47 protein-coding genes, 2 tRNA genes and 4 pseudogenes (2 of these 53 cut by a window edge) are annotated in these 56,916 nt (G+C 63.9%); 32 read left to right on the top strand and 21 right to left on the bottom strand.

Going from position 1 to position 56,916, the window contains the following annotated elements:
• Nucleotides 1-2,608, bottom strand: the 5' portion of a protein-coding gene (locus OKW41_RS34820; RefSeq protein ID WP_429575418.1) for a valine--tRNA ligase. Its footprint begins 272 nt before the window's first position; 2,608 of the gene's 2,880 nt are visible here — the first part of the coding sequence; its start codon is at nt 2,606-2,608; its stop codon lies off the left edge, out of view.
• A gap of 803 nt (nt 2,609-3,411) precedes the next feature.
• Between OKW41_RS34820 and OKW41_RS34815 the strand changes: the two genes are divergently transcribed.
• Nucleotides 3,412-5,775, top strand: a complete 2,364-nt coding sequence (locus OKW41_RS34815) for a UvrD-helicase domain-containing protein (protein WP_429575417.1) — start codon at nt 3,412-3,414, stop codon at nt 5,773-5,775.
• Nucleotides 5,772-6,566, top strand: coding sequence for a 5'-methylthioadenosine/adenosylhomocysteine nucleosidase (locus OKW41_RS34810; RefSeq protein ID WP_429450882.1), 795 nt, complete (start codon nt 5,772-5,774; stop codon nt 6,564-6,566). The genes OKW41_RS34815 and OKW41_RS34810 overlap by 4 nt, the downstream gene beginning before the upstream one ends.
• An 8-nt stretch (nt 6,567-6,574) precedes the next feature.
• Here OKW41_RS34810 and OKW41_RS34805 read toward each other — a convergent pair whose 3' ends face one another.
• A complete protein-coding gene (locus OKW41_RS34805) occupies nt 6,575-8,479 on the bottom strand; it encodes a propionate--CoA ligase (protein ID WP_429575416.1) in 1,905 nt (634 codons plus the stop codon).
• 161 nt (nt 8,480-8,640) lie between these two features.
• Here OKW41_RS34805 and OKW41_RS34800 point away from each other — a divergent pair, with 161 nt between their 5' ends.
• Nucleotides 8,641-9,231, top strand: coding sequence for a tlde1 domain-containing protein (locus OKW41_RS34800; protein WP_429575415.1), 591 nt, complete (start codon nt 8,641-8,643; stop codon nt 9,229-9,231).
• Between the two features lies 1 nt (nt 9,232).
• Nucleotides 9,233-9,475 carry a hypothetical protein gene (locus tag OKW41_RS34795; RefSeq protein WP_429575414.1) on the top strand — a complete coding sequence of 81 codons (243 nt, stop codon included), beginning with the start codon at nt 9,233-9,235 and terminating at the stop codon, nt 9,473-9,475.
• A 638-nt stretch (nt 9,476-10,113) separates the two neighbouring features.
• Here OKW41_RS34795 and OKW41_RS34790 read toward each other — a convergent pair.
• Nucleotides 10,114-11,379 (bottom strand): MFS transporter, encoded by a 1,266-nt coding sequence (locus tag OKW41_RS34790; protein WP_429575413.1) that lies wholly within the window; start codon nt 11,377-11,379, stop codon nt 10,114-10,116.
• A 32-nt stretch (nt 11,380-11,411) separates the two neighbouring features.
• On the opposite strand from OKW41_RS34790, the gene OKW41_RS34785 reads away from it, so the two are divergent.
• Nucleotides 11,412-11,693, top strand: coding sequence for a hypothetical protein (locus OKW41_RS34785; RefSeq protein ID WP_429575412.1), 282 nt, complete (start codon nt 11,412-11,414; stop codon nt 11,691-11,693).
• Nucleotides 11,694-11,884: 191 nt separating this feature from the next.
• On the top strand, nt 11,885-13,486 hold the full coding sequence (locus OKW41_RS34780; RefSeq protein ID WP_429450876.1) for a methyl-accepting chemotaxis protein: 1,602 nt from the start codon (nt 11,885-11,887) through the stop codon (nt 13,484-13,486).
• 15 nt (nt 13,487-13,501) lie between these two features.
• Here OKW41_RS34780 and OKW41_RS34775 read toward each other — a convergent pair whose 3' ends face one another.
• The 4 genes and pseudogenes from OKW41_RS34775 to OKW41_RS34760 all read right to left on the bottom strand — a co-directional run bounded on the left by OKW41_RS34775 (nt 13,502) and on the right by OKW41_RS34760 (nt 18,444).
• Nucleotides 13,502-14,395: an efflux RND transporter periplasmic adaptor subunit gene (locus OKW41_RS34775; RefSeq protein WP_429575411.1), complete on the bottom strand. Its 894-nt coding sequence runs from the start codon at nt 14,393-14,395 to the stop codon at nt 13,502-13,504.
• 13 nt (nt 14,396-14,408) lie between these two features.
• Nucleotides 14,409-14,609 (bottom strand): DUF1656 domain-containing protein, encoded by a 201-nt coding sequence (locus tag OKW41_RS34770; RefSeq protein WP_018421177.1) that lies wholly within the window; start codon nt 14,607-14,609, stop codon nt 14,409-14,411.
• Nucleotides 14,599-16,819: pseudogene (locus OKW41_RS34765) on the bottom strand (FUSC family protein). The gene OKW41_RS34770 and the pseudogene OKW41_RS34765 overlap by 11 nt, the downstream one beginning before the upstream one ends.
• An 8-nt stretch (nt 16,820-16,827) precedes the next feature.
• On the bottom strand, nt 16,828-18,444 hold the full coding sequence (locus OKW41_RS34760) for an efflux transporter outer membrane subunit (protein WP_429575410.1): 1,617 nt from the start codon (nt 18,442-18,444) through the stop codon (nt 16,828-16,830).
• A 155-nt stretch (nt 18,445-18,599) separates the two neighbouring features.
• On the opposite strand from OKW41_RS34760, the gene OKW41_RS34755 reads away from it, so the two are divergent.
• Nucleotides 18,600-19,538, top strand: a complete 939-nt coding sequence (locus tag OKW41_RS34755; RefSeq protein ID WP_429450871.1) for a LysR family transcriptional regulator — start codon at nt 18,600-18,602, stop codon at nt 19,536-19,538.
• 211 nt (nt 19,539-19,749) lie between these two features.
• Nucleotides 19,750-19,902, top strand: coding sequence for a hypothetical protein (locus OKW41_RS34750; RefSeq protein WP_167544144.1), 153 nt, complete (start codon nt 19,750-19,752; stop codon nt 19,900-19,902).
• Between the two features lie 43 nt (nt 19,903-19,945).
• Here OKW41_RS34750 and OKW41_RS34745 read toward each other — a convergent pair whose 3' ends face one another.
• From OKW41_RS34745 to wrbA, 4 genes are read right to left on the bottom strand one after another with little or no spacing between them, the layout of a single operon-like run.
• The gene (locus OKW41_RS34745) at nt 19,946-20,752 is read right to left on the bottom strand and encodes a metallophosphoesterase (RefSeq protein WP_184021786.1); all 807 of its coding nucleotides are present in this window, start codon (nt 20,750-20,752) and stop codon (nt 19,946-19,948) included.
• 52 nt (nt 20,753-20,804) lie between these two features.
• Nucleotides 20,805-22,223, bottom strand: coding sequence for an FAD-binding oxidoreductase (locus tag OKW41_RS34740; protein WP_429575409.1), 1,419 nt, complete (start codon nt 22,221-22,223; stop codon nt 20,805-20,807).
• A gap of 32 nt (nt 22,224-22,255) precedes the next feature.
• Nucleotides 22,256-22,813 carry a DUF2069 domain-containing protein gene (locus OKW41_RS34735; protein ID WP_429575408.1) on the bottom strand — a complete coding sequence of 186 codons (558 nt, stop codon included), beginning with the start codon at nt 22,811-22,813 and terminating at the stop codon, nt 22,256-22,258.
• 10 nt (nt 22,814-22,823) lie between these two features.
• Nucleotides 22,824-23,426 (bottom strand): NAD(P)H:quinone oxidoreductase, encoded by a 603-nt coding sequence (gene wrbA / locus OKW41_RS34730; RefSeq protein ID WP_429450865.1) that lies wholly within the window; start codon nt 23,424-23,426, stop codon nt 22,824-22,826.
• Between the two features lie 142 nt (nt 23,427-23,568).
• Between wrbA and OKW41_RS34725 the strand changes: the two genes are divergently transcribed.
• The gene (locus tag OKW41_RS34725) at nt 23,569-24,882 is read left to right on the top strand and encodes a YihY family inner membrane protein (protein WP_429450863.1); all 1,314 of its coding nucleotides are present in this window, start codon (nt 23,569-23,571) and stop codon (nt 24,880-24,882) included.
• Nucleotides 24,883-24,916: 34 nt separating this feature from the next.
• Here the strand turns inward: OKW41_RS34725 and OKW41_RS34720 are convergent, their stop codons facing one another.
• From OKW41_RS34720 to OKW41_RS34710, 3 genes are all read right to left on the bottom strand, one after another.
• On the bottom strand, nt 24,917-25,237 hold the full coding sequence (locus tag OKW41_RS34720) for an Mpo1-like protein (RefSeq protein ID WP_429575407.1): 321 nt from the start codon (nt 25,235-25,237) through the stop codon (nt 24,917-24,919).
• A gap of 221 nt (nt 25,238-25,458) precedes the next feature.
• Nucleotides 25,459-26,292 carry an alpha/beta fold hydrolase gene (locus OKW41_RS34715; RefSeq protein WP_429575406.1) on the bottom strand — a complete coding sequence of 278 codons (834 nt, stop codon included), beginning with the start codon at nt 26,290-26,292 and terminating at the stop codon, nt 25,459-25,461.
• Nucleotides 26,289-27,683, bottom strand: coding sequence for an O-acetylhomoserine aminocarboxypropyltransferase (locus tag OKW41_RS34710; protein WP_429575405.1), 1,395 nt, complete (start codon nt 27,681-27,683; stop codon nt 26,289-26,291). Before OKW41_RS34710 ends, OKW41_RS34715 begins: the two co-directional genes overlap by 4 nt.
• A 272-nt stretch (nt 27,684-27,955) precedes the next feature.
• On the opposite strand from OKW41_RS34710, the gene OKW41_RS34705 reads away from it, so the two are divergent.
• The 3 genes from OKW41_RS34705 to aroC all read left to right on the top strand — a co-directional run bounded on the left by OKW41_RS34705 (nt 27,956) and on the right by aroC (nt 31,827).
• Nucleotides 27,956-28,423 (top strand): CBS domain-containing protein, encoded by a 468-nt coding sequence (locus tag OKW41_RS34705; protein ID WP_429575404.1) that lies wholly within the window; start codon nt 27,956-27,958, stop codon nt 28,421-28,423.
• 202 nt (nt 28,424-28,625) lie between these two features.
• Nucleotides 28,626-30,563: an MFS transporter gene (locus tag OKW41_RS34700; RefSeq protein WP_429575403.1), complete on the top strand. Its 1,938-nt coding sequence runs from the start codon at nt 28,626-28,628 to the stop codon at nt 30,561-30,563.
• Nucleotides 30,564-30,726: 163 nt separating this feature from the next.
• Complete coding sequence (aroC, locus tag OKW41_RS34695; protein WP_429575402.1) at nt 30,727-31,827, top strand: chorismate synthase; 1,101 nt, start codon at nt 30,727-30,729, stop codon at nt 31,825-31,827.
• A 175-nt stretch (nt 31,828-32,002) separates the two neighbouring features.
• On the opposite strand, the gene OKW41_RS34690 is transcribed toward aroC, so the two are convergent.
• On the bottom strand, nt 32,003-33,676 hold the full coding sequence (locus tag OKW41_RS34690; protein ID WP_429489591.1) for an electron transfer flavoprotein-ubiquinone oxidoreductase: 1,674 nt from the start codon (nt 33,674-33,676) through the stop codon (nt 32,003-32,005).
• 186 nt (nt 33,677-33,862) lie between these two features.
• On the opposite strand from OKW41_RS34690, the gene OKW41_RS34685 reads away from it, so the two are divergent.
• On the top strand, nt 33,863-34,639 hold the full coding sequence (locus OKW41_RS34685) for an SDR family oxidoreductase (protein ID WP_018421159.1): 777 nt from the start codon (nt 33,863-33,865) through the stop codon (nt 34,637-34,639).
• A 56-nt stretch (nt 34,640-34,695) separates the two neighbouring features.
• The gene (locus tag OKW41_RS34680) at nt 34,696-35,127 is read left to right on the top strand and encodes an acyl-CoA thioesterase (protein ID WP_429450852.1); all 432 of its coding nucleotides are present in this window, start codon (nt 34,696-34,698) and stop codon (nt 35,125-35,127) included.
• Nucleotides 35,128-35,171: 44 nt separating this feature from the next.
• Here the strand turns inward: OKW41_RS34680 and OKW41_RS34675 are convergent, their stop codons facing one another.
• Nucleotides 35,172-35,717: a LuxR C-terminal-related transcriptional regulator gene (locus OKW41_RS34675; protein WP_018421157.1), complete on the bottom strand. Its 546-nt coding sequence runs from the start codon at nt 35,715-35,717 to the stop codon at nt 35,172-35,174.
• Between the two features lie 219 nt (nt 35,718-35,936).
• Here OKW41_RS34675 and OKW41_RS34670 point away from each other — a divergent pair, with 219 nt between their 5' ends.
• The 17 genes and pseudogenes from OKW41_RS34670 to OKW41_RS34590 form a co-directional block, all read left to right on the top strand.
• Nucleotides 35,937-36,641: a CoA transferase subunit A gene (locus OKW41_RS34670; RefSeq protein ID WP_429450851.1), complete on the top strand. Its 705-nt coding sequence runs from the start codon at nt 35,937-35,939 to the stop codon at nt 36,639-36,641.
• A gap of 2 nt (nt 36,642-36,643) precedes the next feature.
• Nucleotides 36,644-37,285: a CoA transferase subunit B gene (locus tag OKW41_RS34665; protein WP_184021841.1), complete on the top strand. Its 642-nt coding sequence runs from the start codon at nt 36,644-36,646 to the stop codon at nt 37,283-37,285.
• A 227-nt stretch (nt 37,286-37,512) separates the two neighbouring features.
• On the top strand, nt 37,513-38,427 hold the full coding sequence (locus OKW41_RS34660) for an alpha/beta fold hydrolase (protein ID WP_429346209.1): 915 nt from the start codon (nt 37,513-37,515) through the stop codon (nt 38,425-38,427).
• Between the two features lie 79 nt (nt 38,428-38,506).
• A complete protein-coding gene (locus OKW41_RS34655; protein WP_184021856.1) occupies nt 38,507-38,860 on the top strand; it encodes a RidA family protein in 354 nt (117 codons plus the stop codon).
• Nucleotides 38,861-38,929: 69 nt separating this feature from the next.
• Nucleotides 38,930-41,173, top strand: a complete 2,244-nt coding sequence (locus tag OKW41_RS34650; RefSeq protein WP_429575401.1) for a RelA/SpoT family protein — start codon at nt 38,930-38,932, stop codon at nt 41,171-41,173.
• Between the two features lie 105 nt (nt 41,174-41,278).
• Nucleotides 41,279-41,356, top strand: a tRNA-Val gene (locus OKW41_RS34645).
• A gap of 254 nt (nt 41,357-41,610) precedes the next feature.
• Complete coding sequence (gene thrS / locus OKW41_RS34640) at nt 41,611-43,518, top strand: threonine--tRNA ligase (protein WP_429575400.1); 1,908 nt, start codon at nt 41,611-41,613, stop codon at nt 43,516-43,518.
• 49 nt (nt 43,519-43,567) lie between these two features.
• Nucleotides 43,568-44,092, top strand: coding sequence for a translation initiation factor IF-3 (gene infC / locus OKW41_RS34635; RefSeq protein ID WP_075643713.1), 525 nt, complete (start codon nt 43,568-43,570; stop codon nt 44,090-44,092).
• Nucleotides 44,093-44,350: 258 nt separating this feature from the next.
• Nucleotides 44,351-44,548, top strand: a complete 198-nt coding sequence (gene rpmI / locus OKW41_RS34630; protein WP_006052501.1) for a 50S ribosomal protein L35 — start codon at nt 44,351-44,353, stop codon at nt 44,546-44,548.
• 29 nt (nt 44,549-44,577) lie between these two features.
• A complete protein-coding gene (gene rplT / locus OKW41_RS34625) occupies nt 44,578-44,937 on the top strand; it encodes a 50S ribosomal protein L20 (RefSeq protein ID WP_006052502.1) in 360 nt (119 codons plus the stop codon).
• A gap of 158 nt (nt 44,938-45,095) precedes the next feature.
• A complete protein-coding gene (gene pheS / locus OKW41_RS34620; protein WP_429450844.1) occupies nt 45,096-46,109 on the top strand; it encodes a phenylalanine--tRNA ligase subunit alpha in 1,014 nt (337 codons plus the stop codon).
• 160 nt (nt 46,110-46,269) lie between these two features.
• A complete protein-coding gene (pheT, locus tag OKW41_RS34615; protein ID WP_429575399.1) occupies nt 46,270-48,705 on the top strand; it encodes a phenylalanine--tRNA ligase subunit beta in 2,436 nt (811 codons plus the stop codon).
• A 69-nt stretch (nt 48,706-48,774) separates the two neighbouring features.
• Complete coding sequence (locus OKW41_RS34610) at nt 48,775-49,185, top strand: integration host factor subunit alpha (RefSeq protein ID WP_026225933.1); 411 nt, start codon at nt 48,775-48,777, stop codon at nt 49,183-49,185.
• Nucleotides 49,186-49,228: 43 nt separating this feature from the next.
• Nucleotides 49,229-49,645, top strand: coding sequence for a MerR family transcriptional regulator (locus tag OKW41_RS34605; RefSeq protein WP_184021872.1), 417 nt, complete (start codon nt 49,229-49,231; stop codon nt 49,643-49,645).
• Nucleotides 49,646-49,721: 76 nt separating this feature from the next.
• Nucleotides 49,722-49,798 (top strand) — tRNA-Pro (locus OKW41_RS34600).
• Nucleotides 49,799-50,242: 444 nt separating this feature from the next.
• Entirely contained in the window at nt 50,243-51,610 is a 1,368-nt protein-coding gene (gene ltrA / locus OKW41_RS34595; protein WP_429575398.1) for a group II intron reverse transcriptase/maturase, read from the top strand.
• 375 nt (nt 51,611-51,985) lie between these two features.
• Nucleotides 51,986-52,162, top strand: a pseudogene (locus tag OKW41_RS34590) (NAD(P)(+) transhydrogenase (Re/Si-specific) subunit alpha); the annotation flags it as partial.
• Between the two features lie 69 nt (nt 52,163-52,231).
• Here the strand turns inward: OKW41_RS34590 and OKW41_RS34585 are convergent.
• The 5 genes and pseudogenes from OKW41_RS34585 to OKW41_RS34565 form a co-directional block, all read right to left on the bottom strand.
• Nucleotides 52,232-53,276, bottom strand: a pseudogene (locus tag OKW41_RS34585) (IS110 family transposase).
• Between the two features lie 285 nt (nt 53,277-53,561).
• Nucleotides 53,562-53,741: pseudogene (locus OKW41_RS34580) on the bottom strand (transposase); the annotation flags it as partial.
• Nucleotides 53,742-53,954: 213 nt separating this feature from the next.
• Complete coding sequence (locus tag OKW41_RS34575; RefSeq protein WP_429575397.1) at nt 53,955-55,028, bottom strand: TauD/TfdA family dioxygenase; 1,074 nt, start codon at nt 55,026-55,028, stop codon at nt 53,955-53,957.
• A 115-nt stretch (nt 55,029-55,143) separates the two neighbouring features.
• Nucleotides 55,144-55,461, bottom strand: coding sequence for a hypothetical protein (locus OKW41_RS34570; protein WP_429575396.1), 318 nt, complete (start codon nt 55,459-55,461; stop codon nt 55,144-55,146).
• 29 nt (nt 55,462-55,490) lie between these two features.
• The gene (locus OKW41_RS34565; RefSeq protein WP_429575395.1) at nt 55,491-56,216 is read right to left on the bottom strand and encodes an SDR family oxidoreductase; all 726 of its coding nucleotides are present in this window, start codon (nt 56,214-56,216) and stop codon (nt 55,491-55,493) included.
• A 305-nt stretch (nt 56,217-56,521) separates the two neighbouring features.
• On the opposite strand from OKW41_RS34565, the gene OKW41_RS34560 reads away from it, so the two are divergent.
• Nucleotides 56,522-56,916, top strand: partial view of a porin gene (locus tag OKW41_RS34560; RefSeq protein ID WP_429575394.1) — the 5' end (the start) only. 721 nt of this gene lie beyond the right edge of the window; only the first 395 of its 1,116 coding nucleotides appear in the window; its start codon is at nt 56,522-56,524; the stop codon falls past the right edge of the window.

The following is a 56,916-nucleotide window of genomic DNA, read 5'->3' as shown; positions in this document are numbered from 1 at the left end:
CGAGCGCGGCCTCGTCGGCGATGATCTGCACCTCCGACAGACGCGCAAGTGCCTGAGCGTAAGGCGCGAAAGTACGAAGACGCTCCGCATTGCCGGTGGCGAGCAACGGCACCTTCACCGCCGGCGACAGGTTCATTTCACCGCGCAGATTACGGCATGCATCGATCACCGCCTTGAGGTCGGTCGCCCACCGCTCGGCGTCTTCATCGAGCTTCGACGGCTCCGCGACGGGGTACTGCTGCACCATGATGGACGCCTCGCCCTCTGCCTTGCCTTCCGGGTAGCGTCCCGCGAGCGGCGCCACTTTCTGCCACAGCGCTTCGGTGATGAACGGGATCACCGGATGCGCGAGGCGCAGCACCGTTTCGAGCACACGCAAAAGCGTCCGCCGCGTGGCACGCTGCTGGTTCGGCTGCCCCGTCTGGATCTGCACTTTGGCGAGTTCGACGTACCAGTCACAATATTCGTCCCATACGAACTTGTATATGGCGTTGGCCACATTGTCAAAACGATAGTCGGAAAAACCCTTGACGACTTCCGCTTCCACGCGCTGCAGTTGCGACACGATCCAGCGGTCGGCCTGCGAGAAATGCAGATTGCCTTCTGGCCCGCATTCGCCACATTGCGCCGGCTGGCCGAAACCGCAGTCGTGGCCTTCGCAGTTCATCAGCACGAAGCGCGTGGCGTTCCACAGCTTGTTGCAGAAGTTGCGATAGCCTTCGCAGCGCGCGAGGTCGAAATTGACGTTGCGGCCGAGCGTGGCCATCGACGCCATCGTGAAGCGCAGCGCGTCGGTGCCGAACGCCGGAATGCCGTCCGGAAACTCCTTGCGGGTCTTCTTCTCGATCGACGCGGCCAGCTTCGGATTCATCAGGCCGGTGGTGCGCTTCGCGACGAGCGCGTCGAGGTCGATGCCATCGACGATGTCGATCGGGTCGAGCGTGTTGCCCTTGCTCTTCGACATCTTCTGGCCTTCGGCGTCGCGCACGAGACCGTGCATATAGACCGTTTCGAACGGCACCTTGCCCGTGAAGTGCGTGGTCATCATGACCATGCGCGCGACCCAGAAGAAGATGATGTCGAAGCCGGTGACGAGCACCGACGACGGCATGAAGTGCTTGAGCTCTTCGGTTTCGTTCGGCCAGCCGAGCGACGAGAACGGCACCAGAGCGGACGAGAACCACGTGTCGAGCACGTCTTCGTCGCGCTTCAACGCCCCCGTGTAGCCGGCCGCGACGGCCTTTGCGCGCGCGTCCTCTTCGGTCTTGGCGACGAACACTTCGCCGTTCTCGCCGTACCACGCCGGAATCTGATGACCCCACCACAGCTGACGCGAGATGCACCAGTCCTGGATGTTTTCGAGCCACTGGTAGTACGTGGTGGTCCAGTTTTCCGGCACGAATTTGATCTGGCCGTTGCGCACGACGTCGAGCGCGGTTTCGGTGATCGACTTGCCCGGATTGAACGTGCCTTCGGGCGCCGGCTTGCTCATCGCGACGAACCACTGGTCGGTCAGCATCGGCTCGATCACGACGCCGGTGCGGTCGCCGCGCGGCACCATCAGCTTGTGCGGCTTGACCGATTCGAGCGCACCGAGCGCCTCGAGATCGGCGACCACCAGCTTGCGGGCTTCGAAACGGTCGAGGCCGCGGTATTTTTCGGGCGCGTGGTCGTTGATCTTCGCGTCGAGCGTGAGGATTTCGATTTGCGGCAGCTTGTGGCGCAGGCCGACCTGATAATCGTTGAAATCATGCGCGGGCGTGACCTTGACGACGCCTGTGCCGAATTCGCGGTCGACGTATTCGTCGGCGATGATCGGCACTTCGCGGTTCGACAGCGGCAGCGTGATGGTCTTGCCGATCAGGTGGGCGTAGCGCTCGTCTTCCGGGTGCACCATCACGGCGGTGTCGCCGAGCATGGTTTCCGGACGGGTGGTGGCGACGGTCAGATGGCCCGAGCCGTCGGTCAACGGATAGTGGATGTGCCACAGGTGGCCGTTTTCTTCTTCGCTGACCACTTCGAGGTCGGATACGGCGGTGAGCAGCACCGGGTCCCAGTTCACGAGGCGCTTGCCGCGATAGATCAGGCCCTGTTCATACAGACGCACGAACACGTCGCGCACGGTGGCCGACGTCTTGTCGTCCATCGTGAAGTATTCGCGCGACCAGTCGATCGATGCACCGAGACGACGCACCTGATTCGTGATCGTGGAGCCGGATTGCTGCTTCCACTCCCACACGCGCTCGACGAACTTCTCGCGGCCGAGGTCGTGGCGCGACACGCCCTGCGCGTCGAGCTGGCGTTCGACGACGATCTGCGTGGCGATGCCCGCGTGGTCGGTGCCCGGCACCCACAGCGTGTTCTCGCCGAGCATGCGGTGATAGCGGGTCAGGCCGTCCATGATGGTCTGGTTGAACGCGTGGCCCATGTGCAGCGTGCCCGTGACGTTCGGCGGCGGCAGCTGGATCGAGAAATCCTTGCGGTTCGCGTCGAAGGAGGGCGCGGCGTAGGTGCGCTTTTCCCATTCAGGGCCCCAGTGGGCTTCGATGGTGTGGGGTTCGAAGCTTTTTGCAAGCGTCGAGGTCGGGTCGCTCGGGGTGTCGCTCATGTTTCTGTTAAAGGCAGGATTTTGGAGGCGGGGAAGGGTTGATTATAGCTGGACGAGGTTTTTTGCCGGCCGGCGGCCGGTGTGGACAGGGGGTTGCGCTTTTTTCGTTGTTCTGGCTTTGTTGGCCTTTCCTTGCTTTGTTATCGGTCTATTAGCGTTGCCCCTGTGCGGGGCGGCACCTACTTTCTTTGCTGCTGCAAAGAAAGTAGGCAAAGAAGACAGCTAAAACCGCAAACTCTTAAGCGGGTCCCTCGGTCCGCATGAGGTAGTGGTGCATCTGGAATCCGTGCTCCCGCACATTCCGCGCTAGTGACAAAGCAGTCATTCTTCCGGCGGCGCTACGCGCGCCGAAACCCCGCTCAAAAACCACTGGTTGTTTCGGCGCATCGCCGAGGCGCAGCCGAGGGCCCCCGCTGCGCGGGCAAAACCATTGGTTTCCCTGGCAGACCCATCCGCGACGCACGTAGTGCGGAGTGGGAGGGATGACGGCTTTGTCACGAACGGCGGAATGTGCGGGGGCACTGATTCCAGATGCACCACTACCCCTTCCAAGCCAGGGGACCCGCTTATGGGCTGGCGGTTTTAGCTGTCTTCTTTGCCTACTTTCTTTGCAGCAGCAAAGAAAGTAGGTGCCGCCCCGCACAGGGGCAACGCTAATAGACCGATAAGCCAACAAGGAAAGGCCAACAAAGCCAGAACAACGAAAAAAACCCAACCCATATCCAGAAGAACAAAAAAAACCAAAAAAAGCGCCACCCCCGCCGGGGCATATAATGTCCCCCGAACCGCGCCTCAGCAAAAAAATGCCCGACCTCCTCTCGAATCTAAACCCCGAACAACACGCCGCCGTAACGCTCCCGAATGAGCCCGCCCTGATCCTGGCGGGCGCGGGGAGCGGCAAAACCCGCGTCCTGATCACCCGCATCGCGTGGCTGATCCAGCATGGCCTCGCGTCCCCCGCGACCGTCCTCGCGGTGACCTTCACGAACAAAGCCGCCCGCGAAATGATGGCGCGCCTCTCGGCGCTATTGCCGATCGACACGCGCGGCATGTGGATCGGCACGTTCCACGGCCTGTGCAACCGTATGCTGCGCGCGCATCACCGCGACGCCGGGCTGCCCGCCACGTTCCAGATTCTCGATACCGCGGACCAGCTGTCGGCGATCAAGCGCCTGATGAAGGGCCTCAACATCGACGACGAAAAATACCCGGCGAAAAATCTCCAGTACTTCATCAACAACGCGAAAGAGCAGGGCCTGCGCCCCAAAGACGTCGACGCCACCGACAACTTCAACCGCAAGTTCGTCGAACTCTACGAAGCCTACGATCAGCAATGCCAGCGCGAAGGCGTCGTCGACTTCCCCGAGCTGCTGCTGCGCTGCTACGAACTGCTCGCGCACAATCCGCCGCTGCGCGCGCATTACCAGGCGCGCTTCAGGCACATCCTCGTCGACGAGTTTCAGGACACCAACAAGCTGCAATACGCGTGGCTGAAGCAGCTCGCGGGCCAGCACAACGCAATCTTCGCGGTCGGCGACGACGACCAGTCGATCTACGCGTTCCGCGGCGCGAACGTCGGCAACATGCGCGACTTCGAGCACGAGTTCAACGTGCGCAATCTGATCAAGCTCGAGCAGAACTATCGTTCGCACGGCCATATTCTCGATGCCGCCAACCAGCTGATCGCGAACAACTCGCGACGCCTCGGCAAGAATCTGCGTACCGACGCGGGGCACGGCGAACCGGTGCGCGTCTACGAATCGGCGACCGATTCGCAGGAGGCCGGCTGGATCGTCGAAGAGATCCGCGCGCTGATCAACACCGGCCTGTCGCGCAGCGAAATCGCGGTGCTCTACCGCAGCAACGCGCAGTCGCGCACGATCGAGCACACGCTCGTCAACGCGGGCATCGCGTATCGCGTGTATGGCGGCCTGCGCTTTTTCGAGCGTCAGGAAGTCAAGCACGCGCTCGCGTATCTGCGCCTGATCGACAACCCGAACGACGACACCGCATTCGGCCGCGTCGTCAATTTCCCCACGCGCGGCATCGGCGCGCGTTCGATCGAACAGCTCGCCGACGCCGCGCGTCTGTACAACTGCTCGATGGCCGCGGCGATTCCGTACGTCGCGGGCAAGGCGGGATCGAGCCTCGCCGCGTTCGCGAACCTCGTCGGCAAGATGCGCGCCGACACGCAGCAGATGAGCCTGCCTGAGACCGTCGAGTACGTGGTCCGCGCGAGCGGTCTCGCCGACTTCTATCAGAACGAGCGCGAAGGCCAGGAGCGGCTCGAGAACCTGCAGGAACTCGTCAACGCGGCCGCCGCGTTCGTCAGCGAAGAAGGCTACGGGCTCGATACGCCCGCGCGCTCGATTCCGCTGCGCCCAGGAGCCAGCGCCGCGCCCGAACTCGCGGTCGCGACCGACGATCCGACCACGGTGGTCCTCGACGCACCGGGCATCGCCGATCCGGCGCAAAACCCCGACACGATGACGCCGCTCGCGGGCTTTCTGTCGCACGCATCGCTCGAAGCGGGCGACAACCAGGCGCAGGCCGGCCAGGAAGCGGTGCAGCTGATGACGGTGCACGCGGCAAAGGGGCTCGAATTCACCGCAGTGTTCATCACCGGCCTCGAAGAGGGGCTGTTCCCGCACGAGAACAGCGCGATGGAGGCCGACGGCCTCGAAGAGGAGCGGCGTCTGATGTACGTTGCGATCACGCGCGCGAAGGAGCGGCTGTACCTGTCGTTCGCGCAAAGCCGGATGCTGCACGGCCAGACCCGCTACAACATCCGCTCGCGCTTCTTCGACGAATTGCCGCAGGAAACGCTGAAGTGGCTCACGCCGAAGGTCGAGGCGGGTTCGCGCTGGGGCGGCCGCTCGGACAACGCCGGCTACGGGCGCGACTGGTTCGCGCGGCCGGGCTACGGCGGCGGATCGACGGCGACGGCGGCGGTGACCTCCGCACCGGCGCCCGCGTTCGCGAACGAGCAACGCGCGGCCGACACGGGCTTCCGCGTCGGCCAGCAGGTGTTCCACACGAAGTTCGGCGAAGGCACGATCACCGCGCTCGAAGGCAGCGGCACCGACGCGAAGGCGCAGGTCCGCTTCAAGCGGCACGGCGAAAAGTGGCTGGCGCTGGCGGTGGCTAAATTGCAGGCGGTCGAATGAGCGCGTCCTTGAACACGAGCCACGACGTGCGGCGGCCGCTCGGCATCCTGGCCGCGTTGCCGCAGGAACTCGGCGACCTGATCGAGGCGATGCGCGCCGAGTCCGGCGTGCGCACGCTCACGCACGGCCAGCGCGATTACCACGTCGGCACCGTGCACGGCACGACGTGCGTCGTCACGCTTGCGCGCGTCGGCAAGGTCGCGGCGGCCGCGACGGTCAGCGCGCTGATTCACGCGTTCGATGTCGAAGCCATTGTGTTCACCGGCGTTGCGGGGGGTGTCGGCGGCGACGTGCATGTCGGCGATATCGTCGTCGCGAGCACGCTGATGCAGCACGATATCGACGCATCGCCGCTGTTTCCGCGCTTCGAGGTACCGCTGCTCGGCATGTCGCGCTTCACCACCGATGCGGCGCTCGCCGACCGTCTAACCGCCGCATGCGAGCAGTTCGTCGCCGAGGAAGGCGCGGCCTGCGCGGCGCGCTTCGGCACGCGCGCGCCGCGCGTGCATCGCGGCTTGATCGTCAGCGGCGATCAGTTCGTCGCGAGCGCCGCGGCCGTCGCGGCGTTGCGCGACGCGCTGCCCGACGCGCTCGCGGTCGAGATGGAAGGCGCGGCGATCGCGCAGGTCTGCTACGAGTACGGCGTGCCGTGCGCGGTCGTGCGCACGATCTCCGATACCGCCGACGACCACGCGCCCGGATCGTTCATGTCGTTCCTGACCGGGATCGCGGGCACGTATTCGAACGCGATTCTCGCGCGCTTTCTCGGCACGCGGGACACCGCGGGCTGAGCGCCCGCTTATTTCTTCCTGCCGTCGCCGAGCGCGTCGCGCACCTGCTGCAGCGCGGCCGGATCTTCGATCGTCGGCAAATCGCCCGGCTCGCGCCCTTCGGCGAGCGCCGCGATAGCGCGGCGCAATAGCTTGCCGGAGCGCGTCTTCGGCAGCATCGATACCATCACCACGCGCGCGGGCCGCGCAATCGAGCCGAGATGGCGGTCGACCGTCATCGCCAGTTCGGCTTCGAGCCGCGCGCGCTCGCTCGGGTCGCCTTCTCCCTGCGCGCCGCGCAGCACGACGAAGGCCATCGCCGCCTGACCCTTGACCGGATCGGTCACACCGACCACCGCGACTTCCGCGACAGCCGCATGGCTCGACAGCGCCTCCTCGATCTCGCGCGTGCCGAGGCGATGGCCCGCGACGTTGATGACGTCGTCGGTGCGGCCGAGGATCGTCACGTAGCCGTCTTCGTCCTGCACGCCCCAGTCGAACGTCGAATACACCTGCTGGTTCGGCACGCTCGACCAGTAGGTGCCGACGAAGCGCTTGTCGTCGCCCCATACCGTCGACATGCAGCCGGGAGGCAGCGGATAGTCGAGCGTCAGCACGCCTTTCTCGCCGGGCGCGCAGGGCTCGCCGGTCAGCTCGTCGCGCACGGTCAGGCTATAGCCGATCGAGGGCACGCCCGGCGAACCGAGCTTGGTCGGCAGTGCCTCGATGCCGCGCGGAATCGCGAGCATCGGCCAGCCGGTTTCGGTCTGCCAGTAGTTGTCGATCACCGGCTTGTTCAACGCGTTGGAGATCCATTCGGCGGTTGGTTCGTCGAGTGGTTCGCCGGCGAGAAACAGCGTGCGCAGGCTCGACAGATCGGCTGCCTTCATCAGCGCCGGGTCCTGCTTCTTCAGCACGCGTATCGCGGTCGGCGCGGTGAACATCAGGTTGATCTTGTGCTGCTCGACGAGCCGCCACCAGATGCCGCCGTCCGGACGAATCGGCGTGCCTTCGTACATCACGGTGGTCAGCCCCGCGATCAGCGGCGCGTACACGATGTAGCTGTGGCCGACCACCCAGCCGACGTCGGACGCGGTGAACATGGTGTCGCCGGGCTTGCCCTCGAAGATGTATTCCATCGATGCCGCGAGCGCGACCGCATAGCCGCCGACGTCGCGCTGCACGCCCTTCGGTTTGCCGGTTGTGCCCGACGTGTACAGCACGTACGACGGCTCGTTCGATTCGAGCCACTCGCACGGGACGTGGGCGTCGAAGAACTGTTCGCGCAGCGGCTCGTAGGCGACGAGGTAGGGCGCGTTCAGTCGCGCGGGCGCGAGCTGCCGGTCGATCAGCAGCACATGCGGTGTCTTGTGCATGGCGCGCGCGAGCGCTTCGTCGACGAGCGGCGTGTAGTCGACCACCTTGCCGCCGCGCGCGCCGGCGTCGGCAGTGACGATCAGCACGGGCTTCGCGTCGTCGATACGCGTGGCGAGGTTCGGCGCCGCGAAGCCGCCGAACACGACCGAGTGGATCGCGCCGAGCCGCGCGCACGCGAGCATCGCGAACAGCGCCTCGGGGATCATCGGCAGATAGATCAGCACGACATCGCCGCGCCTCACCCCGAGCGAGCGCATGACGGCGGCCATCCGGTTGATTTCGGCGTACAGATCGGCATACGTGTAGTGCCGCTCGATGCCGGTTTCGGTCGATACGTAGACGAGCGCGTTCTGCTGCGCGCGTTCGGCCAGATGCCGGTCTACCGCGTTATGGCAGAGGTTCGTGCGACCGCCGACGAACCAGCGCGCGAACGGCGGCTTCGAGCGGTCGAGCACGGTGCCGAATGGCGTGTGCCAGTGAATGCGCCGGGCTTCTTCGCGCCAGAAGGCTTCGGGGTGGTCCATCGAGCGGCGGTGGAAATCGCGGTAGCGGGTCATCGGCGGCGATCCTCGTGCGGCGGGAGTGGACAGGGTTGGATGAAACGGAATCACAAATTGCGCGCCCGGTGCGGCGCTCGTTATGCGCACAAGCATAGCCACGGGCGGGAGGGGGGGCAAGCGGGTTCGCCGTAAGGGCGAAGGGCAACAGAAGAAAGTCGTTGTTCGTCATTTTCATCCGTCGCCCATTTCTTGTTTCTGCACCGCCAGGTAGGGTAGAGGCGATCAACGTGACAGGTCGTTTTCCCCCAGATATTGAGGTTTGTATGTCCGATCGATACGCCTCGGAGCGTGGTAGTCCGCGTGTTCCAGCTTGCGCGAGGTCTCAAGTATTTCTAAACTTTAACGGTCGTTTTTTGACCATGAGTGGTTCGACTTCCCGTATCTATGCCGCCGTGTCCGGAAGAACGGATAGCGGCGGAAAATTCGATTATTCGTCGATGCGTCAGCGCAAAGATGGCGTGGGTCCAATTCCCCCCGGCCAATATTGGATTGATCCTTCGCAGATGTGGGAGAACCATTGGTACAACTTTGCCCCGCGTGCTGCCTGGGGTGATCATCGGATCACGATTCATGTCTATCCCGGAACACAGACGTATGGACGGGGCGGCTTTTTTATCCACGGCGGCACGCATGCGGGTAGCGCGGGTTGTATCAACCTGCATGCCGGGATGGAATCTTTCGTACGCGACCTGAAGGAGGCGGCTACGCCGTCGCCAGATTGCTACATTCCCTTGACGGTTAGGTACTGACATGCGGAAGTCCAGCATCGCCCGTTTTCTCGCTGGCGTAGTTCTGCTTGCCCTTGTCGTTGCGGTTGCTGCGTTTAACGTGATTAACCTGGACGAAGCGTATGGAAGCGGCGAGCCCTATTATTCGCGCACGACGAACATGGACAAGTGGAGCGATCCTTTGCCGGTGCTGGCTGTTGTCGACGGTGTTGCGGTTAACGTCATTGCGGTGGGTTTTTTGCTGTGGAGGCGGATGCGGGGCTAAGGCGAGGGTGGTGTTCTTTGCGGTGTTGGCCTTTCCTTGCTGACTGATCGGTCTATTTGCGTAGCCCCTGTGCGGGGCGGCACCTACTTTCTTTGCTGCTGCAAAGAAAGTAGGCAAAGAAGACAGCTAAAACCGCTAATTCTTAAGCGGGTCCCCTGGCTTGGAGGGGGTAGTGGTGCATCTGGAATCCGGGCTCCCGCACATTCCCCGCTCGTGACAAAGCCGTCATCCCTCCCACTCCGCACTACGTGCATCGCGGACGGGCCTGCCAGCGAAACCAATGGTTTGGCCGGCGCAGCGGGGGCCTTCGGCTGCGCCTCGGCGATGCGCCGAAACAACCGGTGGATTTTGAACGGGGTTTCGGCGCGCGTAGCGCCGCCGGAAGAATGACGGCCTTGTCACTACCGCGGAATGTGCGGGAGCACGGATTCCAGATGCACCACTACCTCATGCAGACCGAGGGACCCGCTTAAGAATTAGCGGTTTTAGCTGTCTTCTTTGCCTACTTTCTTTGCAGCAGCAAAGAAAGTAGGTGCCGCCCCGCACAGGGGCAACGCTAATAAACCGACAAGCCAGCAAGGAAAGGCCAACACCGCACGATAAGGAAAAGGAAAAGCCCCCAACCCCGCGGCCCGCGCTCACCCTTTAACCCGCTTCCCTTCAACATCCGGCAACAAAACAGTCAGCACCCCAATCAACGGCAAAAACGAACAAACCTTATAAACAAACGCAATACTGGTAGCGTCAGCGAGTTCCCCAAGCACCGCGGCGCCCACGCCGCCAAGCCCAAAGGCAAAACCAAAGAACAACCCAGCCACCATCCCAACCTTCCCAGGAATCAACTCCTGCGCATAAACAAGAATCGCCGAGAACGCCGAGGCGAGCACCACCCCAATAACAACCGTCAGCACACCAGTCCAGAACAGATTCGCATACGGCAACAGCAGCGTAAAAGGCGCGACGCCAAGAATCGACACCCAGATCACGTACTTGCGCCCGATCTTGTCGCCGATCGGCCCGCCGATCACCGTACCCGCCGCGACCGCCGCGAGGAACACGAACAGATGGATCTGCGCGGCCTGCACCGACAGATGGAACCTGTCGATCAGATAGAACGTGAAATAGCTATTGATGCTGGCGAGATAGAAGTACTTGGAGAACACCAGCAACACCAGCACGCTCATCGCCAGGATGATCTCGTTACGCGGCAGCGTCACATGCGCGCCCTGGCCGCGCGCCTTCCTGACCGACGGATGACGCTTGTACCAGCGGCCGATCTGCGTGAGCACGACGATCGCGACGAGCGCCGCCGCCGAGAACCACGCGATGCTGCGTTGCCCGTGCGGAATCACGATCAGCGCGGCGAGCAGCGGCCCGAGCGACGAACCCGCATTGCCGCCGACCTGGAACAACGACTGCGCGAGACCGTGACGGCCACCCGAGGCCATCCGCGCGACTCGCGACGACTCCGGATGGAACACCGACGATCCGCAGCCGACCAGCGCCGCGGCGACCAGCAGCACGCCGAAGTTCGGCGCGACCGACATCAGCAGCAGCCCGGCCAGCGTGAAGCCCATGCCGACCGGCAGCGAGTACGGCTTCGGATGTTTGTCGGTATAGCTGCCGACGAGCGGCTGCAGCAGCGACGCGGTGATCTGGTAGGTCAGCGTGATCAGACCGATCTGCCCGAACGACAACGAGAAGTTGTCCTTGAACATCGGGTAGATGGCGAGGATCAGCGACTGGATCATGTCGTTGAGCAGGTGCGAAAAGCTGATCGCACCGAGCACGGAATACACCGTGCGCTGGACCTTGGCGGCCGCCGGCGCAGCGGCGGCCGGAGACGTGCTCGCCCCCGTGGCGGATGCGCCGGCAAGGGCGCTTTTATCGAGGCTCGTTTCCATGCGCTAGAAAAAAAGATCGGGAAAACGGTGGAATGAAAGATCGGCACCGAAAATCGGTGCGGGCAGCACGCCTCGTAGGCGCGTTCCGCGAAGCACTGCGGCGTTTCATCGCGGCAACCGCCGTTTTGAATATTGAGCCGAAGTTTATTTTGAATATTGAGCCGAAGTTTAATGTGGCCGGAGCGAATTGTAAGGACAAGTTTTGTCGCGAATCGGACAAGGGGGCGGATGACTTTCATTCGACGGTGAAAGGACGAATCGTCAGCTCTTTGCCTGAAGAAACTTTTTTTGGCGAGTTTTTGGCCACGGTATAAAGCGCTCGCGATTGCGCGGCTCACGAAGCGGCGCGTCGAACATGGAGCCGGGAACGGCAAGCGGCGCACGACCCGCCGCGGCCTGCACAAGCGAAATTCAAGATCGCGGGGCAGGCTGCCGTAGACCCGGAGAGATAAGTGGTGATGCCGGAACCGACCGTCCGGCGCGTCGACATGTGGGGACGGGGATTATGAAAGCAGTGGCACACAGCGCAGCGGCAACGAAGTTCAACGGCCTGTCGGTCAAGGCGACGCTGCGGATCGCGTTTGCGATTCTGCTCGCCGGCACGCTGCTGATCGGCGTGTTTTCGCTGCTGCAGATCGGCCGGCTGAACGCGTCCGCGCAATCGATCTACGACCAGGGCCACGTCGCGAGCCGCGCCGCCGAGGAAGCGCGCGGCCACATGCTGCGCGCGAGCCGCGCGCAAAAGATGCTGCTCACCGCGACCACGGCGAAGGAGCGCGACGAACTCGGGGCCGACATCGAGCGCGGCCTCGCGGGTCTCAACGAGCAACTGCGCACGCTCCAGCAGTACGTCGATAAGTCGGACGCGAAGGCGGTCGGCGTGCAGAAGGCGTTCGCCGCGGCGGTCGCGGCATGGAGCAGTCATCTGCGCGACTTCGTCACGCTCGTGAAAGCGCAGCCGCTCGATCTGTCGCAGATGAACTGGCAGGTCGGCACGCAGGACGTGTCGCTGCTCGTCGAAACCGGCAAGCTCGAAAAGCTCGTCGACGAACTCGTCGCGCAGCGCGGCACCGCCGCGAAGGCGACAATCGACGCGTCCGGCTTCATCTATCACTCGTCGTTCGTGATGATCGCGGTGATGACGCTCGCGCTGATCGTGCTCGCGTTCGGCATCGCCGCGTGGGTCGTGCGGCGGCTCACCGCGCAGCTCGGCGGCGAGCCCGCGTACGCCACGGAGATCGCGCGCCGCATCGCCGCGGGCGATCTGTCGAACCGCATCGCGCTCGGCGGCAAGGACCGTGCGAGCATGCTGTTCGCGCTGTCCGACATGCAAAGCGGACTCGCGACGACGGTTGCCGACATCGCGTCGAGCGCCGATGCGATTGCGACCGCGTCCGGGCAGATTTCGATGGGCAATCTCGATCTGTCGCAGCGTACCGAGCAGCAGGCGCTCGCGCTCGAGCGCACCGCGAGCAGCATGGAGCAGCTGACCTCGACGGTGCGTCAGAACGCCGACAACGCAAAGCAGGCGAGCACGCTCGCGAACAACGCGTCGGCGATCGCCGAGCAGGGCGGCGCGGTCGTGAGCCGCGTGGTCGCGACGATGAACGACATCAACGACAGCTCGCGCAGCATCGGCGACATCATCGGTGTGATCGAGGGGATCGCGTTCCAGACCAACATCCTCGCGTTGAACGCGGCCGTCGAGGCGGCGCGCGCGGGCGAGGAGGGACGCGGCTTTTCGGTGGTCGCGGCGGAAGTGCGCAATCTCGCGCAGCGCAGCGCGGCGGCCGCGAAGGAGATCAAGGGCTTGATCCAGACCTCGGTCGAGCGCGTGAGCAACGGCTCGACGCTCGCCGCGGACGCCGGTCAGACGATGGACGAAGTCGTGAAGGCGGTGAAGCGCGTGACCGACATCATGGGCGAGATTTCGGCGGCGTCGTCCGAGCAGAGCGCCGGTATCGAGGCGATCAGTCTCGCGGTCACGCAGATGGACTCGGGCACGCAGCAGAACGCCGCGCTGGTGGAGGAGGCCACCGCCGCGGCCCGCTCGCTCGACGATCAGGCGCGCGGGCTGAAGGCGATGGTGGGGCAGTTCAGGCTATAAAAGGCGGCGCGGGCGTCAGCTCGCGTTGGCCATCGAGGAGCCGGAGCCTGTCCCCGGCCGCACCACCACCGTGCAGGTCGTGCCCGCCGCCAGCATCACGTCGGGCGGCACCGAGTCGATCCGCACGCGCACCGGCACGCGCTGCGCGAGGCGCACCCAGTTGAAGGTCGGATTCACGTCCGCGAGCAGTTCGTGGCTTTGCGGATTGTCGCGGTCGTAGATGCCGCGCGAGATGCTCTCCACGTGGCCTTGCAGCGTGCCGCCGCTCATCAGCCGCATTTCGGCCTGATCGCCGACGCGCACGTGCGGAAGCTTGGTTTCCTCGAAGTAGCCATACACCCAGAACGAGTGACTATCGACGATCGCGAGCTTCGCCGCGCCCGCGCTCGCATAGTCACCGCGGAACACGGAAAGGTTCGTCACGTAACCGTCGACCGGCGACACCACGCGCGTGCGCTCGAGGTTCAGCTTCGCGGCGTCGAGCGCGGCGAGTGCCTGCTGATAGGCGGCATCGGCGGCGGACGCGGTATGCGTCGCGTTTTCGCGGCTTTCCTTCGACACCACCTGCGAATCCATGTCGGCACGCCGTTGCGCGTCGTCGCGCTTCATCTGCAATTCGGCCTTGCGCGCGGCAACGGCGGCCTGCGCCTGCTCGACCGCGATCTGGTAATGCGACGGATCGATCTGCATCAGCAGGTCGCCCTTCTTCACGAACTGGTTGTCCTTGACCGGCAGATCGACGATCGCGCCCGACACGTCCGGCGCGACGTTGACGATCTCGGCGCGCACGCGGCCGTCGCGGGTCCACGGTTCGTCCATGTAGTGGACCCACAGCACGCGGCCAATCACGATCGCGACGATGAAAATGACGGCTGTCGCGATGAAGCCCACAAGATTTCGGATGGTCATGTTTCGACTCTGATCAACGATAAACGGCGAGGCCGAGAAGGCCGCACACGGACACGAGCAAGCTGGCCCGGAACAGGGAGGGGTGCCACACCACGCGATAGAGGCCCGTATAGGCGATCACGCGATCGACGAGCCAGGTCAGCGCGGCGCCCGCGATGAACAGCAGCACAATGGCCGGCACATAGGCATCGAGCACGGCGATATCACGCGGCATGAGGAACTCCTTTTTCTTCTGATGCGTCCGCGCGCGCGCCGATCGCCGAGGCAAGCGGCGACTGCGGATCGAGCAGCGCGGTACGGATGAAATGCAGTTGACTGAGGATGCGCAATAGCTGATGGCGTTCTTCACGCGATGGCGTGAAGTCGGCCATTAGCTGCTGCACTTGCGCGATCGCATCGGCGGTCGCCGCGAGCGCGCGCGCGAAGTGCTGCCGCCGCGGCCGCTCGAACAGCGCCGCGAGCGCATCGCGCAGCGCGCGCAGCGCGACGCGCCACGGTGCCGCTTTGTGGTAGCGCGGCTCGTTGGGCAGCGTCGCGATTTCGCGGCGCAGGTCGATCACCGCGTTGCCGACCTCCAACACCGAAAACAGCCAGCGCAGCGTGTCGCGCTTCGTTTCGGGCTCGTTCTGCGACAGCGCGTTGATCTGGAACATCAGATCGCGCGCGCCGCTTTCGAAACGCGAGCGCACGCGTGCCAGACCCGCGCGGCCGGCCAGCACCACCTGGCGGCGCAGGTCGACGAGCAGGCGGTTGCGCAGCCACGGCGTCGACGGCGGCAGCAGCACCGCGAACGCGATCGACGACACCAGCATCGACAGCACCAGCGCGAGCGCGTCGTTCATGAACGCGCTCGGGTCGTAGTGAACCACGTTGTCGGGGCCGGCGAGGAAGCAGAAGAAAGATGCAGTAGCCGACGCCGTAGCCCGCGAGCGTCGGACGCGTGGTCATCAACACGCCGAGCAGCAGGAACGGCGTGAGCGCGACGCACAGCATCACGAAGCCGTCGATGTGCGGATACACGCCGAACACCGCGATCATGCCCATCAGCGTCGCGAGCACCGTGCCGCCGGCCATCTGGAACGCGGTGCGCTTCGGATCCGGCGACGCCGACGCGAGCGCACACACGGCCGCCGCGTCCAACGTCAACGTCGAGCCGCTCGGCCACGCGGTGGCGATCCAGAACGCCCCGAGCACCATCATCACGATGGCCGCGCGCAGGCCCGCGACGCCGGCCGCGATCGCGTTGGTTTTCGGCTCGTAGCGCTCGATCCAGCGTTCGCGCGCGTGCGTGTCGACGGCGAGCGACGCGTAGGTCGCCGCGTACGCATGCAGGTCGTCGATGAAGCGGTACAGCAGCTCGGCGCCCGTGTCGAAATCGAGCAACGGCGCGTCGGGGTACGTTTCGAGCTCGCCGCGCGTCGCGCGCACGCGTTTGGGCAACTCGCTTCTGTAGGTGTCGAGCTGGGCCGCGGCGTGCGCGGCGTCGGCCGCGCTCAGCACCGGCTCGCCCGACTTCGCGAGCAACGGCGCGATCTGGTTGAAGTACGGTTCGAGCGCGGCGATCGCGATCGCCGCGCCGTGCGTGCCGCTGTCGCGCAGACGGTTCATCAGCTGATGCAGCGCGTGAAAGCGCGTCGACGCGGTCATGAACTCGCTGTTCAGACGCGCGAGGCGCCCGCCGCGCATCCGCGAATCGGGGCCTTCGAACACGGCGATGCTGCGCGCGGCCTCGAAGCCGACGATGTCGGCGACGAAGCGCGCATTGGTCGCCTCGATCTGCGCGCGGTCGTTGCGCCCGGCAAGCGACGCCGATACGTACTCGACGAACGCCGAGAAGCGCGCACGCACGGTGCCGCGCATCTGCAGGCCGGCGAACTGCGGAAACACGAGGCCGCTGACCGCGCCCGCGCAGATGATGCCGATCACCACTTCCGCGACCCGCGTGAGCGCGCTCAGGAACGCGCCGTCCGGATGCTGCGAAGCGGGGATGCCGATCAGCGCGGCCGTGTAGCCCGCCAGCACGAAGCCGTACGAACGGAAGTTGCGATTGCGCGCGGCGCCGGCGGTGCAGATGCCGACCCAGATCGCGGTCGTGACGAGGAACAGCTCGGGCTGCTGCGCGAACGGTCCGATCAGCGCGAGCATCACGACGAGACCGACCAGCGTGCCGCAGATCCGATAGAAGCTCTTCGCGAACACTGCGCCGCTTTGCGGCTGCATCACGATGAACACGGTGGTCATCGCGGTGCGCGGCTGCGGCAGATCGAGCTTCATCGCGATGCCGAGCGCGAGGAAGCACGCGGCGAGCGACTTGAACAGATAGATCCATACGAGGCCGTCGGTGCGCGCCCAGTGGGCGGCGGCTTCGTAGAGCGCGGCGAACGAGGCGGGGCGCGCGCTCGACGGGGAGGGCGAGGAGGACATGGCCTTCCTTACTCGGACGCGGGCGCGTTCGGGGCGCGCGAGGCGGTGGTGGTGGCGGTGGTGGGTGCGTTGGTCCTGGCGTTGGCATCTGCTGTTGCCGTGTCGCTACTCGCCGCGCCACTCTTGCTCTCGCCGCTGCCCTTGCCATGCGCCGGCAACGTTTCGTTATCCCGCGGACCGTTGGCCGGATCGTCGAGACCGCCGCCGAGCGCCGTCATCAACGACGCATGCGCGCCGAGCCGCTCGGCCTGCACTTTGGCGACGCCTTCCTGCGCGCGCAGCAACTGGTTTTGCGCGACCAGCACGTTCAGATAGTCGGTCAAGCCGCGCCGGTAGCCTTCGCGCGACAGCTCGTAGTTCCTGCGCGCGGCGGCGACCGAGCGGTCGGCGTCGTCGGCCTGGGTGGTCAGCGAACGGATGCGGATCACCTGGTCGGAGATGTCCTTCAGCGCGCCCACGATCGACTGGTTGTAGCGCTCGATGGCCTCGTCGTAGCCCGCCGACGCCGCGCCGAGCTGCGAGCGCAGCCGGCCGCCGTCGAAGATCGGCAGCGTCAGCGCGGGACCCACGCTCCAGCTATGCGACGGACTCTTCAGGAACTGGAACAGCGGCCCCATCGCCGCATAGCCGCCGATCGACGCGAGCAGGTTGATGTCCGGATAGAACCCGGCCTTGGCGACGTCGATGCCGCGCGCCTGCGCGGCGACCGTCCAGCGTGCCGCGACCACGTCGGGCCGGTGGCCGATCAGATCCGCGGGCAGCGCGGCCGGCAGACCAGCGGGCGCGGCGAGGGACAGCGCCGGGCGCTGGATCGCGTCGCCGGCGCCCGGACCCTTGCCCGCGAGCGCGGCCAACTGATTGCGGCCGAGCGCGATCTTCTCCTCGATCGCGTCGATCTGGCGCTCGTACTCGGGCATCGGCGTCTCGGCCTGGCTCACTTCGAGCTGCGTGCCGATGCCGCCCTTCAGGCGCCGGTTCGCGAGGTCGACGATCTGCTGCTGTTGCTGCAGCGTGGCCTTCGCGATGTCGAGCAACGCGTAGTTCAGCGACATCTCGATATAGGTGCGCACGACGTTCGCCTGCAGTTCGAGCTGAGCGGCGCGCGCGTCGGCGGCGCTGGCGTGCGCGAGGTCGAGCGCGCGCTCGGCGGCGTTCTTGTCCTTGCCCCAGAAATCGAGGTGATACGCGAGGGCGAGCGTGCCGGTGTTGTTCCACGACTGCTCGCCCGCGAGCGGCCCCGGACCGTAGAACACGTTGTCGGCCCACTGCTGGCGCTGGATCGACAGGCTGCCGTTGACTTGCGGCGCGAGCGCCGCACGCGCGACGCCGGCCATCGACGCCGCTTCGCGCACGCGCGCCTGGGCGACCGCGAGACTGGGATTGCCGGCTTGCGCGTCCGCGATCCACCGGTCCAGCTGCGGATCGTCATAGGCGCGCCACCAGTCGGCGGCGGGCCACTGCGCATCGGCGTTGGCGGCGCGGATTGCGTTGCCCGCATCGAGCGACGCAGGGTCGATCGTGTGCGTTTGCGGCGCGACGCCTCCGGTACTTGCGCATCCGGCGATTATTAATAGGATCGTAAGAACCGCGGCTGCGGCGATCCCTTTGGGTACCGGGGACTGCACGATTTCCTCCAAATTTGACTATAGAAGCTGGTGCGCAATTATATTTTTTGATCGATTGCGGAATAACCGGTAAAGATGCAAGGCATTTTTACCCGACATGAGATAATCGCCATTGCTGATCATGTAACAATCGCTGCCGATTTCTGAGGATAGGTATGGACACGCTTCAAAACATGCGCGTTTTCGTCCGCGTCGTCGAAGCGGGCAGCTTCACGGGCGCCGCGCAGCATCTGAATACGACGACGGCCTATGCGTCGCGCGCGGTTTCCGATCTGGAAGCGCATCTGCGCACACGGCTTTTGAACCGGACCACGCGCCGCATCGCGCTGACTGAAGCTGGCGAGCGCTATCTGCAGCGCTGCGAGCAGATTCTCGCGTACGTGGATCAGGCGGAGGCCGAGGCGAGCGACGCGCACGCGCGTCCGTCCGGCAAGCTGAAGGTTCACGCGATGACGAGCTTCGGCCAGCACTACGTGGTGCCGGCCGTAGGCCGTTACCAGCAGCGCTACCCGGACGTGCATATCGAACTGACGCTCGCGCAGCGCATGCCCGATCTGCTCGACGAAGGCTTCGACGTCTCCCTGACGCTCGCGACCGGCCTGCCGGATTCGGGGCTCGTGTCGCAGCGCCTTGGCAGCGCGTTCAGCATTGCGTGCGCGTCGCCGGCGTACCTCGAACGGCGCGGCGTGCCGCAAACGCCTGCGGACCTCGCGCAGCACGCCTGCCTGCAGATGGTGACGCCGGTGAATCCGCCGGACAAATGGACCTTCGACGGCCCGAACGGCGAGGAAACCGTCTCGCTCGGCGCGGCGACGTTTCAGGTGAACGTGGCCGAGGCGATGGTCGTGGCCGTCGCCCAGGGCATGGGCGTAGCGCTGATTCCGATCTACTCGGCGATCAGCCGTTTGCGCAGCGGCGAACTGCTGTGGCTGATGCCCGAGTACACGTCGCAGCAGATGAATCTGTATGCGCTGTATCCGTCGCGGCAGTATCTCGATGCGAAGATCCGCACGTGGGTCGAGTTCCTGCGCGACGAGTTGCCTTCGACGCTGGCGGCGGATCAGGAGGAGTTGCGGCAGTTCGCGCGGACCTGAACGGTCTGCTCGTCATGCATTGACGTTCGAGCGGCACGCGGAGTGGGCGCGCGGCGTGACAGCCTGTTACACACGCGCCGCGTCGCAACATTTCTTTACTTCTGCCGCGCAGTCGATTTGTTAACGTGTCGTTCACGCGTCGCCGCTCTGGCCGGACGCGCTGGATTCGCCGCCGTTCGGCGCCTCGCAACCACTGAAGGACGACACATCCATGGATACGCACCTGATGATCGGCTTGGCCGTCATGTTTGGACTGATCGGCGTCGCCGCGTCGCGCGATCTGCTGCGCCGCATGCGCGAACAGCAGCCGCAGCTCGTGCCGGTCGAGGTCGAGTCACAGGATGCGCCGCGGCGCGAGCGGTGAGCGGCGGCGGGTTGATCTGATGCAAGAGGCCCGCTAGCACCCGCTAGATCTCGACGACCTTGTCCCACGCAAACAGCGGATTTTCCCACTGGCGCGTGCGCCGGTCGAAATAGCCGCGCGGATTGCACACGACGCGCGTGCCGTCCACCACGTAGTCGAACGACGTATGCGTGTGGCCATGAATCCACAATGCGACAGGCGCGCGCACGAGTTCGGGCAGATGGTTGACGAAGCCCGCCGACACGCGGTCTTCGGCAAAACGCCCGGCCAGGCTCAGCCGATGCGGCGCGTGATGCGTGACCACGATCGTTTGGCCGGCGAACGGTTTGGCAAGCTCGCTTTCGAGCCACGCGCGCGCATGCTGGTGCAGCGCGAGCGAATCGGCGGGCGTGAAGTCGCGCGCGGCGTCGCGCGGGTCGTGCGGCCAGTTCATCTGGATCAGCCCGCGATAGTCGAGCATGACCCGGCGCGCGGCGACGATCGATTCCTCGATTGCATCCGGCGTCGCGCCGTACAGCGCGAAGTCGGTCCACAACGTCGTGCCGAGCACGCGCCAGCGGCCCTGGCTGTCGACCAGCGCGGCGTTGTTCAGCACATGCACGTTGTCGACCTGCGCGGCCGCGTCGAGCATCGCGCTCTCCAGCGCGCCGAATTCACCGTCGTAGTACTCGTGATTGCCCGGCACGTAGACGACCGGCACCGCGTCGTCGAACGCCTGCGCGGCCCAGCGCGGGCCGGCCGCATGATTGTGGATGTCGCCCGCCAGCACCACGAGATCCGCCTGCGCATGCGGGATCAGTTCAGGCTCGTCGTTTTCCAGATGCAGATCGGACAGCACGCGAATCTTCACGGACGCGACTCCTGCAAAACGCCTGCACGCCGGATCGCGCAGGCTTCAGACACTAGCGTAGCACCTTGCCCGGATTCATCAGGTTCAGCGGATCGAGCGCCTGCTTGATCGCGCGCATCATCCGCACCTCGACGTCCTGCTTGTAGCGGGCGGCTTCGTCGATCTTCAACTGGCCGAGTCCGTGTTCCGCGCTGATGCTGCCGCGATGCGCATCGACGCTGTCGTAGACGATCCGGTTGATCGGGCTCTGGTACTGCCGCAGAAACGCCTTCGCATCGACGCCCTCGGGCGCCTGTACGTTGTAGTGCAGATTGCCGTCGCCGAGATGGCCGAACGTGACCATGCGCGCGCCCGGCGCGGCTTGCGCGATTGCCGCATCGGTCGCTTCGATGAAGTGGCCGACGCGTGAAATCGGCACCGCGATGTCGTGCTTGATGTTCAGGCCCTCCTCGGCCTGGGCGAGCGGAATGTGCTCGCGCAGATTCCAGAACGCGCGAGACTGCGCGAGGTTTTCCGCCACCACGGCGTCTTCCACGAGACCTTGTTCGAGCGCGGTTTCCATCAGCCCCTCGAACAGCGTGCGCGCGTGCACTTCGCTTTCGCTGTCCGACAGTTCGAGCAGCACGACCTGCGCATGTGGTTCGGCGAACGGATAACGCATCTGCTCGAAATGCCGGCCGACGAGGCGCAGGCAGAAATCCGACATCAGTTCGAAGCCGGTCAGGAGCGGCCCGGCGACGCGTTGCGTGAGCGCGAGAAAATCGAGCGCCGCATGCGGCGACGCGAGCGCGGCGAGCGCGGTGACGCGCGCGGCCGGCTGCGGATGCAGCTTGAGCACCGCCGCGGTGATCAGGCCGAGCGTGCCTTCCGCGCCGATGAACAGGTCGCGCAGATCGTAGCCGGTGTTGTCCTTGCGCAGCCCGCGCAGGCCGTCCCAGAGTTCGCCTTGCGCCGTCACCACTTCGAGGCCGAGGCATAGCTCGCGCGCGGTACCATAGCGCAGCACGCCGGTGCCGCCCGCATTGGTCGACAGATTGCCGCCGATCGTGCAGCTGCCTTCGGCGGCGAGGCTCAGCGCAAACAGACGCCCGGCTGCTTCGGCGTGCTTCTGCACGTCGGCGAGGATCACGCCGGCTTCGACCGTGATCGTGTTGTTGTGCGGATCGATGTCGCGCACGCGATTCAGGCGGCGCAGGCTAATGACCGCCTGCGCGCCGCTCGCGTCGGGTGTCGCGCCGCCCGCGAGGCCGGTATTGCCGCCCTGCGGCACCAGCGCGACGCAATGTTCGACCGCGAGCCTGACGAGCGCGGCGGCTTCTGCGGACGTGGCCGGGCACAGCACCGCGCAGGCCGCGCCGGTGTAGCGGCGGCGCCAGTCGGACAGAAAGGGAGCGGTGTCGTGCGGATCGGTCAGTACGTAAGTCGCGCCGATGGCGTCGCGGCAGGCGGCGAGAAAAGCGGTGTGGGTCATGTGGATCGGTTGGCGGTGTTGGGGCCTGGGCGTCAGGCGGGCGGGGTCGGTTCGCTGGCGGCCTGCTTTGCAGCCTGCTTCGCGGTTCGTTTCGCCGCGCGCTTGAACGGTCCGACATACGCGAGTGCGCAGGTGAAGAAGATCATGGCGAGCGCCGCTTGAAGCCAGCCGAGCCGCGCGCTCAAGCCATGATCGCTCCAGCCACGCACGACGCCTTCGGCGAAATACAGCAGGATCAGCATCGACGCCCATTGCATCGTGTAAAGCCGACGTCGCCACACGCCCGGCAACGCGGAGAGTAGCGGCAACGCTTTCAGCACGAGCAGCGAGCCGCCAGAGCGCAACGGCGCGAGCCACCATTCCCATGCGACGGCAAGCACGATCATCGAGACCAGTGTGAAAGCGGCGACGAGCGCGGCGGCAGCTTTGGGTTGCACGGGCACGACGGTTGTAGATGCCGACGCGTTGGCCGCGAGGCTTGCGCGCGACGCGTTCGCGTGGCCCCCGGAGTTCGTGGCCGCGAGTTCAGCGCCACCCGCGTCACGACGGGCGTCGTCGTGTTCGGTGGGTTGCGGATCCGGTTCGTTCACGGCTTTACGCTTACGGCCTTTCGGACATCGACGCCGCCGTGCGCGCAACGCGCGCACCAAGCGCAATCGCCAGCGTCCGTTCGTCGGCGGAGATGCCATGGCCGGTCGTGCCCGCGCGCGCGTAATGCGACGCGCCGTACGGCGTGCCGCCGGTCTGCGTGGTGGACAGCGCACTCTCCGTGTATGGAATGCCGACGATCAGCATGCCGTGATGGAGCAGCGGCAGCATCATCGACAGCAGCGTGGATTCCTGGCCGCCGTGCAGGCTGCCGGTCGACGTGAACACGCAGGCCGGCTTGCCCGACAGTGCACCGGATAGCCACTGCGGCGTGGTGCCGTCGAGAAAGTATTTGAGCGCGGCCGCCATGTTGCCGAAGCGGGTCGGCGAACCGAGCGCGAGGCCCGTGCATTCTTCGAGGTCGCGCAGCTCGACGTACGGTGGTCCTTCGGTGGGAATGTCCGGCTCGCTCGCCTCGCAAACCGTGGAAACCGCCGGCACGGTGCGCACGCGCGCCTGCATGCCGGGGACGCTGTCGACGCCGTGCGCGATCGCCAGCGCAAGCTCGCGGGTGGCGCCGTGACGGCTGTAATAAAGCACGAGAATGTCTTTCATAGGCCTCATCATTGAACGGGTATTATAGGGGTTCGGTCAGTTGCACAGGCCGCTCATAGCCGTTCGGCCAGGAGCTTCGGCCAAACGCCGCGCGGAGTTCCCGCAGTCCCGGTCTGACGGTTCAGCAAGCAAGGAGGCAGGTTTGTTGGTTAGGGTGCGTTTCGATCTCGACACGCTCAAACGGCTCGCGCAATTCGCGGCGCAACGCATCGGCGAGGACCGGATTCCGCAGGTCGCGGGCAGCCTGACGTTCACGACGTTGCTCGCGCTCGTGCCGCTCGCCACCGTCGCGTTTGCGCTGTTCACCGCGTTTCCGATCTTCAGCTCGTTCCAGGCGTCGCTGCAGTTTTTTCTTGCCGACCACCTGATGCCCGCGCAACTGAACGATCAGATCTTCAAGTATCTGAACCAGTTCGCATCGAAGGCCAAAGGGCTGACCACGATCGGCATGATCATCCTGTTCGTCACCGCGGTGATGACGATGATGACCGTCGAGTCCGCGTTCAATGTGATCTGGCGCGTGCGCAAGGCGCGGCCCGTCGCGCAGCGCATTCTCGTGTACTGGGCGATCATCACGCTCGGTCCGATCCTGATCGGCGTGAGCCTGTCCATCTCGTCGTATGTGTTCACGCAATCGATGTCGTTTAGCGCCGCGCAGCGCATCACACCGCTGATCGAATGGGCGCTCGCGAGCGCCTCGCTGCCGTTCACGATGCTCGCGTTCACGATCCTTTACGTTTATCTGCCGAACTGCCGAGTCGAATGGCGCGACGCGGTGGTCGGCGGCGTGATCGCCGCGGTCGCGTTCGAGCTCGCCAAGCGCGGCTTCGGCTACTACGTGCGCCGTATTCCGACCTATACGGCGGTGTACGGCGCGTTCGCAGCGGTGCCGCTGTTCCTGGTGTGGATGTACCTGTGCTGGTTCATCACGCTGACCGGCGCGATGATCGCATCGGCGTTGCCGGCGATTCGCATCGGTCAGTTTCACCGCCCCGTGTTCTATGGCAGCAATCTGTTCGATTCGCTCGAATTGCTCGCGCGGCTGTGCGAAGCGCGTGAGGGCGGCAGACGCGGCTACACGATGCCCGAGCTTGCCCGGATGCTTCGCCGCGACAAGGATACGACGCTGATGCTGTTGCAGCGTCTCGAGGAGATCGAGTGGATCGCGCGGCTGGAGGAGGACCATACCGGCCCGCACTTCGTGCTCCTCGCGAACCCGGCGCAGGTGACCGTGCAGCGGCTGTACGACCTGTTCGTGATCGACCGCGCGGAGCTTACGTATCAGCTCGAACTAGACTCCACGCGCGTGGACGGCGGCATGCTGCTTGCCGCGCTCGACAGCGACCAGCTGAAGGTGACGCTCGCCGCGTTGCTCACCTCGCGCGCGGCGGCACGGGCGGCGCGACCCGGCGATGGCGAGCGCGCGGCGGCTTCGATGCCGCACCAGGCAGCGTGATAGGGCGGCCAGACTTCGAGCCGCCCCGATAAAACTACAACGAAATCTTCCCCACGCAGATGTCCTTGAACATCACCCAGTCGCCCATCAGGCTGTAAAACGGATGACGGAAGGTGGCAGGCCGGTTCTTTTCGAAGAAGAAATGGCCGACCCACGCAAAGCCGTAGCCGCACACCACGGCCGCCGGCAACCATAGCCAGTCGCCGGTGGCGAGCGCCATCGCGAGGCAGCCAATGGCGCCGAGCGAGCCGACGAAATGCAGCCGCCGCGACACGAGATTGCGATGCTCGCTCAGGTAGTACGGATAAAACTCCGCGAAGTTCGCGAAGTGATCGGTATGTGCTGTATGAGCCATGACGGCCTCCGGAGGCTGAAAAAGACAGCTTCGATCATTCTCCGGCGATCGCCTGCCTGGCGCAACCTGGCCATTCGGCAGATGGCGCGGCGGGTTCGGCGTGGGTATCGTGGTCGTTCGGTAGTGATTCGGTGGCGATTCGCAACGGCATTCCCGACGGCATTCCCGACGGCCGCCCGCGGAGCACCGAGGCGCGCGGCGAGCGGCCATCGCGCGCCCCTTCAGTCCGCTTTGTGCGGCGGCCGCGAAGCGAAGCCGTACAGCGCATCGAGCGTCGCGTCGGGTTGCTCGGTCATCAACGCGTGGCCCGCATCGAGCGTGACGGTGTCGACCGGCGTGCCCGCCTGCGCGAGCGCATCGGCAAGCGCTTTCGCCGCGCGCGGCGGCGTCATCGCATCGCGCCGGCCAACGATCAGGCGCGTGGCGCAACGCACCTGCGCCGCACGAGCGTGGCCGTCCGCATAGGTATGGCAGGCGGTGAAGTCGGTGTGGAACAGATGCGGCTCGCCGCTGGCGGACACGTGCTCCATCAGCCGCTGGTTCATGCCGTGCAGCCAGAAGCCGGGGCCGGGGCACGAGGGCTTCGCGGCGAGCGTCGAATGCGACCACTGGTTGACCATGCCGATTGCCTCGGGCTCGCGATTGAGCGCGGCGTCGAGCAGCGCGTCGGAGACCGTCATCGGCAGCGCGGTGGCGAGCAGCGCAAGATGCGTTGCGCGCTGCGGATAGCGGCCGGCGAAGTCGAGCGCGATCAGCGAGCCCATGCTGTGACCGGCGACGAACGCACGCGTGACGCCCACGGCGTCGAGCAGCGCGGCGAGCCAGTCGGCCAGCGCGGCGATGCTGGCAAGCGCGGGGCCGGCGCTGCGTCGGTGGCCCGGCAGATCGACCGCGAGCACGCCGAAGCCGTGATGCGCGAAGTAGCGGCTTTGCAGCGCCCACACGCTGTGATCGTGCTCGGCACCGTGGATGAACACGGCGGTTGGCAGGCTCGCGTCGAAGGGTTTGCCGCCGGTGTAGGCGTAGGCCGGTTTGTCTTGAACGGTGACGATCATGCGGACTCCGGGCGGGCGGGGGTGCTCGTGGCGGCGGGCGCGGCAGTGTTGGTCTGTTGTGAGGCGCTGCTCGGCGTTGCGGTACGACCGCCGCTCGCCGGTTGCGCGGTTTTTTGCGCGGCCTTCAGCGCGCGCTTGAGATCGTCGATCAGGTCATCCGGATCTTCGAGCCCGATCGACAGACGGATCGTGCCTTCGGTGATACCGGCCGCGGCGAGCGCGGCGGCATCCATGCGGAAGTGCGTCGTCGATGCCGGGTGAATCACCAGCGAGCGCGCGTCGCCGACGTTCGCGAGGTGCGAGAAGAGCGTGAGCGCTTCGATGAAGGCGCGCCCGGCCGCGCGGTCGCCGCGCAGGTTGAAGCTGAACACGGCGCCCGCGCCGCGCGGTAGCAGCCGCCTGGCGAGCGCGTGGTCGGGATGCGTCGGCAACTCGGGATAGGCGACCGATTCGACCGCCGCATGACCGGCGAGAAACTCGACCACGCGCCGTGTGTTGACGACATGACGCTCCATGCGCAACGGCAGTGTCTCGATGCCTTGCAGCAGCTGCCACGCGGCCTGCGGATGCAGGCACGCGCCGAAGTCGCGCAAGCCTTCCCGACGCGCGCGCAGCAGGAACGGCGCGACGGTGCTTTCCTCGGCGAATACCATGCCGTGGAAACCGTCGTACGGCTCGGTGAATTCGGGAAAGCGGCCGGAAGCCTCGAAGTCGAACGTGCCGCCGTCGACCAGCACCCCGCCGATCGTCGTGCCGTGGCCGCCGAGAAACTTGGTCGCCGAGTGGTAGACGAGGTCGGCGCCGTGCTCGAAGGGGCGCAGCAGGTAGGGCGTCGTGAAGGTCGAGTCGACCAGCAACGGCAGGCGGTGCGCGTGCGCGATCTGTGCGAGCGCGGCGATGTCGAGCACGTCGAGGCCCGGATTGCCGAGCGTTTCGCCGAATAGCAGGCGCGTGTTGGGGCGCAGCGCGGCGCGCCACGCGTCGAGGTCGCCGGGCTTGACGAAGGTCGTCTCGATACCGAAGCGTCGCAGCGTGTAATGCAGCAGATTGTGCGAGCCGCCGTACAGCGCGCTCGACGCGACGATGTGCGAACCCGCGCCCATCAGCGTCGCGATCGCCAGATGCAGCGCGGCCTGGCCGCTCGCGGTGCCGATCGCGCCGGCGCCGTTTTCGAGCGCGGCGACGCGCTCCTCGAACACGGCGACGGTCGGATTCGAGATGCGCGAGTAGACGTGGCCGGCGCGCTCCATGTTGAACAGCGCGGCGGCATGATCCGAGTCGCGGAACGAAAACGACGTGGTCTGGTAGATCGGCGTCGCGCGCGCGCCGGTGGCAGGGTCGGGGGCAGCGCCGGCGTGCAGCGCAAGCGTATCGAAACGGTTGGCGGACATCGTGGGCGGCGGGCCGCGAGCGGCCTCGCGAAAGATCGGGGTGGGCGGCCATCCTACCATTGGCGCGCGCCGCTTCAAGCGCGGTTTTCCCGCGGGTTCGTGCGGCTCGTGCCGGGAGCGGGGCATGCTCGCAAGCTGGAAGTCAGACGAATTCGAGTCTCCGAAGCCCGCCGCGCCTTGGCTGGCGGGCCGCTTTCCTTTTATGGGCCTTTCCGATAGGATCGAAAAAACATTTCATGCACTGCAAGATTGGCGGTATCAGGAGATAGATCATGCGAGTCAGCGACATTCTTAAAGTCAAGGGCAATACCCTTTTTACGGTCACGCCGGATACCACGCTGCATGACGCCGTCAATACCATGGCCGAGCACGACATCGGCTCGCTCGTCGTGATGGAGTACGGCGACCTCGTCGGCATGCTGACGTTTCGCGAAATCATTCTGACCTTGAGCGAGAACGGCGGCAGCGTCGGCACCTCGACGATCCGCAGGGTGATGGACGACCATCCGCTCACCTGCACGCCCGAAACCGACGTCAACGAAGTGCGCCGCATGATGCTCGAGCATCACGTGCGCTATCTGCCCGTCATGGAAAGCCGCACGCTGATGGGCGTCATCTCGTTTTACGACGTCGCGAAGGCGGTGGTCGAGGAGCAGGGGTTCGAGAACCGCATGCTGAAGGCCTATATCCGCGACTGGCCGGAAGAGCAGGAAGGACAGGACCAGCAGCCGGCGCGTTGATGCGCGTGGCTCGAAGGTCGCGCTCCGGCCGTCGCCGCGAGCGCGAATCCGCCGACAGGGCGCGCGCGCAAGCGGGCGCTTTTTTTGTGTCTGGAACTGGTGCGGGCGGATTGCGGGAGCCGCGTGCGCGAGTCGCGGCGATCCGCTTGCCAGCCGTGCCGCCCGCTTCATCGCCATTTTTCCGCGCCGTTCTCCTGACTTCATGAACGATCGTCCGTTGCCCGCCGCCCGCCGCGCCACTCGCGCGCACGAAGCGCACGAATCCCAGTTCCGCCTGCTCGGCCAGCGCCGCTTCGCGCCGTTCTTCTGGACACAGTTTCTCGGCGCGATGAACGACAACGTGTTCAAGATCGGCTTCACGTCGCTCGTCACGTATCAGGCGGCGCGGTTTTCGGGCGTCGACCCGAAAACCGCGGCGTTCCTGATCTCCGCGATTTTCATTCTGCCTTTCGTGCTGTTTTCGGCCACTTCCGGCCAGTTCGCGGACAAGTACGACAAAGCGTTGCTCACGCGCCTCGTCAAGACTTTCGAGATCGCGGTGATGCTGGTCGGCGGCGCGGGGTTCTGGCTGAACAGCGCGCCGTTGCTGTACCTGTGCACTTTCCTGATGGGCGTGCATTCGACGGTATTCGGGCCGGTCAAGTACTCGTATCTGCCGCAGCATCTGTCGCAGGCGGAGCTGGTCGGCGGCAATGGCATGGTCGAGATGGGCACTTTCGTCGCGATCCTGATCGGCACGATCGTCGGCGGCGCGGGCGCGGGGTTCGCCGAGCATGGCGCGGTGGTGCTCGCTTGCGCGTGTATCGCGATCGCGCTGATCGGGCGCGCCGTGTCGGGCTTCGTGCCGGCTACGCCCGCGCCGCAGCCCGGGTTGCGCATCAACTGGAACCCGGTCAGCGAAACGTGGCGCAATCTGAAGCTCGCGCACGAAAACCGCACGGTGTTTCTTGGTCTGCTCGGCATTTCGTGGCTGTGGTTCGTCGGCGCGACGTTCCTCGCGTCGTTCTTCAACTTCGCGAAGGACGTGCTGTCCGCCGATCCCGACGTCGTGACCGTGCTGCTCGCCACGTTTTCGATCGGCATCGGCATCGGCTCGCTGTTGTGCGAACGGCTCTCGAAGCGGCGGATCGAAGTCGGCCTCGTGCCGCTCGGCTCGATCGGCATGAGCGTGTTCGCGATCGATCTTTTTTTCGCGAGCCACGCGCTGCCGCCGGCGGGGCATCTGCTCAGCGTTGGCGAATTTCTCGCGCGGCTAGCGCATTGGCGCGTGCTCGCCGATCTGTTCCTGCTCGCGATGTTCGGCGGCTTTTACAGCGTGCCGCTGTATGCGCTGATCCAGAGTCGTAGTCAGCCGAGCCATCGCGCGCGCATCATCGCCGCGAACAACATCCTCAATTCGCTGTTCATGATCGTGTCGGCGCTGATGGCGGTGGGCCTGACCGCCGCGGGCTTCAGTATTCCGGCGATCTTCCTCGTCACCGCGCTTCTGAATGTGGTCGTCGCGGGCTACATCTATTCGCTCGTGCCTGAGTTCCTGCTGCGCTTCATCGCGTGGCTGCTCGTGAATACGTTCTACCGGATCCGGCTCGTGCACGCGGAGCGGATTCCGGAGCAGGGCGCGGCGGTGCTCGTGTGCAACCACGTCAGTTTCGTCGATGCGATCGTCATCATGGCCGAAAGCCCGCGGCCGATCCGCTTCGTGATGGACCACCAGATCTTCCGCTCGCCGTTCGTCGGCTGGCTGTTCCGGCACGCGAAGGCGATTCCGATCGCGTCCGCGCATCAGGACGCGGCGCTGCTCGCGCGTGCGTACGACCTGTGCGCGCAGGCGCTCGCGGACGGCGAACTCGTCTGCATCTTTCCCGAAGGGAAGCTGACGCGTACCGGCGAGCTGAATCCGTTTCGCCACGGCGTCGCCGAGATCGTCAGGCGGACGCCGGCGCCCGTCATTCCGATGGCGTTGCGCGGGCTGTGGGGCAGCGTGTTTTCGCGCGCGGTGGACGCAACCTGGCCGCGGCCGAACAGCAAAGGTGTGATGAGCCGGCTGAGCCTCGCCGTCGGCGAGCCGATCGACCCGGCGCTCGCGACGCCGGAGACACTGCAGCGGATCGTGACCGATCTGCGCGGCGCCCGCAAATAGCCGTGGGCCGGTGCGCGGACGCCGAGATGGCGAGCTCGCCCACCATCACCCGCTTTCGGCCGAGTGCGCCCTGGCCGATCGGCCATCGCCGTCGCCAGGTCCGGCTTCGAGGCGAGCGGGCTGGCATAATAGCGGTCTCCCCGTATTTCTTTGGACGGCGCTCATGTCCGGCAACACGCTCGGTACGCTTTTCACTGTCACGACCTTCGGCGAATCGCACGGCCCCGCTATCGGCTGCGTGATAGACGGCTGCCCGCCGGGCATGGCGCTCAACGAAGCCGACATCCAGTTCGAACTCGATCGCCGCAAGCCGGGCACGTCGCGCCACGTGACGCAGCGCCAGGAAGAAGACAAGGTCGAGATCCTCTCGGGCGTGTTCGAAGGTCAAACCACCGGCGCGCCAATTGCGCTGCTGATCCGCAATACCGACCAGCGCAGCAAGGACTACGGCAACATCGCGGAAACGTTCCGCCCCGGCCACGCCGACTACACGTACTGGCAAAAGTACGGCATTCGCGATTACCGCGGTGGCGGCCGCTCGTCGGCACGGCTGACGGCGCCGACGGTCGCGGCGGGCGCGGTCGCGAAGAAGTGGCTGCGCGAGAAGTTCGGCACCGAAATTCGCGGCTATATGGCCGCGCTCGGCGAGATCGACGTGCCGTTCGTCGATTGGGCGCAGGTGCGCGAAAACCTGTTTTTCGTGCCGAATGCGGAGATCGTTCCGCAGCTCGAGGCGTATATGGACGCGCTGCGCAAGGACGGTGATTCGATCGGCGCGCGCATCAACGTGGTTGCCTCCGGCGTGCCGGTCGGCCTCGGCGAGCCGCTGTTCGACCGCCTCGACGCCGACATCGCGCACGCGATGATGGGCATCAACGCGGTGAAGGGTGTCGAGATCGGCGCGGGCTTCGCGAGCGTCGCGCAACGCGGCTCGGTGCATGGCGACGAGCTGACGCCGGAAGGTTTCGTCGGCAATCACGCGGGCGGCGTGCTCGGCGGTATTTCGACGGGGCAGGACATCACGGTGTCGATCGCGATCAAGCCGACGTCGAGCATTCGCACGCCGCGCCGTTCGATCGACAAGGCGGGGAACCCCGCGATCGTCGAGACCTTCGGGCGGCACGACCCCTGCGTCGGCATTCGTGCGACGCCGATCGCCGAGTCGATGCTTGCGCTCGTGCTGATCGATCACGCGCTGCGCCATCGCGCGCAATGCGGCGATGTGGCCGTGAGCACGCCGAAGATCGCGGCGAGCGCGCCGTAACCCTGACGCGGTCCCGCGATTGGCGGCGAACGAGCCGCCATAAAAAAGAATAGGGAAGGGGACCAACGAAACGCGCAAGAATGCGCGCAGACGAAAGCGCGAGCGCGCTATCGGAATTTGCCTGCGCGACGCTGCCGGTTATCGCGCAGCGCCGCAAAGGCAGACGGCACATCAATCACATATTCGGATAGTTCGGACCGCCACCGCCTTCCGGCGTGACCCACACGATATTCTGCGTCGGGTCCTTGATATCGCAGGTCTTGCAGTGCACGCAGTTCTGCGCATTGATGACGAGCCGCTCGCTGCCATCGTCGTTCTTCACGAACTCGTACACTGCAGCGGGGCAATAACGCGCCTCCGGTCCCGCGTAGGTCTGCCAGTTCACGTTGACCGGCACGGTCGGATCCTTCAGCGTCAGGTGCGCCGGCTGATTTTCCTCGTGATTCGTGTTCGAGATGAACACCGAGGACAGCCGGTCGAACGTCAGCTTGCCGTCCGGCTTCGGATACGTGATCGGCTTGCACTGAGAAGCCGGCTTCAGCATTTCATGATCGGAATGCTGATGATGCAGCGTCCACGGCACGTTGCCGCCGAGCAGCTTCTGCTCGAGACCGACCATCAGCGTGCCGAGGTAGAGACCCTTGCTCATCCACTGCTTGAAGTTGCGCGCGCGATACAGCTCGGTGTAGAGCCACGACGTCTTGAACGCTTCCGGGTAGGCGCTCAGTTCGTCCGACTGACGGCCGGCCTGGACGGCGTCGAACGCGGCATCGGCGGCGAGCATGCCGGTCTTGATCGCGGCGTGCGAACCCTTGATGCGCGACGCGTTCAGGAAGCCCGCGTCGTCGCCGACCAGCGCACCGCCCGGGAACACCAGCTTCGGCAACGACATCAGGCCGCCCGCGGTGATCGCGCGCGCGCCGTAGGACACGCGCTTGCCGCCTTCGAGAATCGCGCGGATCGCCGGATGCGTCTTGTAGCGCTGGAATTCCTCGAACGGCGACAGATACGGATTCGAATAGCCGAGGCCGACCACGAAGCCGACCACAACCTGGTTGTTGTCCATGTGGTAGAGGAACGAGCCGCCGTACGTGTCGTTTTCGAGCGGCCAGCCGGCCGTGTGCATCACCAGACCCGGCTTGTGCCTGGCCGGATCGATCTCCCACAGCTCCTTGATACCGATGCCGTACACCTGCGGATCGACGCCGTCGCGCAGCTTGAACTTCTCGTTCAGCTGGCGGCCGAGGTGGCCGCGCGCGCCTTCGCAGAACAGCGTGTACTTCGCGTGCAGCTCCATGCCGAGCTGGAAGTTCCCGGTCGGTTCGCCGTCCTTGCCGATGCCGAGGTTGCCGGTCGCGACGCCCTTGACCGAGCCGTCGTCGTTGTACAGCACTTCGGCCGCCGGAAAGCCAGGGAATATCTCGACGCCGAGCGCCTCGGCCTGCTGACCCAGCCAGCGCGTCACGTTCGCGAGGCTGATCACGTAGTTGCCGTGGTTCTTGAAATTGTCCGGCAGCGCCCAGGTCGGCACGCTCTTCGCGCCCGTCTCCGACAGGAACAGGAAGCGGTCTTCGGTCACGTCGACCGTCAGCGGCGCGCCTTTTTCCTTCCAGTCCGGGATCAGCTCGGTCAGCGCGCGCGGGTCCATCACCGCGCCCGACAGAATATGGGCCCCGATCTCAGAGCCTTTTTCGAGTACGCACACGCCAATGTCAGCGCCTCGTTCGGCGGCGCGCTGCTTCAGGCGAATGGCCGCCGACAGGCCCGCAGGGCCACCGCCGACGATGACGACGTCATACTCCATCGACTCACGCGGGCCGTACTGCTCAATGAGACTTGCGGGGGTCATTGATGCTCCTCTTACCGTTAGAATGCTTTTTTCGGGTTCGTATTGTGGGCGATCGATTCCCGCGCCGCAAGCCGAAAGCCACAGATTAGCACGACCGTACTATTTCATGATACGGTATAGACCCTTAGTCGGGTCCTACCGAACCCGTCAACCGCAGTTGTCACCACAACCGAACAAGGAAAGATAATGGGCCGTTCGATCAATCTGGAAGGCAAGGTCGCGCTGATTACGGGCGCCTCGAGCGGGCTGGGCAAGCGCTTCGCGCAGGTGCTGTCGCAGGCGGGCGCGAAGGTCGTGCTGGCGAGCCGACGTACCGAGCGGCTCAAGGAACTGCGCGCGGAAATCGAGGCGTCCGGCGGCGCCGCGCACGTCGTGTCGCTCGACGTGACCGACTATCAGAGCATCAAGTCGGCGGTCGCGCATGCGGAGACCGAGGCCGGCACCATCGATATCCTCGTCAACAACTCGGGCGTGTCGACCACGCAGAAGCTGTCCGAGGTCACGCCGGCAGACTTCGAATACGTGTTCGACACGAATACGCGCGGCGCGTTTTTCGTGGCGCAGGAAGTCGCCAAGCGCATGATCATGCGCGGCAACAACGCGCAGAAGCCGTCGTACCGGATCATCAACATCGCGTCGATGGCGGGCTTGCGCGTGCTGCCGCAAATCGGCCTGTATTCGATGAGCAAGGCCGCGGTCGTCCACATGACGAAGGCGATGGCGCTCGAGTGGGGCAAGCACGGCATCAATGTGAACGCGATCTGCCCCGGGTATATCGACACCGAGATCAACCATCACCACTGGTCGACCGATCAGGGCCAGAAACTCGTGGCGATGCTGCCGCGTCATCGGGTCGGCAAGCCGGAGGATCTCGATGGGCTGCTCCTGCTGCTCGCGGCGGATGAATCGCAGTTCATCAACGGCTCGGTGATCGTCGCCGACGACGGCTTCGGACTCGCGTGAGCGGGTCGTCCAAAGTTTTAAAAGTCAGGCAGAAAAAGGAAGAACGGAAATACAGAATGAGCGATTTTCACGCAGTTTTCGAAATGACGATGCCGATCCGCTGGGGCGACATGGACGCCTTCGGTCACGTCAACAACACGGTTTATTTCCGCTACATGGAGCAGGTGCGGATTTCCTGGTTCGAGCACATGGACTTTGTCGGCCAGCGCGCGGACGGGCAGGGGCCGGTGATCGTCAATGCGTCGATGGAGTTTCTGAAGCAGCTGCACTATCCGGGCGACGTGATCGGCCGGATGTCGGTGGCGACACCGGGGCGCAGCAGCTTCGATACGGCTTTCGAGCTCCTGCGCGCCGATGAGCCGGATACGCTCTATGCGCGAGGCGCCGCGCGATGCGTGTGGATCGACTACGCGGCGGGCAAGTCGGTGCCGGTGCCTGACGTACTGCGCGCGGCCATCGAGAGCGCGGCGCTCGTCAAGGCGGCCTGAGCGCGCGGCCTGACAGCGCTGTCGCGCGCTTCAAACGCCCTCTCTCAATCCCCGAGCAGCCGCTGCAACAGCTCGGTCGCATTGCCCGTATCGTATTTGCGCATGAGCCGCGCGCGGTAGACGTCGACCGTGCGCGGGCTGATGTCGAGCACGCGGCCGATCTGCTTGCTGGTCTTGCCCGTCACCAGTTGCGCGGCGATTTCGCGCTCGCGTGGCGTCAGTTCCACCGCGACCCGCCGGGTTGCGCTCAAATCCTCGAAGGTCCAGACACCCGCCGCGTGCGGGTCGGTGCGCTGCTGCGCGCGGCCCGTCACGTGACACCAGAACAGCTCGCCGTTCGCGCGCTTCATGATCCGGTCGTCCGCGTAGCTGCCTTGCGCGGTCATGATCGGCGGAATGCGCGCGCCGATCCGCTCGAACTCATCCGCCGATGGATACAACACCTGGAACGACTGACCGATCAGCGCGTCGCGCGCGTAGCCGAATATCGACGCTAGCTCGTCGTTGCAGTCTTCGATGGTCCGCTCGCGGGACAGCACGAGTCCGATCGGCGCGAGGTGAAACGCAGTGCGGTAATCCAGGGCGGGCATGGGCGGGCGGCAAGTACTTATGTATTTTTGCGTATTGTGCCGCATGGCGGGCCCAGCGTACTCTTTCGGGCGGATGACAACGCGGCTCAAGCCGCGGATGACTAGAATGACGTAGCGGTATCGTGAGGCGACGTGAAGTTCGCCCGTTGCGATATCAGCCGCAATGATCCGGCGGACCACGTACAGGTTTCGGGTTTCCATAGAGGAAGGGACATACAGATGAACAAGGTCTATCCAGGCGCCGCCGAGGCGCTGAAGGACATCGTCAAGGACGGGCAGACGTTCGCCGTCGGCGGCTTCGGGTTATGCGGCATTCCTGAGGCGCTGATCGGTGCGCTGCGCGATTCGAAGGTGCAGGGCATCACCTGCATCAGCAACAACGCGGGCGTCGACGGTTTCGGCCTCGGCCTGCTGCTCGAGACGCGTCAGATCAAAAAGATGATCTCGTCGTACGTCGGCGAAAACAAGGAGTTCGAGCGCCAGTACCTGGCCGGCGAACTCGAGCTCGAATTCACGCCGCAAGGCACGCTCGCCGAGAAGCTGCGCGCGGGCGGCTCGGGCATCCCGGCGTTTTTCACGAACACCGGCTACGGCACGCAGATCGCCGAGGGCAAGGAAACCCGCCAGTTCGGCGAGAACCACTACGTGCTCGAACATTCGCTGACCGCCGATGTCGCGCTCGTCAAGGCATGGAAGGCCGACAAGGCCGGCAACCTGATCTATCGCCGCACCGCGCGCAACTTCAATCCGATGTGCGCGATGGCGGGCCGCATCACCGTCGCGGAAGTCGAAGAGATCGTCGAAGTGGGCGAGCTCGATCCGGACGCGATCCATACGCCTGGCATCTTCGTGCAGCGCATCGTGCTGAATGCGCATCCGGAAAAACGCATCGAACAACGCGTCGTCCGCGCGAAAGGAGACTGATCATGGCATGGACTCGTGACGAAATGGCCGCGCGCGCGGCGAAGGAACTGCAGGACGGCTTTTACGTGAACCTCGGCATCGGCTTGCCGACGCTGGTCGCGAACCACGTGCCGGCGGGCGTCGAAGTGTGGCTGCAGTCGGAGAACGGTCTGCTCGGTATCGGCCCGTCGCCGACCGAAGACGAAGTCGACGCCGACCTGATCAACGCCGGCAAGCAAACGGTGACGACGTTGCCCGGTTCGTCGATTTTCTCTTCGGCGGATTCGTTCGCGATGATTCGCGGCGGCCACATCAATCTCGCGATTCTCGGTGCGATGCAGATCAGCAGGAAGGGCGATCTCGCGAACTGGATGATCCCGGGCAAGATGATCAAGGGCATGGGCGGCGCGATGGACCTGGTCGCAGGCGTCAAGCGAGTGGTCGTGCTGATGGAGCATGTCGCGAAGGGCGACCAGCACAAGATCCTCGAAGAATGCACGCTGCCGCTGACCGGCGTGGGTGTGGTCGACGAGATCATCACCGATCTCGGCGTGATCGAAGTGACCGAAAACGGCTTGAAAGTGACCGAACTCGCGCCGGGTGTGAGCGTCGACGAAATCAAGGCGAAAACCGGCGCACCGCTCGATGTGAGCGCGGTGAGCTGACGCGGGATGAAACGCCGCTGCGCGCGTCGGCGCGACCGCGCGGCGGCAACGGTGTGTTCCGGACGGGCGAGACGTGAGTCTCGCCCGTTCTGTTTTTGGCGCGCGGCGGCGGATGCGCCGGACGGTTGGATCGACCTTCCTAAGCCTTCTGGCCGATGCTTGCCGCGCGACGAAGCGGTTTACAATCGTTTGCAGCCCAATCCGCAGCGTCTTTGCAAGGACACGAGATGACCGCAACGACTTCCGCTTCCACCACCGGGCGGCCCGCGCCGCGTCAACGTTACGTGCGGTGCGCGAGCGCTGCCGGCCTGCATCGCGTCGCCTATACCGAGTGGGGCGACCCGGACAATCCGCGCGTGTTGCTGTGCGTGCACGGACTCACGCGATCGGGGCGCGATTTCGACCGCCTCGCCGCCAACTTCGCGGACACCTATCGCGTGGTGTGCCCGGACGTGGTTGGCCGGGGCTTGTCGTCGTGGCTCGCGAACCCCAACTTATACGCGGTGCCGCAGTACGTCGCCGACATGGTCACATTGATCGCGCGGCTCGACGTCGACACCGTCGACTGGTTCGGCACCTCGATGGGCGGCCTGATCGGCATGGGGCTCGCCGGCCTGCCGGACACGCCGATCCGCAAGCTGCTGCTGAACGACGTCGGGCCGCATCTGGAGCCGGTCGCGGTCAAGCGCATCGGCGATTACCTTGGCAAGCCCGCGCGCTTCGAAACGCTGCAGCAGGGCGTTGACTATGCCGCGCAGCTCGCGCAGAGCTTCGGACCGCTGACTCCGGACGAATGGCGCGAAATCAATACGCCGTTGCTGCGCGAAGAGGACGGCGCATGGGTGCTGCGCTATGACCCGCGCATCGCGCAGCCGTTCGCGGCGGTCACCGAGGAAGCGGCGAAGCTCGGCGAGGCGGCGCTGTGGCATTCGCTCGCGTCGTTCCAGGGGCCGGTGCTGGTGGTGCGCGGCGAGCAGTCGGATTTGCTGTCGCGTGAAACGGTCGCGAAGATGGTGTCGACCGCGCGTGCCGCATCGAGCGTGGAGATCGCCGGCGTCGGGCATGCGCCGGCGTTCCTGGCGGCGGACCAGATCGCGCTCGCGAGGGAGTTCTTCATCGGTCAGGCCGCGAACGCGTCATAATATTGCGTTCCGCATGACGTTTTCATCGGCAGTGTCGTGTGGGACGTAGTTCGATTAACCCCTCAGCTCAGGACTTTTCATGGCAGTCATTCGTTATCACGTCGGCAAGCGTCTCTCGGAAATGGCCGTGCACAACGGCACCGTGTACCTCGCGGGTCAGATCGCCGAAGACGACGATCAGGACATCGCCGGCCAGACGCGCGAAGTGCTCGGCCACATCGACCGTCTGCTCGCCGAAGCGAACAGCGACAAGTCGCTGTTGCTGTCGGTGCAGATCTATATCTCGGACATGGCGCATTTCGCCGGCATGAACGCCGTGTGGGACGAGTGGGTCGCGCAGGGCGACACGCCGCCGCGCGCGACCGTCGAGGCAAAGCTCGCGAATCCGAAGTGCCTCGTCGAAATCGTCGTGATCGCGGCGCAGCGCAACTGAGTCGCGGCCGTCCGGCAGCACCGTGGTTGATTTTTCGTTGAATCGTCTGGCCCGGCGGGCCGTCGCACCATGAACACCGATACCGTTCCGAGCGCGCCTCATCCCCATCGTTCCTTCGACGAAGCGATGGCGTTCGTGCGCGAACATGCGGGCGAGGTGCGGCTGTCGTCGGGCGAATTGCTCGCGGATCACGCGGCGGGCACCGCGTCGATCATGCGCAAGCTCAACGTCGATCCGCCGGCGGTGCTGGCCGCTGCGCTGTTTGCGCTGACACCGCATCTGCGCGATCCGGAGCGCGTGATCGCCGACGACTTCGGCGAAGAAGTCGCCCAACTGGTCGGCGACGTACGCAAGCTGCTCCGGCTCGGCACGGTCAGTTCGCGCGCGGCGCAAAACGCGATGCCCGAGGCCGGGCGTGACGCGCAGGCTGCGCGCCGCGTGCAGGTCGAGGCGCTGCGCAAAATGCTGCTCGCGTTCGCGCAGGACATTCGCGTCGTGCTGATCCGCCTCGCGTCGCGGCTGCAAACGCTGCGTTATTACGCGGCCGCGAAGCTCACGCCGTCGCCCGACGTCGCACGCGAAACGCTCGATATCTACGCGCCGCTCGCGAACCGCCTCGGTATCTGGCAATTGAAGTGGGAGCTCGAGGACCTCGCGTTCCGTTTCGAGGAGCCGGACACGTACAAGCGCATCGCGAAACTGCTCGACGAGAAGCGCGTCGAGCGCGAGAGCTATGTCGCGCGGGCGATCGAACGTCTGCAGCAGGAGCTGGCCGCCGCGCATATCCGCGCGGAAGTAAGTGGTCGGCCGAAGCATATCTACAGCATCTGGCGCAAGATGCGCGGTAAGGAGCTGGACTTCGCCGAGTTGTACGACGTGCGCGCGTTTCGCGTGATCGTGCCGGACATCAAGGACTGCTACACCGTGCTCGGCATCGTGCACAACCTGTGGCAGCCGGTGCCGAAGGAGTTCGACGATTACATCTCCCGGCCGAAGCCGAACGGCTACAAGTCGCTGCACACCGTCGTGATCGGCGACGATGGCCGCGCGTTCGAAGTGCAGATCCGCACGCAGGAAATGCATCGCTTCGCCGAATACGGCGTGGCAGCGCACTGGCGCTACAAGGAAGCGGGTGCGCGCGGCTATGGTGGCACGTTCACCGCGAGCGAGAAATACGACGAGAAGATCGCCTGGCTGCGACAGCTGCTCGCGTGGAAGGACGAAGTCTCCGAGGGCGAACATGGCGAAGCGGGCTCGGCACAGCCGTGGGAGCAGTTGCGCCAGGCCACGCTCGACGACGATCACATCTACGTGCTGACGCCGCAGGCGCGCGTGATTCCGTTGCCGCACGGCGCGACGCCGATCGACTTCGCGTTTCACCTGCACAGCGAGCTTGGGCATCGTTGCCGCGGCGCGCGCGTCGACGGCGCGATGGTGCCGCTCAACACGCCGCTGCAGAACGGCCAGACGGTCGAGATCGTGGCGGTGAAGGAGGGCGGTCCGTCGCGCGACTGGCTTAATCCGCAACTTGGCTATCTGCAAAGCCCGCGCGCGCGGCAGAAGGTGCGCGCATGGTTCAACGCGGTGGAATTACAGGAACACATCGCGAACGGTCGCGCGATGGTTGAAAAAACCCTGCAGCGCGAAGGCAAGACCTCGGTCAATCTCGATCAACTGGCCGCGCGGCTCGGTTTCAAGACCACCGACGACCTGTTCTCCGTGGTCGGCAAGGAGGAGTTCAGTCTGAGGCTCGTCGAGCAGGCGTTGCAGGATGCGCCGCCGCCCGAGCCCGAGGTCGATGCGCCGGAGAAGTTCGAGAAACGCAGCAGCGGCGCGAGCGTCGCGCGCGGCGCATCCACGGGGGTGCTGGTGGTCGGCGTCGATGCGTTGCTCACCCAGCTCGCGCGCTGCTGCCGGCCGGCGCCGCCCGACGACATCTGCGGATTCGTTACGCGAGGCAAGGGCATGTCGGTTCATCGCAGCGACTGCGCGACGTTCCGCCGCATGGAGGAGCGCGCGCCGGAGCGCGTGCTTCAGACGGCGTGGTCGGCGGACGTGATGAGCGGCCGCGGCCACTCCGTCTACCCGGTCGACCTCAGCATCGAGGCGACGGACCGGCAAGGTCTGCTGCGCGATATCTCCGAAGTATTCGCGCGGGAAAAGATGAACGTGATCGGCGTAAGGACGCAATCGCGCCGCACTGCCGCGTTCATGCAATTTACCGTCGAGGTGTCGAGCTCCGCGCAGATTCAGCGCGCGTGCACGCTGCTGGGCGAGATCACGGGTGTCGTGCGGGCGGCGCGCAAGAACTGAGGCGCGGGCGGTTGGAAAGAGCCCCGCTAGTGGCGCGACGGATTAAAGTCGCTGCATAAAAGTACTTGCCAAGCTGCGCTATACCCCATATACTCTCGTCTCTTCAGGCTCGTAGCTCAGCTCGGTTAGAGCACCACCTTGACATGGTGGGGGTCGTTGGTTCGAGTCCAATCGAGCCTACCAACGAAAATGAAATTCCGGCCTCGCTGGGGTTTCGCAAGCTGCAGTAAGCGCTTTGAGCGCAAAAAGGCGAATACGGTTATGACACCGCGAACGTTGACCGAAACCACTTCGGAACGACGCTAGTCGAGGACCACTTTCGCCAGTGAAGTTTGCATAAAATGTGAATGCGGCCCCTCGAAAGCGGGGCCGCATTTTTTTTATCTTTTTGACCCTGGTTGTATGTGCCGCCGCCGGTCGGCACCACGGAGAACGCAATGGTTTCGATACGTTTGCCTGACGGTTCTGTTCGACAGTACGAGCATCCGGTGACCGTCGCCGAAGTGGCCGCCTCGATCGGCCCCGGTCTCGCGAAAGCCGCGCTCGGCGGCAAGATCGACGGGGAGTTGGTCGATACGTCCGCGCTGATCGATCACGACGTGGCGCTCGCCATCGTCACGGAAAAGGACGCAGACGGTCTCGATATCATTCGCCACTCGACGGCGCACCTGCTCGCGTACGCGGTGAAGGATCTGTACCCGGAAGCGCAGGTCACGATCGGCCCGGTCATCGACAACGGTTTCTATTACGACTTCTCCTATAACCGTCCTTTCACGCCGGAAGATCTCGAAAAGATCGAAAAGCGCATGCAAGAACTCTCGAAGAGGGACGAGCCGGTGTCGCGTCGCGTGGTGTCCCGCGACGAAGCGGTCGAGTACTTCAAGAGCATCGGTGAAAAGTACAAGGCCGAGATCATCGAATCGATCCCCGCTAGCGACGAAATCAAACTGTACTCGCATGGCGGCTTCACGGACCTGTGCCGCGGCCCCCACGTGCCGTCCACCGGCAAGCTGAAGGTCTTCAAGCTGATGAAAGTCGCGGGCGCGTACTGGCGTGGCGACTCGAAGAACGAGCAACTGCAGCGCATTTACGGCACGGCCTGGACGAAGAAGGAAGACCAGGAAGCGTATCTCCACATGCTCGAAGAAGCCGAGAAGCGCGACCATCGCAAGCTTGGCAAGCAGCTCGACCTGTTCCACATGCAGGACGAGTCGCCGGGCATGGTGTTCTGGCATCCGCGCGGCTGGACGCTGTGGCAGCAAGTCGAGCAGTACATGCGCCGTCGCGTGAACGACGCCGGCTACCTAGAAATCAAGACGCCGTTGATCATGGACCGCTCGCTGTGGGAAGCGTCGGGCCATTGGCAGAACTATCGTGAAAACATGTTCACGACGGAATCGGAAAAGCGCGACTACGCGATCAAGCCGATGAACTGCCCCGGTCACGTGCAGGTGTTCAACCACGGTCTGCGCTCGTATCGCGATCTGCCGCTGCGTTACGCGGAGTTCGGCTCGTGCCATCGGAACGAATCGTCGGGCGCGCTGCATGGACTGATGCGTGTGCGCGGCTTCGTGCAGGACGACGCGCATATTTTCTGTACCGAAGATCAGTTCATCAGCGAATCGATCGCGTTCAACACGCTGGCAATGAGCGTCTACCGCGACTTCGGCTTTGATAACGTCGAGATCAAGCTGTCACTGCGCCCCGATGCGCGCGCCGGCACCGACGAAACTTGGGATCGCGCGGAGCAGGGACTGCGCGAGGCGCTGACGGCCTGCGGCGTCACGTGGGAAGAGTTGCCCGGCGAGGGTGCATTCTACGGCCCGAAGGTCGAGTATCACATCAAGGACGCGCTCGGCCGCTCGTGGCAGTGCGGTACGCTGCAGCTCGATATGGTGTTGCCGGAGCGGCTGGGTGCCGAATACGTTGCCGAAGACAACAGTCGCCGTCGCCCGATCATGCTGCACCGGGCGATCGTCGGATCGATGGAGCGTTTCCTCGGGATTCTGATCGAGCACCATGCTGGTGCAATGCCCGCTTGGCTCGCGCCGATGCAGGTCGTTGTGGTGAATATTGCGGAAAGTCAGGCCGAATACGCGCACGCGCTAGCCCAATCGTTGCAAAAACAAGGGGTTAGAGTCGAGGCCGATTTGCGCAACGAGAAGATTAGCTATAAAATACGCGAGCACACGCTGGAAAAGGTCCCGTACCTGTTGGTGGTCGGCGACAAGGAGCGTGAAGCGCAAACAGTAGCCGTGCGTGCCCGTGGTGGTGTCGATATGGGTGTAATGCCTGTTGACACCTTCATTGAGCGTCTGCGCCAGGACGTGCAGTCGTTCAACTGAGCCACTTGGTACCCGGCTCGTTTTTTTTAATTTTTAGAGGAAACGTAACATCGCTACTGATAAGTCTGCGCACCGCATCAACGGTGAAATTACAGCACCCGAGGTGCGACTGGTCGGCGTCGAGAACGAACCGCTCGGCATCGTGAAACTCGCTGATGCGTTCCGCATGTCGGAACAGCAGGACGTAGATCTGGTCGAAATCGCTCCGCAAGCGGTTCCGCCGGTTTGCCGCTTGATGGACTACGGCAAGTTCAAGTACCAGGAAGCGAAGAAGCAACACGAGGCCAAGCTCAAGCAGAAGGTCATCCAGGTCAAGGAAGTCAAATTCCGCCCAGGTACCGACGACGGTGATTACAACGTCAAGCTGCGCAACCTCGTCCGCTTCCTCGAAGATGGCGACAAGACGAAAATCACGTTGCGTTTCCGTGGCCGCGAAATGGCTCACCAGGAAATCGGCATGCGCATGCTCGAACGCCTGCGCACCGACCTCGACGAAGTCGGTCAGGTCGAGCAGATGCCGAAAATGGAAGGGCGCCAGATGATCATGGTGCTCGCTCCGAAGAAAAAGAAGTAAGCGCGAAGCAGTTGGCCGGAGCGGCGGCGTGCCATGTGGCGCGCGCTCCGGAGGCGCAAGGTTGTTTGATGCTGTGCTGGGTGTCCGGCTTGGTGTCGGAAGGTTTCGGAACGTCGCGCATGCAAGTGCGCAGTGGTTCCCGAAAAGCGGCCGCTGGCGGTATCGGCGGTCTGCATACCAAGTGGAATGGGTTTCGAAGGGCGGGAAATGGCCATCTGGCCGACCGCACACCCATGTCCATCTAATAATGGAGTTGTCATGCCGAAGATGAAGACCAAGAAGAGCGCTGCAAAGCGCTTCGTGGTGCGTCCGGGCGGTACCGTCAAGCGCGGTCAAGCCTTCAAGCGTCACATTCTTACCAAGAAGACCACCAAGAACAAACGCCATCTGCGCGGCTCCACGGCAGTTCACGATTCCGATCTGAACTCCGTTCGCGCAATGCTGCCGTTCGCTTAACCCTTAACCGACACTCATAGGAGCGAAACATGCCTCGAGTAAAACGTGGGGTTACCGCACGGGCCCGTCACAAGAAGATCATCAAGCTGGCCAAGGGTTACCGCGGCCGTCGCAATAACGTCTATCGCATCGCCAAGCAAGCGGTCATGCGCGCAGGCCAATACGCCTACCGCGACCGCCGCAACAAGAAGCGTGTGTTCCGCGCACTGTGGATCACGCGTATCAACGCGGCGGTGCGTCAGCACGACATGACGTACAGCGTGTTCATCAACGGCCTGAAGAAGGCGTCGATCGAACTGGACCGTAAGGTGCTGGCCGACATGGCTGTGTTCGACAAGGCTGCTTTTGCTGCGATCGTTCAGCAGGTGAAAGCCGCCGTTGCAGCCTGATTGCGCTTCTGGCAATTAAAACTGCGTGGTTCGTTGCAGCGAACATCCGGTAGTCTCGGTGACGCTGCAACAAAAACGGGGCTCCTCACCGAGCCCCGTTTTTGTTGGTAGAACCAGTTTTGTTTCGATAGAACACTGACGTTGAAATGATGGGATCAATGGATCTGGACCAGATTGTCGCCGACGCGCAAAAAGCCTTCGCAGAAGCCTCCGACGTCACCACCCTCGAGAACGAGAAAGCGCGCTTTCTCGGTAAGGCGGGTGCGCTGACCGAGCTGTTGAAGGGCCTTGGCAAACTCGATCCCGAAGCGCGCAAGACCGAAGGCGCACGGATCAACCTCGTCAAGCAACAGGTTGAAGCCGCGCTGACGGCACGTCGTCAGGCGCTCGCCGACGCACTTCTGAACCAGCGTCTCGCTGCTGAAGCGATCGACGTCACGCTGCCGGGCCGCGGCGCCAATGCGGGTAGCCTGCACCCGGTGATGCGCACCTGGGAGCGCGTCGAACAGATTTTCCGTACGATCGGATTCGACGTGGCCGACGGCCCCGAGATCGAAACCGACTGGTACAACTTCACCTCGCTGAACAGCCCGGAAAACCATCCGGCGCGTTCGATGCAGGACACCTTCTACGTCGACGGCAAGGATGCCGACGGCCGCCCACTGCTGCTGCGCACGCATACGAGCCCGATGCAGGTGCGCTACGCGCGCACCAACTCGCCGCCGATAAAGGTGATCGTGCCTGGCCGCACGTATCGCGTGGATAGCGACGCGACGCATTCGCCAATGTTCAACCAGGTCGAAGGCCTGTGGATTGACGAGAACATCAGCTTCGCGGACCTGAAGGGCGTCTATACCGACTTCCTGAAGAAATTCTTCGAGCGCGACGACATTCTCGTGCGCTTCCGTCCGTCGTATTTCCCGTTCACCGAACCGTCGGCCGAGATCGACATGCAGTTCGAAACGGGCAAGAACGCGGGCAAGTGGCTCGAAATTTCGGGCTCCGGCCAGGTGCATCCGACTGTGATCCGCAACATGGGTCTCGACCCGGAGCGCTACATCGGCTTCGCTTTCGGCAGTGGCCTCGAGCGTCTCACGATGCTGCGTTACGGCGTGCAGGACCTGCGCCTGTTTTTCGAAAACGACCTGCGTTTCCTGCGTCAATTCGCGTGACCCGGCGCGCGCGAGCGCGACGAAGCATAAATCGCGGCAGCGCACCTGGTGCGCGCCGCGAGCGTCCCCGGCAGAGCTCGCTGAACCGGCGCAAGACCACCGGGCTTTGCGAAGCATCTGCCGGACGTGGACCTAACCTGATCACAACGTACACAGAACCATGCAATTTCCGGAATCCTGGCTCAGAACTTTTGTCGATCCGCAACTGACCACCGACGAGTTGTCGCGCGCGTTGACGATGGCGGGTCTCGAAGTCGAAGACCTGCGGACGGCCGCGCCGCCGACCTCGAAGATCGTCGTCGGCCAGGTGCTGGAAGTCGTCAAGCACCCGGATGCGGACAAGCTCAACGTGTGTCAGGTCGACGCTGGCACCGGCGCGACGCTGAACATCGTGTGTGGCGCGCCGAATGTTGCACCCGGCATCAAGGTGCCGGTCGCGCTGGTCGGCGCGCAACTGCCGCCGGCCGAAGAGGGCGGCCCACCGTTCGCGATCAAGCTGTCGAAGCTGCGCGGCGTGGAAAGCCAGGGCATGCTGTGCTCGGCGCGCGAGCTGAAGCTCTCCGAAGATCACAGCGGTCTGATGATACTGCCGGAAGACACGCCGATCGGCCAGGACATCCGCGATACGCTCAATCTCGACGACACCGTTTTTGAAATCAAGCTGACGCCGAACAAGGCCGACTGTCTGTCGGTATTCGGCGTCGCGCGAGAAACGTCGGCGATTACCGGAGCGCCGCTGCGTCCGCTAGAAATCAAGCCGGCTCCGGTCACGCTCAACGAAACGCTGCCCGTGAAAATCTCCGCGCCCGATCTGTGCGGCCGTTTCTCGGGCCGCGTGATTCGCGGCGTCAATGCGCGCGCGAAGTCGCCGCAATGGATGGTCGAGCGTCTCGAGCGCTCCGGCCAGCGCAGCATTTCCGCGCTCGTCGACATCTCGAACTATGTGATGCTCGAGCTGGGGCGTCCGTCGCACGTGTTCGATCTCGACAAGATCCACGGCGGCATGGACGTACGCTGGGGCCGCAAGGGCGAAACGCTGAAGCTGCTGAACGGGAACACGGTCGAGCTCGACGAAACGGTCGGTGTGATCGCCGACGAGCAGCATATCGAAAGCCTCGCGGGCATCATGGGCGGCGACAGCACCGCGGTCACGCTCGACACCACCAACATCTATCTCGAGGCCGCGTTCTGGTGGCCCGACAGCATTCGTGGCCGCTCGCGCAAGTACAACTTCTCGACCGATGCGGGTCATCGCTTCGAGCGCGGCGTCGACTATGCCAGCACCGTCGATCATATCGAGCGCATCACGCAGCTGATCCTCGACATCTGCGGCGGCGAAGCGGGTCCGGTCGACGATCAGATCGTCAACGTCCCGAAGCGCGCGCCCGTGACGATGCGCGTTTCGCGCGCGAACCGCATCATCGGCGTCGCGATCGGCGCCGATGAAATCGCGCAGATCTTCACGCGCCTCGGCCTGTCGTTCGAGCGTGACGGCGATACGTTCTCGGTGATGCCGCCGTCGTATCGCTTCGATATCGAAATCGAAGAGGACCTGATCGAAGAGGTCGCGCGTATCCACGGCTTCGAAAAGATTCCGGCGCGCCCGCCGGTCGCGACCAGCGAAATGCGCGCGACCAACGAGACGCAACGCTCCATCCACGCGATCCGTCATGCGCTCGCCGCGCGCGACTACGCGGAAACGGTGAACTTCAGCTTCGTCGACGCGGAGTGGGAGCAGGACTTCGCAGGCAACAGCAACCCCGTGCGTCTGATCAACCCGATCGCGAGCCAGCTGTCGGTGATGCGCACGACGTTGTTCGGCAGCCTGATTCATGTGTTGCGCACGAATCTGAACCGTCGCGCGGCGGACCGCGTGCGCGTGTTTGAAGCAGGTCGCGTATTCCTGCACGATCCGTCGATCAAGGCCGGCGAGCTGACCGTCGAAGGTTTCGCGCAGCCGAAGATGATCGGCGCGCTCGCCTATGGGCCCGCGCTCGACGAGCAGTGGGGCGCACCGACGCGTGCCGTCGACTTCTTCGACGTGAAGGGCGACCTCGAAGCGCTGGTCGCACCGGCGGTCGCGCGGTTCGTACAGGCCGAGCATCCGGCGCTGCATCCGGGACGCAGCGCGCGTATCGAATTGAATGGTCGCGCAGTGGGCTGGATTGGCGAATTGCATCCGCGCTGGATGCAAAAATATGATTTGCCGCATGCGCCGATTCTGTTTGAAATCGAAGCGGAGGCATTAATGCAACGGGTATTGCCGATTCCGTCGGAAGTTTCAAAATTCCCGCCGGTACGACGTGATATTGCGGTGGTCGTCGATCAGAAAATCGAGGTTCAGGCGCTGCTCGACGAGCTTCAGAAGGCCCAGTCCGAACCGGCCTGCAAGGCTGTCCAGAAGGTTGCACTTTTCGACGAATTTCGTCCAAAATCAAACACTTCCGGTGGTCTGGCCGCGCACGAGAAAAGCCTTGCGTTCCGGGTGACCTTGCAAGATACTGGCGGAACCCTTCAGGATGAAACGGTCGATCTGGCTATTCAAACTCTGGTGGAACGTCTAGCTCGAGTATATGGCGCACGGTTGCGCGGATAACCCGCATTTAACAATTGCACGGCTGTTTCCGCATCCATTGTTTTACGCTTGGCGCGCCATTTGATAGATATGAATGAAATGAACTCGAGTGATTTCGAAGCCCTTCTTACGGCGCAACGCAGCGCCATGATTCGAGATATTCCGACATCATCCGCCGTCGTTTCCAATGAAACGCCGACACTCACCAAGGCGGAACTTGCCGAGTTGCTGTTCGACAATGTCGGGCTCAACAAGCGGGAAGCGAAGGACATGGTCGAGGCGTTCTTCGAGGTGATCCGCGATGCGCTCGAGAGCGGCGACAGCGTGAAGCTGTCGGGCTTCGGCAACTTCCAGTTGCGTGACAAACCGCAGCGTCCCGGCAGAAATCCGAAGACGGGCGAGGCGATTCCGATCGCGGCACGTCGCGTGGTGACGTTTCATGCAAGTCAAAAGCTGAAGGCGCTCGTCGAAAACGGCGCCGAAGCGAGCTTCGCGCGCTGATTGACTGGCGCGCTTTCGGGCAACCCACCACGGCTAACTGACGATGACAGCGACTATCGAAAAAGTCGTCTTGCCTCCGATTCCGGCGAAGCGGTACTTCACGATTGGTGAGGTCAGCGAACTTTGTGGGGTAAAGCCTCACGTGCTGCGTTACTGGGAGCAGGAGTTCACCCAGTTGAGGCCGGTCAAGCGGCGCGGCAATCGTCGGTATTATCAGCATCACGAGGTGCTGCTGATCCGGCGGATTCGAGAGTTGCTGTACGAGCAGGGTTTTACGATCAACGGGGCGCGCAACCGGCTCGATTCGCATGGCGGCGGTGGGCCGGATGCGGTGGTCGAAGAGGGTGAGGCTACCGCCGGAGTCGCGGGTCAGGTGCAGGCATCGGCGGCAACGGTTGCGGTCGATGTCGAGAAGTTACGCAAGGAACTGCAGAACGTAATCGATCTGCTGGGCCACTAATTCATGGACTTGTTCGCTTTGTTCGTGTCGAGCGGTTCTAATCGAATGAAGTGTCTGTTATAATTTTTCTTCTGTTCGGGGCGTAGCGCAGCCTGGTAGCGTACCTGCATGGGGTGCAGGTGGTCGGAGGTTCAAATCCTCTCGCCCCGACCAAGGAAATCAAGGCCTTACAAGCAATGCTTGTGAGGCCTTTTTCGTGTGCGCCCAGCATGGGCGCACTCCTGGAGGTGCAAGTCCTCCCATAAGCTGACCACAGCGAATGAAGTGAAGCGCAACTGCGTAAGGGTGACCGAGCGTGGGGAGGAAGCGTGGAGCAAAGCCGTGAGCCGATGGACAAGAACCGGATATGAGGCGGCACCGATCAGGGCGAGCGGGCACGAATCTGCGAAGCTCTTGTGGTCAAGGATTGGTGCCGTAAATCCGGCGGTTGTGCGGTGAAGGAGTGCGTTCTTACCTGGGGAGATCTCGCCTCATGCCTGAAAGGGCAACGGTGTCGAACCGGAGCGAGAAGTCAGCCGAGGTCGTAGTAGTCACAGGACAGGTCGGCAAGGCTGAAGCTGGTGACGAAGGACCGAACGGGAAGGAGTGTTCAGGGATATGCCGATGCGGCAGGCAATGCGTCAGATGCCCGTGCAAACGGGGCGAGCGGGAGCAGCGCGTGGTGAAGCTGCGCATGTACCTGTGAGCGACGAAGCCGGCTGCCCGCGGCATGAACCCGGGAGCACAGGGTCAGCGTTGCTGGAAGCGGCGTTGACGAGAGAGAACCTGAAGCGGGCGTTCAAACGGGTGCGGGCCAACAAAGGAGCCGCTGGGGTGGATGGTCTGGGCGTTGACCAGACTGCGCGCCATCTGGTGACGGCGTGGCCAGCGATTCGTGAACAACTGCTGAAGGGGACGTACCGGCCCAGCCCGGTACGGCGGGTGACGATTCCGAAGCCGGACGGAGGCGAGCGCGAGCTTGGTATCCCGACGGTAACGGACCGGTTGATCCAGCAGGCTCTGCTGCAGGTGCTGCAGCCGGTTCTGGATCCCACCTTCAGCGAGCATAGCTACGGCTTCCGGCCCGGACGGCGTGCACACGATGCGGTGCTTGCCGCGCAGTCGTACGTGCAGTCAGGCCGGCGAATCGTGGTGGACGTTGACCTGGAGAAGTTCTTCGACCGGGTCAACCACGACATCCTGATCGACCGCCTACAGAAACGCATTGGAGACGCTGGTGTAATCCGGCTGATCAGGGCGTATCTGAACAGCGGCATCATGGATGATGGAGTGGTTCAGCAGCGAGCCCAGGGCACGCCGCAAGGCGGGCCGCTATCGCCGCTGCTGGCCAACGTGTTGCTGGATGAGGTGGGCAAGGAACTGGAGCGGCGGGGCCACTGCTTTGCGCGCTACGCCGACGATGCGAACGTGTATGTTCGTAGCCGCCGCGCGGGCGAACGGGTAATGGTGCTGCTGCGACGTCTGTATGGGCGATTGCGCCTGAAGGTCAACGAGACCAAAAGTGCGGTCGCGAGTGTGTTCGGTCGCAAGTTCCTGGGTTACAGCTTATGGGTGGCTCCAGGCGGTGTGGTCAAGCGCAAGGTGGCGGCCAAACCGCTGCTGGCGTTCAGGCACCGCATTCGTGAACTGACCCGCCGATCTGGCGGGCGCAGCATGAAGGACGTGGTGGCACGGTTGCGGACTTATGTGCAGGGCTGGAGGGCATACTTCCGGTTGGCGCAAACCCCCAGAGTCTGGCGTGAGCTGGATGAGTGGCTGCGCCACCGACTACGCGCCATCCAGCTTAAGCATTGGCGCCGTGGCTCAACCATCTACCGGGAACTGCGCGCGCTGGGCGCGTCATGCTCTGTGGCACAACAGGTGGCGGCGAACAGTCGCCGCTGGTGGTGCAACAGCGGCAAGCTCCTCAACAGCGTGCTGACCATCACTTACTTCGATCAGCTGGGTGTGCCCCGACTCTCCTAACCTCAACTTCCCGAACCGCCCGGTGCGGACCCGCATGCCGGGTGGTGTGGCAGGGGCGCAGCCTCAGGCTGCCCCCTATGCCGATTGGTAATCGATTTTTGCCCCCACGTTTGCCCCCACATGGCGGGGGGCTCTTGTAGGAACAGAACGGAATTTTTTGGCGGGGACTGGGTAGCGGACGCGTTCGTTGCTCAGTTCGGGCCGGTTTTGCTCGCGCGCTACCGGTGCGTGCTATGCCCGCGGCAACCGCATACGCCGGCAACGACATGCTGTTTTCTGAGGGTTTCGGAGAAGGCTGGCATTTTGCCGAATATTCCCGATGTCGTCGCGTCGCTGACGACAAACGCTACGTAGCGCCCACAGACGGCACAACGCACCCTCGCGGCGGGACGTGGCGCCGAATATGAAGGCCGTCGCGGCGGCAACTGCCCGCTCACCGAACCGGACTGGGTCGTGACGAAGCACGGCGTGTCGCTCGTCGGCTAGACGAACGTCCCGTCGATGGTCGCGGCCGACGCGTCGTCGCTCTACGCGCACAATCTGCTCGACTTTCCATTGCTGCACAGAGTACATCTACCGTAGGATTCACCGGTCCGTGCCAGGTACCGACGTCCGAGACAGTCAAGGGACACGCGTTGACTCGGCCAGATCCGCGAGGATGAGCGGGTACAGCTCCCTCACGATATAGCGCTTGAGGCAGCGATGAATTTCCTTGTTCGACATGCCTTCCTTGGTCCGGCGCTCGACATAAGCACGGGTCCGAGGATCGCTTCTCATCCGCTCCATCGCAATGGTCCACAAGGCATTGTTTGCAGACCGGTCGCCTCCCCTGTTCAAGCGATGTCCGACCGTTTTGCCAGACGATGCCTGCAACGGGCTCGTGCCACAAAGCGCCGCCAGCGCAGCCTCGCTTTTCAGGCGTTCGGGATTGTCGCCCGCGACGGAGACGAGCACTGCAGCGGTCTGTGGGCCAACACCGAATCTCTCACAAAGCCGACTGGCGTGCTGGCTGGTCAGGAGATCAAGCACGGCATCGAGCGTGTTGAGTTCCTCTGCCAGCGCCAGCCAGCGCTTCGCCAGCAAGCGCAACGTGGTCGTCAACGTTTGCAACATAGGCGTGTTGCCACGAGCGCAGGCGGGCGCAGCTCGCAACGCATTCTGCTGTCTTCGTTTTCAGAAGGCGCTCGCGAATTTCCTGTGGCGCGCTGACCAGCAAAGCCCGCAACTGATTGATGGCCCGCGTTTTCGCTTTTACAGCGCTGCATCTGACAACGGAGACGGCGGCCATTGCTTCGGCAGCGCCGGACTGCTCGTTGGGAATAGCAGTTGCTTTTGCGGAGAGAACCGCGCGTGCTGCATTTTCTGCATCGGTGGGATCGGACTTCCCTCAAGACCGTGTCGCCCGGTCGGGGCGATTGACTTCGAGTACTTCAAGCTCGCGATCGCGCAGCACGCGCGCCAAACCCGCTCCATAGGTGCCGGTCCCTTCTACGCCGGCACGGCGCAGATGACCGAACGAATTCGCTCAGGTCACCAGGTTGAGATATCCCGCCGTGTCGGTCGATACCGGCAGCGTTCCAAGGAGTTTCCCCGTCTCACTGATCACAGCCCCAACATGCGCATCCAGATGCGTGTCGACACCCTGGATCACTTCGATTTGTTCCATGCGTATTTTCGTTGTAGTGGGCGCATCGCCAACCCCACTCGCAGGACAGGACACTCACGGTGCAGGCCAAAGCTCCTATCAGGTTACAAACGTTGGGCCCGGCAATGCAATACTCGGGGAACGCCGGAAGCCGATCGACAGGTCAACGCCAAGGCAGTTCGGCCAATCCCAGCACGGGTCAGATCGGTCCGACGTTCGAAGAGCATTATGAACTGAGTGTCCCAGCAATTTCCCTTGCGGCTCATCTAACTGCGCTGCGCATGCCGTAGTCCTTGAGCAGGTCCTGGAAACCTGTTTGCCTGCGCCGTTCAGCTTGCCAGCGGCATCGGCCTTAACCCAGTTGTGCAGCGTCTTCGCGCTGATGCCCAGTAGCTTTGCCACTGCCGCCATACTCTGGCCGCCGCGGACCATGCGCACGGCTTCTATCATGAATTCCTGCGAATACCGTGCCATCGGATTACCCATCGTTCCTTCCTCCTTGCGTGAGTTTTACACACCCAGCAAGGGATCCGTTTTTTGCGGGCAAGCTCAGCTCAGCTTGCTCATCGCCGGTTCTCAATTCGTTCAGCCCGACACGCATACCTCCAATCTCGATTCCTCTTAGTCTCTTGATCTTTCGACCTCTCAATCTCTCGAAGGCGCAGCGCATGCACTCACACGCTGCACCCAGGCGCATCGTCACAAACGCGGCACCGCCGCAATGCCGATCCTGAAGTTGCCACGCGTATCGTCGGCGGCCTGACCGCGCGCTTCGTAACGTTGCTGTACGACGCCGTTCTTGCCGAAGCCGGGGATCATCGAACGCGGCGAGCCGCGGCGCAGCCACAGACGCAGCAGATGACGCCGCCGTTGCGGCTCCGGAAAATCTGTGAAGCGCGTGCGCGAATGCAGCGCCGCATAGTTCGAGAGCCACTGGATATCGCCGGGCCGGAAATCCATCGCGAGCGACATACCCGGCTCGTACGTGATTGCCTCGAACAGTTCGAGTACCTCCTTCTGCTCAGGCGTGAGCCGCGGCACTTCTGGATAGTCCTGCGCGGTCAGGATATACAGCGATCCCGCGTACATGCTGAACACGCCGTCGACGAAGCTCACGATTGGCGAAACATACGTATTGGCAGGCGAATTGTGATCCTGGCGGCGCCAGTCCCAATGAAACGGCTCGAGCAGCAAAGGCGCGAGGTCGGGCCGGCGCTTGAGGATTTCGTTGTAGATCTCCGCGCCGGACACGATGCACGAGGCGCCGCCTTCGAGCGCGGGGCGCAGGCACATCAAGGCGACCACATCCGAGCTGTCCGAGTGAAACGGCAGCAGGTCGCGGATCTTGGCGGACAGCGCGTCCGGATCATCGAGCATCTTGTCGGAGGTCGCGTAGACATGATCGAGCAGATCGCCGAGTTCGTTCTGGCGGATCGGGTCGCCCATATGCAGACCGAGTATGTAGTAGATCGCCGCCGACATCGCATCGGAATAGAGATGCGTGCGCAGCCCGCGCGCGAGCACGAAGCCGCAGCCTACGTCGATGTCGCTGCACCATTCGTCGATAGCGGCGGCGCATGCGTTCAGCGGATAGTCGGACGCCTTGACGAAACGCAGGTCCGGGTCGTCTTCGACGAAGCGCCGGCCGAGCGCCTCCAGTTCTTCGATCTGGTCCTCGTTCAGATAGTAGATCCAGTCCTGCTTGTCGAGGAGCTTGTCGCCGCGCCAGGCAGCGGCGCCGGAGACAGGGGACAGCGCTACGGAAGTCGTCATGATGGTCTTGGGGGAGTGGTGACTAAAAACGTGATCGTCGATCACGAACGTATCATGGCCAAATTGATGCGTGCATTCTTGTCTGCAGGCGTACGGCCTCTTGCCGCTTCAGTTTTTATACGACGATGCGGCGCTCAGGCGCTTGTCCGCGCGCGCTGCACGCCGAACCCGCAATGACGCCCGCGATCAACAGCACGAACAGCCAGCCGAACGCTGTGTCGGGCTTGCGCAGGATGCGCATCACGAAGTTGGCCGCACATGAAATGTAGAGCGCGAAGCCGTCGAGCGCGCAGCCGTCGGCGAACACGCCGAGCACGAAGCGGCGGTGACCGGGCGCTTGTGCGTAGTTGCGCATGATCGCTGGCAGGCGGAACGGATGGCGGCTCGCCGGCGGCAGGCTCTCGGGCAACCAGCGCCAGCAGACGGCGAGCAACGTCAGCGCGAACAGCGCGAGCTCAGCCGTCAGACGGGCTGGTTCGTCGCCGCGAGCATGATCTCGCGGATGCAGACGTTTTGCGGCATTTCATAGGCGAAACGGATCGCCTCGGCCACTTCCTCCGGCTGCAGGATGACGCCGCCGATCGACTCCTTCCACATCTTGAAGCCGACCTTGATCGTGTCGTTGGTGGTGATCGTCTGCAACTCGGTATTGCACGCGCCCGGCGCGATCAGCACCACGCGCACGTTATGTGGCGACACTTCCTCGCGCAGGTTTTCCGACAGCGCATGTACCGCGTGCTTGGTGCCCACGTAGGCGACGTGTTGCGGATAGGTCTTGCGCCCCGACGTGGAACTGACGTTGATGATGGTGCCGCGCCGCCGCTTGACCATGCCCGTGAGCACCGCGTGCACGCCGTTCAGCACGCCCTTGACGTTGACGTCGAGCATGCAATCCCATTCCTCAGGCGGCTGCTCGGTCATATCGCCGAGCAGCATCACGCCGGCGTTGTTGATGATGGCATCGGCGGGGCCGAACTTCGCCTCGGCGGCCTCGACGGCGGCGGCGAGCGCTGCGCGATCGGTGACGTCGACCTGGCGGCACAGCGTATTGGGCAAATCCAGCGACTCGAGGCGCTCGAGCCGGCGCGCCAGCAGCAGCAGCGGATAGCCGAGCTGCGAGAGCAGGCGGGCGGTCGCCTCGCCGATCCCGGAACTCGCGCCTGTGATGATGACGAGACTCTTCGACATGTTCTTTCCTTTGAGCGGTGAGCTTTGAGTAATGGCAACGCCAACGGCAGCCTTGCGAGCTTAGGACGAAGCACCGGCTGATGCTTGTCTGCGCGCGCTTGAACTCTTGCCGAATGCCCGGGTTTTTTGACGGGTGAGACGCGAAGTTTTTTGACGGGGTATTAGTCAATTCGCCGCGCGCATTTGGTCAAGATTTGCCGAAATTGCCTGGATAGCGTTGAACGTATCGAATTTCGCTGCCTGTAAGGCACGCGGCAGCGGTTCGTTTTGAACAACTACGTTCCCCTCTATCCAGGATCACGCTAATGAAAAAGTATTTGACGGGCACTGTCATGCTGGTTGCGTTTAGCGGCGCGCATGCGCAGAGTTCGGTCACGCTATACGGTCTTATCGATGCCGGCTTCACCTACATCAGCAATCAAGGCGGCGGCCGTCTTTATAAGTTCCAGGACGGCGCCAACTTCGGCAACCGCTTCGGCTTCAAGGGCAGCGAAGATATCGGCGGCGGTCTGAAGGCCATCTTCACGCTGGAAAACGGCTTCTCGCTCGGCACGGGCCAGTTGCGCAACAACGGCGCGCTGTTCGGCCGGCAGGCCTTCGTCGGCATTGCGAGCCCTTACGGCACGGTGACGATGGGCAACCAGTACGACTTCATCGCCGACTACATCACGCCGTTCAACCTGAACGGCTATGCGAGCGT

This window comes from Paraburkholderia sp. UCT70 (assembly GCF_050434085.1).
In the GTDB taxonomy this organism is placed as follows: Bacteria; Pseudomonadota; Gammaproteobacteria; order Burkholderiales; family Burkholderiaceae; genus Paraburkholderia; species Paraburkholderia tuberum.
The sequence above is the reverse complement of the archived record's forward strand: the minus strand, read 5'-3'. Positions and strand labels throughout refer to the sequence as shown.

What these genes read in the sequence shown, in the direction of transcription:
- OKW41_RS34785 (WP_429575412.1), top strand. Translation starts at nt 11,412, where the DNA reads ATGAAAGATCGGCACCGAAAATCGGTGCGGGCAGCACGCCTCGTAGGC.
- OKW41_RS34680 (WP_429450852.1), top strand. Translation starts at nt 34,696, where the DNA reads ATGAGCGATTTTCACGCAGTTTTCGAAATGACGATGCCGATCCGCTGG.
- OKW41_RS34810 (WP_429450882.1), top strand. Translation starts at nt 5,772, where the DNA reads ATGAGCGCGTCCTTGAACACGAGCCACGACGTGCGGCGGCCGCTCGGC.
- OKW41_RS34690 (WP_429489591.1), bottom strand. Translation starts at nt 33,676, where the DNA reads ATGACCCCCGCAAGTCTCATTGAGCAGTACGGCCCGCGTGAGTCGATG.
- OKW41_RS34815 (WP_429575417.1), top strand. Translation starts at nt 3,412, where the DNA reads ATGCCCGACCTCCTCTCGAATCTAAACCCCGAACAACACGCCGCCGTA.
- aroC (WP_429575402.1), top strand. Translation starts at nt 30,727, where the DNA reads ATGTCCGGCAACACGCTCGGTACGCTTTTCACTGTCACGACCTTCGGC.
- pheT (WP_429575399.1), top strand. Translation starts at nt 46,270, where the DNA reads ATGCAATTTCCGGAATCCTGGCTCAGAACTTTTGTCGATCCGCAACTG.
- OKW41_RS34790 (WP_429575413.1), bottom strand. Translation starts at nt 11,379, where the DNA reads ATGGAAACGAGCCTCGATAAAAGCGCCCTTGCCGGCGCATCCGCCACG.
- OKW41_RS34805 (WP_429575416.1), bottom strand. Translation starts at nt 8,479, where the DNA reads ATGACCCGCTACCGCGATTTCCACCGCCGCTCGATGGACCACCCCGAA.
- OKW41_RS34720 (WP_429575407.1), bottom strand. Translation starts at nt 25,237, where the DNA reads ATGGCTCATACAGCACATACCGATCACTTCGCGAACTTCGCGGAGTTT.
- OKW41_RS34670 (WP_429450851.1), top strand. Translation starts at nt 35,937, where the DNA reads ATGAACAAGGTCTATCCAGGCGCCGCCGAGGCGCTGAAGGACATCGTC.
- OKW41_RS34665 (WP_184021841.1), top strand. Translation starts at nt 36,644, where the DNA reads ATGGCATGGACTCGTGACGAAATGGCCGCGCGCGCGGCGAAGGAACTG.
- pheS (WP_429450844.1), top strand. Translation starts at nt 45,096, where the DNA reads ATGGATCTGGACCAGATTGTCGCCGACGCGCAAAAAGCCTTCGCAGAA.
- OKW41_RS34565 (WP_429575395.1), bottom strand. Translation starts at nt 56,216, where the DNA reads ATGTCGAAGAGTCTCGTCATCATCACAGGCGCGAGTTCCGGGATCGGC.
- OKW41_RS34750 (WP_167544144.1), top strand. Translation starts at nt 19,750, where the DNA reads ATGGATACGCACCTGATGATCGGCTTGGCCGTCATGTTTGGACTGATC.
- wrbA (WP_429450865.1), bottom strand. Translation starts at nt 23,426, where the DNA reads ATGAAAGACATTCTCGTGCTTTATTACAGCCGTCACGGCGCCACCCGC.
- OKW41_RS34770 (WP_018421177.1), bottom strand. Translation starts at nt 14,609, where the DNA reads ATGCCGCGTGATATCGCCGTGCTCGATGCCTATGTGCCGGCCATTGTG.
- OKW41_RS34715 (WP_429575406.1), bottom strand. Translation starts at nt 26,292, where the DNA reads ATGATCGTCACCGTTCAAGACAAACCGGCCTACGCCTACACCGGCGGC.
- OKW41_RS34610 (WP_026225933.1), top strand. Translation starts at nt 48,775, where the DNA reads ATGAATGAAATGAACTCGAGTGATTTCGAAGCCCTTCTTACGGCGCAA.
- ltrA (WP_429575398.1), top strand. Translation starts at nt 50,243, where the DNA reads ATGCCGATGCGGCAGGCAATGCGTCAGATGCCCGTGCAAACGGGGCGA.
- OKW41_RS34710 (WP_429575405.1), bottom strand. Translation starts at nt 27,683, where the DNA reads ATGTCCGCCAACCGTTTCGATACGCTTGCGCTGCACGCCGGCGCTGCC.
- OKW41_RS34795 (WP_429575414.1), top strand. Translation starts at nt 9,233, where the DNA reads ATGCGGAAGTCCAGCATCGCCCGTTTTCTCGCTGGCGTAGTTCTGCTT.
- OKW41_RS34660 (WP_429346209.1), top strand. Translation starts at nt 37,513, where the DNA reads ATGACCGCAACGACTTCCGCTTCCACCACCGGGCGGCCCGCGCCGCGT.
- OKW41_RS34605 (WP_184021872.1), top strand. Translation starts at nt 49,229, where the DNA reads ATGACAGCGACTATCGAAAAAGTCGTCTTGCCTCCGATTCCGGCGAAG.
- OKW41_RS34700 (WP_429575403.1), top strand. Translation starts at nt 28,626, where the DNA reads ATGAACGATCGTCCGTTGCCCGCCGCCCGCCGCGCCACTCGCGCGCAC.
- OKW41_RS34755 (WP_429450871.1), top strand. Translation starts at nt 18,600, where the DNA reads ATGGACACGCTTCAAAACATGCGCGTTTTCGTCCGCGTCGTCGAAGCG.
- thrS (WP_429575400.1), top strand. Translation starts at nt 41,611, where the DNA reads ATGGTTTCGATACGTTTGCCTGACGGTTCTGTTCGACAGTACGAGCAT.
- OKW41_RS34780 (WP_429450876.1), top strand. Translation starts at nt 11,885, where the DNA reads ATGAAAGCAGTGGCACACAGCGCAGCGGCAACGAAGTTCAACGGCCTG.
- OKW41_RS34775 (WP_429575411.1), bottom strand. Translation starts at nt 14,395, where the DNA reads ATGACCATCCGAAATCTTGTGGGCTTCATCGCGACAGCCGTCATTTTC.
- OKW41_RS34655 (WP_184021856.1), top strand. Translation starts at nt 38,507, where the DNA reads ATGGCAGTCATTCGTTATCACGTCGGCAAGCGTCTCTCGGAAATGGCC.
- OKW41_RS34740 (WP_429575409.1), bottom strand. Translation starts at nt 22,223, where the DNA reads ATGACCCACACCGCTTTTCTCGCCGCCTGCCGCGACGCCATCGGCGCG.
- rpmI (WP_006052501.1), top strand. Translation starts at nt 44,351, where the DNA reads ATGCCGAAGATGAAGACCAAGAAGAGCGCTGCAAAGCGCTTCGTGGTG.
- rplT (WP_006052502.1), top strand. Translation starts at nt 44,578, where the DNA reads ATGCCTCGAGTAAAACGTGGGGTTACCGCACGGGCCCGTCACAAGAAG.
- OKW41_RS34675 (WP_018421157.1), bottom strand. Translation starts at nt 35,717, where the DNA reads ATGCCCGCCCTGGATTACCGCACTGCGTTTCACCTCGCGCCGATCGGA.
- OKW41_RS34705 (WP_429575404.1), top strand. Translation starts at nt 27,956, where the DNA reads ATGCGAGTCAGCGACATTCTTAAAGTCAAGGGCAATACCCTTTTTACG.
- OKW41_RS34685 (WP_018421159.1), top strand. Translation starts at nt 33,863, where the DNA reads ATGGGCCGTTCGATCAATCTGGAAGGCAAGGTCGCGCTGATTACGGGC.
- OKW41_RS34575 (WP_429575397.1), bottom strand. Translation starts at nt 55,028, where the DNA reads ATGACGACTTCCGTAGCGCTGTCCCCTGTCTCCGGCGCCGCTGCCTGG.
- OKW41_RS34650 (WP_429575401.1), top strand. Translation starts at nt 38,930, where the DNA reads ATGAACACCGATACCGTTCCGAGCGCGCCTCATCCCCATCGTTCCTTC.